The sequence below is a fragment of the Bacillus cereus group sp. MYBK95-2 genome, from assembly GCF_051915225.1.
GTDB classification, from domain to species: Bacteria; Bacillota; Bacilli; order Bacillales; family Bacillaceae_G; genus Bacillus_A; species Bacillus_A cereus.
In genome coordinates, this window is sequence record NZ_JBQAEH010000003.1 from 1 (window position 1) to 57,671 (window position 57,671).

The following is a 57,671-nucleotide window of genomic DNA, read 5'->3' on the forward strand; positions in this document are numbered from 1 at the left end:
CCAAACAGAGCAACAGCTATTGGATTTGTGTAAAACTCTATTTCGTATAACTGAAGAACCATTTGTAGTAAATCAGCATAGTTTTTACTTATCTCTTAGTATAGGAATAGCGGTGTATCCATTTGGAGGAATAAATACTACTACACTTTTACAACACGCTGATATCGCTATGTATAGCGCAAAGGAAAAAGGTAACAATGCTGTTTGTATGTATGACGAGACATTATCTCAAAAAGTAACTCGTCGATTACGATTAGAACAGGATTTACCAAATGCAATTGAAAATAATGAGTTGTTTTTATTGTATCAACCACAAATTGATAGTAAGGCAGGTAAGGTTATTGGTGCAGAGGCTTTAATACGTTGGCAACATCCAGAGCTTGGGCTGATTTCTCCTTTTGAGTTTATACCTATCGCAGAAGAAACGGCGCAGATTATTTCAATTGGAAAGTGGACGTTACAGAAAGCGTGTCGACAACTGAAAGAATGGCATTCTGCGGGTTTTTCAAATCTAAAGATGGGGATAAATTTATCAGCTATAGAGTTTGAACAGAAAGATTTTGTTCAAACAATGATATCTACTATAGAAGAGATAGGAGTACCTGCTAATTCGATTGATTTGGAATTAACAGAGCGAATTGCAATGGTAGATGAAAGAGAAACTTTATCAAAGTTAAAAGCATTAAAATCATTTGGTGTACATTTATCAATTGACGATTTTGGTACAGGTTATTCTTCACTAGCGTATCTGCCTCTTTATCCAATTGATACTTTGAAAATTCCAAGAGAATTTGTTAATAGGATTGGAACTTCTACTGATGGAGATGAAATTATACAAACCATTATTTCACTTGCTCATACTTTAAACATGAAAGTGATAGCAGAAGGGGTAGAAACGAAGGAACAATTAACAGTGTTACAACGTAATGTATGTTATCTAATTCAGGGCTATTACTACAGTAAACCTGTAAATGAAGATGAATTTATGGATTTTTTAATTGTAATGCAAAATGAATAAGTGAAAAATTGATATATGTATGAAGTAAAGTGAAAAGACGTTCTATCCATTTGGAGTAGAACGTCTATTTTATGTTTATTTTCAGTAGTTATGCAGTTATGTTTATGTTTCAGCCTTTGAAAGTAAAATAAGTATCTATATTCTTTGTGTTAGGGATGATTTTAAAAATATTTTATTTATAAAAATATGATGTTCATTTGTAGAAGATGGATAATTAATCAAGGGGCAAGAACCTCATTAGATAGGTGTTGGAAAAATAGTCCATATAAGATGCTACACGAGTTGTATCCAGGGAAATTTAAAGAATGGGAATTCAGGTTCCACATAGACCCTAGTTGATTTATATAGTTGCACAGGTCTAGGTCTAGATAAGGAAAACGTCCATAGCAGGTGATTATTTCTTTGTTATATAGAAAATACACATTAAACGTGTATGTGAACAAAATGAACATTTGGTTAAAAAGAGTATATAAATAGAAAGCACCTAATTATTGGATTCATATTTTAGTCTGAGAGGCACAAATTCGATGCGACGTGAAAAGGATTTGTTGAAATAATGGAGGGCTGATCTGCAAGCTGTTCAAGAAGAGAAGAGGCTGAAGAAGAAGGCTAAGAAAAAGAATAAGAAATATAGCATTCCTGGTAATACAGCTGAATTCATGAATGGAAAGAATACTTTTCGTAGAGAGAATGGGGTATGGAAGCAAAGAAATAAATGATATGAGAATCAATAGTTTTGATTAAATGTATAGGAATTGTTGTAAGCGCTACTGCGGATTGGGTGGTGTTTTGTTTGTTGTTAAGAGAAAGTAAGGTGTGAGGGGATGGAGGGTTATGCCAACCTTCCTTTTGAAAAAAGATTGGCATTGTTGTTACATACGTAATTTAATAAAACTTGTCTTAAGTGGTATAACTTCCACTATTACTTTTTCTAAAATACGAAAATCTCACCGTACGAATTCCAAGAGAGTTATTATAAAGTGTAAGACTCATTTAAGAGTTAAAAAACCATTTTGTTGAATCTCTTTCCAAAATGGTTTTATTATTAATTTTGTGAAAAGCGGGTATCAAGGTTACAGATTTTAAAGTAAAAGATTATTTATTTGCGTCTGGCAATATCATCTGCTAAACGGATTAATTCCTCCATAGTAATCTTTCTCCGTAACTTATCCTTTATGACTTTCTCCATTTCCTTTGTAACAGTCAATCCCTCAATTGCTAAGGTCGCCTTTGCTGCTTCAAAAGCTTTTTGCAGCTCTTCCTCATTTTTAAACATAATTTGTATCATCTCTTTCAATTTTAATTTATTTTTAATTGTTATTTCTGCCTACTAAACCTAAAAATATATAAAAATTAGTTGAATGGGGGTTGTGCCATTACAACTTTGTGAAAATAAAACGGGATTCAATATTTAATCATTAAAAGGATCAAGTTATATATATAGAATCTAAAACAGAGATATCTAGTACGGAATTATATTATGAGAACAGAGCATATCAAGTTGAAAAGGATGTATCTATGAAATTGCTTTTCCAGTACGTAAAATACAGGGTACTACATGTTTTTTGTCTGGTGGTAAATGTAAGAAGAATAAATCGTTTGTTAATAAGCGGGAATTTCCGGTGATTCATTACTTTCAAATGATAAAACAAGCACCCATTCGAGTGCTTGTTTTATCACGATTTAGAAGTTTCCTCATAACCATGATTTCTATGACTAGGATTTACTCCATCCCTATTTGAGTTTTACTTACTGCTAACTTTTGACCATCTTTTTCAATGAAACTAACGGTGAAATTAGCTCCTGTGCCACCTTTTGCATTTTTACTCCAACTAGCAGTATACGTTTTTACATTTTTACTTGTAGAATCAGATTTGATGTCAGGTTCGCCATATTTAGCAACTAGATCCTCGTATTTATCTCCACCTTCACCAGTTACAGGATCACCAGTTTTAATAGTATCCACATCGGCAACCGTTATCTTCTTTTTATCGTCCTTTTTCGTTTCTTGTTTTTGGTCTTGTTTTGCTTCTTTCTTAGCCTCTTGTTTTGGTTCATCTTTCTTTTCTGTAGAAGCTTTGTTTGACGAATCATCACAAGCAACTAGACTCATCGCTAAAGCACTTCCTAATGCAATGGTACTCAACTTTTTGAACATGTTTAATTCCTCCATTTTGAAAATTGTAAAATTCCACAGATGATTATACCAAATTAAGGTAAATGGTGATGTCGTATTCTGTCGAGATAAGAAAAAAACCATAACGCAAGTTCTACCGTTCACTCTAATTGGTAACGAACCGTTATTTGAAGTGTATTGGAAATACTACTATATATTGTTTTTTCTAAATTTTACAATATATAAAAGAGAGGTTTTCACATGGGAGATGTAATCGGTGATGTATTAGGAGGACTCTTTATGTCCATCCCTTCAAAAAGGGAAAAAGTCATTCGTAAAAATTTTAAGCTTTTGGAAAAAGAAGTGTGGTTTAAAGAAATAGAGCATAGATATGGTAGTTTAATGGTTTTTAACCATTCTATTAGAGATTTTGTAGCAAATGAGAACCTAGAGGATATCTTAAAGGATGTTGAGAAAACTCATACATTTCTTCATGAATTAGAAAAACTACTGCAGCAAGAAAAGATTTAATTGACGTAGTAGTGAAGGAATGTTTTATCCGTAAAGGATACTTCAAGCGTAGAGGTCTAAGGATATAGGTTTAGATGAAACAAGAAATCAATTATATGAAAAATTGCTTTATTGATTGATATATTCAGCTCTTGGAGAATTATTTCTTGTTTAGTGGATAGAATGATTCAATTTGCATGAACATCGTCAAATAGAGCAAATTAAAAAGGGGAAATTGTTTTGTGAAGTTGGAAGTGAAAATCATTGTCTATTTTTTGAGCCATTTAAAATAGCGTCAAGTTCTTACGTAATATATTAGAAGCTTGGTACTGATCTATACAAAGAAAAGACACCAAAGGCGCCTTTCTCCGTATGTAACCATCTTAAGTTTAATGTTATGGATAAGATTCCTAACCAAAATGATTGTTGCAATTTAATATATTTTGAATACATGGATGTGTGCATTTCTATGACAAATAGATTATGAACTATCATGCAAGTTCGTATATTATTAATAATCATTTTCATCTGAGTTACTATTATAACTAGAATTATAAGAAGGACTATCATACTTAGAGGAATCTTCATTTTTGTAACTAGAAGTGCTGTTATAATTGGAGTTACTATATGAACTTTCGGAACTTGAACTATTAGAAGAGCTATAATAGCTAGGGGAACTGTAGTCGTCATAATAGTTGTTAAAATCATCTTCATCATCCAAATCAGAATTTACAACTTTATTTGTATTTGCTTTCTTTCCAACTGATTGAACTCTATAAGACGCACTCCTTTTTTTATTTTGTTTTCTTTTTCCATTTCCTTTAGATTGCAATGGAGGTGTATACGTTATAGGTATTACTCTAGATAATCCTCTTACAAATAATCGAACAATACATACTAAAATCCACATGCAAATAATAAATACAAAGACATAAAGAGCAATGTTGTAAATCATATTGTTTATTGTATCTATCATCGCACCCTTTGAAATATTAAACATAAAATCAATCACCGCCATTTTTCTATAAGTTTTATATCAAAAACGCAATATTAATCTAAATAGAATTATAAAATATTTTTTCCGTTTTTTGTATAAAAAATATGAATTTGTTACTGCGGATTAGAATTAAGAAAAAGACACCCTGAGGTGCCTTTCAATGACCTTAGTATCATTTTTTAGTGTGAAAAGGCAAATTGTATACAGTTTGATACTCTCGCTGGATTATTTCATTTGTATATAAATTATTTTAAACTTTTTCTCATTTTCATGCATTTGAAATTTAATATTGAGGGATACCGCTACATGCCCATCAACTTAAGAAAAATAAATGTCCCAAAAATTATAAAAGGAACAAATTAATTTACTCCTTTTTTACTTGAATTCCACATGACATTTAGTATCAATGATTCCAAAAGCAACTTTACATGGGAACGGATTTTTTCCTATTGAAGCAGCGCGCATACATGAAAGCACCCAATCATCCAATTCTAAAGGTAAACGGAATACTTGGATACTACTATCATCGTTTTTTACTGTTACGATTGGTGTATTTACCCTATTTGTAGTGAAACCGTCAGTTGTTATCATTGCTACTGCATCATTATTATGAAAACCAGCGCTTAAAACCTCGTAAATTATTCCATCATTCTCATTGATAATCATAGGTATATTTAAATAGGGATAGTTATTTATATCATTATGAATAACTGTTCTTGCTGCATTCTTTTTTATCTGATTCCCTTGCATTTTATACACTCCTTTATAACAATACAAACGTTTAAATCTATTCTATTTTACATCCAGTATATCCGAAAATTGTAGTGTCAACTTATTATAAAAAGCATCCGTACATATGATAGCGCTATTTAGCGGATCTATATCGATGATGGTCATATAGTTAGTAAGTAAATAGCCGCCTTCATAATATGTAATTAGTATTTCTTCTTCGGACAATAAGGAACATAAAAGCATGTTCTTAATCAGTTCCTTTTCTTCAGAGGTTAAAATGGGAGATGCTACTTTATTTTTCTCTTTGATCATTTCACGAATTCCGGCGAATTGCGCCCATTTTACCATTCCTCGGCCTTGTTGCATATTAGCGTTGTTCATGCTTTGTGTCCCCCTAACAGTGTGTTTCTGTATCTTGCTGTTGCATTATTTGTATACGAAATTCCTCTTAATATGCTATTCTCTCCAAATTTTGTGCGTATTTCATCCGTTACTTTCGTTAGCTTTATTTCTTGTTCTCTTTGCGTGACATTATCAAAAAGTGAAATTTGTTCTTCTCCTTCTTGAAGTAGGTTTGTTAAGGATATGTTTGTGCTACGAATGGTTTCGCCAGTATATTGCTGATTTGAACTATCTCATTTTTACTTCGTTTAGAAGAAGGAATTCCTAAGTAAAGAGTTCTATCGAACTCTAATTTATTAGGCTAGTTCCACAGTTCTTGCGGTTAGAAGCCTTATCGTTGCATTCTTTAGAAGGAATCATCTTGGTTAAAATGATAAAAAATGTGAAAATCGACATCTAAGATGACCCTATTCAGTAGGATTAAATAATTGTACATTGTAATTCTTTTTAAAAACAAAAGAACATTAGTTCTTATTATACACGAACATTAGTTCTTTTATAAAGAGGTTTAAAAAATTTTTTAAAATTAATTTTTTTGTTAAAAAGAATATGTAACAAAGGGGTAAAATCCCTAACAATAAAAAAGTAGTGGAGAGATAATGATATTGATATAGCATATTTAAGAGACATAACTTTAGGAATTTTTAAACGTTTTATGAGTTCAGGAGTTGGTAGATATGATTCATATAGATATTGATATGTTGATTTATCAAAAAGTTCAACAGTTCATTAGCTCCAAATTATACATAAAGGAAAGATAATATTTTGTTCTGATGAAGAACGAAAGTTCGATTTTGAAATGCAGGCTTTAAAAATGTATTTAAAATTGAATGAGGAATAATAAATTAACGGAGCAACTTCCAGTGACTTCATAAAAGATGCACTAAGAGAAATTCCATTTACGTATGTCTAAAATACAGAATTTTACTTAAAGATTGTGAAAAAGTGTCTTTTTATTTTCTCAACTGTTGAATTGCTATAGAACAAGAACTCTTCCTATAGCAATTCATGAGTTTAGAGGAGAGAAAAGTATATAAATAATTAAAGTTAAATATTATAATAATATAGTGAAAAGGACCTCTGTTTCATTAAGAAATGTGTATGTTCTGATTTGAAATTTAAGATGTATGAAATAGCCACTTGTATATTGAACGGCGTTGAAGTTACGCAAGTAATGAAAGCCAACTTAACTTATAGGTGAAATCTATTTAAAATGAAGTTAGGTTCATACATAAGTTATTTGGAAGTGCGTCATAATCTGTCATTAAATAGGCTTTATTGGGTCTATATTTCTATCAAATGTTTTTTGCAACTGAACCCTTTTTTAATTTGCTTCAAGCCAATTGTAAGAAGAAAAATGAAAAGTGGTTTCATGGGTTTGTTGGTTTTCTATCTTTTTCAGTTTTTTTACTTCGTTTTGACGCTTAAGAGTATTCTCTCTAATACGGTCTACAAGATTATTAGCGAAAAATGCAGGTTCATATTCAATTACTTCGCCTTGGGATAAATACTTTTTGACGTTCATAGCATGTTTACCTATTGCATTTAATACATCTACCTTGTGGAATGTTGTAATTCCAGCTTCTGCAAGTATTTTCTTCACAACATTAATTGCCTTTAGATCGGGACAGATCCCAACTTGTTCAAGGATAGGATTTAATAAGGCATAATTATTCTTTTGTAAAACAATATTATTTTTAAGTTCTTCTATTGGTTCTTCATCTATTTTTGTTTTAGAAGATTTATTTGGATATGTATCATTCTCGTTGGGATAAATCTCACTAAGGTCAAGATAACTAGAATAAATATTATTAGGATGTACTTTTTCCTCCCCTAGGGGTGGAGTTTTCTCCTCACTAAGGGGTGTACTTTTTCCGTCACTAGGTACCGGGATTTCTCCTTCCCTAGTACCGGAATTTTTCTTATCTACTTTTTTTACACCGTATTTATCTATGGCAGTAGCTATACACTCTTCTAATGTTTTTAATGGTTCTTTCTTCTTTTTCTTACGCATCTTAACATGTTTGTAGTATTCTTTTTCACCTAGGAAATGTGCTAATGACGCTCCACTAGGGTCGGGTTCATTCAAGTAGATTCGATTAGCGCCTCCATCTACTGATTCTGTGGATACAAGTTCTTCAGCTATAAGCTCTTCCATGAACTTCGTAACAGTTTTGTTTGAAATATTTAATGAGAATTCGATTTCTTGATTATCTAAAATACAATAAATATCACCTTTTTCATCTACGAAGGCAGGCGTGTCGTTTCCGTTATCAACTGAAATTTGTGTTGTATATATAGATAAATTAAATCGATCTCTTATTAACATGTATAGTAATTTCGCACCGATACTTAAATTTTCACGATATTGTTTTTTCCAAATGAAAACTTTAGGTAGTTTATAGAACTCTTCGTTTGGTATATCTTTTATATTAATTCTCTTTTTTAACATAAAAAAGCCTCCAGATTCATTGGTAGTATAATAGTTTGCAAAGGACAAAAGATTAAAAAGATAAAGAGCAGTATCTTTGTATTATTAAAGATGATAGATTTTCATAATAGAACAAATACAAATTGAAATATTAATTTACGCATTCCAATTTTAGACTCAAAACGAAAATATAAGTGTTCTTACTTTTAAATTTTGTCCTAGGCTCGATGTGGCGAACATCGCAGCCTATTTTTTAGGTTAATTTTTATGAAATGTCTCGAAAAGGTATTGACAAATTGGATTTAATGATGTTTATTTTTCTTGGTTTTATCATACAAGGGACAAATAGCGATTGCAATCACCTTTTTTACAAATACTAACTTTAGTTATTTAATGACAAAAATGTTATTTTAACTAAAAAACAATATTAACTTTGTTAATCTAGTGTTTATTCAACAAAATAGGATATATTTTTATTTGTTACATGAATGAAATATGTCGATAATGTCATTTATCTGAAAGATAGGAAAATTAAGTGAGATATGGTTTTTGTAATTAAGTAGGGGCTAAAGCTCCTACTTTTCTTGTGTTTTTAAAGTTTACAATTTTTTTCTGAAATGAAGTGGTGCTTTTGATAAAATTACTAGCATTTTTTAAATCAAGTGTTTATGTTACCTACATTAAGAAAACATTAGGAGGAATTATTTTTGAAAAGCCTTAATATTACTATTTATACAATTAACAGTGCAGAAGGAGAAAGGGTTGCAGAAAAATTAGCCAAGTACGATTTAATGGCGACAAATAAACATATTGTACGAGATCGTTTTACTTTTACCGAGTTCAAAGCTTTGTTAGCGTTAACAGACAACGGTTTAGATGACTTATTAACTCAACGTGGTAGTACAATTGATTTTCTTACTGAACAAGGGATTGATCTTGATGACTTAACGTTACGTGAAGCATACAATGTCATTCTTCAAAATCCGAAGTTGCTAAAAACAACTATCTTGACAGACTGGAATAGGATTGCATTTGGGTTAAACGGTACGAAGATGTTCCTTCCACGACATTTAAGAAAGCAAGAACAACGGAAGATGTACTTAAAACCAGAAGCACAAATCGAGTACGAGGAAGCTAGTTGAATATAAAAGTTACTAATCATATGTAGTAATTTGAAAAAAATTTCGACTTAACTAAAATATTTTAGTGTATTCCTAATACTAGTAGGGTTAAAGATATAATTAATCACCTTGTTAGTTATATAACATTACATACATTAAGAATTCATAAGGGACAAGTTAAGTGTGAAGATTAGTATGGCGAATTCTTGAAGAATATACCAAGTTTTTAGAAACAATTGCAATATTCTTTTGCATTGTATTGTCAATAAAGATTTTAACCAATCCTTAGTATGTGAAGGTTTTCTAATTATCTATACAGAATTGAAATCATTACCTAATAGGAAGTATTAGGTCTTTATTATTGGCAGGGTAAAACGGATGTTAGAAAATATTTCAATGGTAAAAGAACATGTGGTACTTCGGGACATATTAAGTGTAGTAACGAACTTGCTGTGATTGAGGGATTGACTAATGTAGTAAGTAGACTGTAATTACATACTTGATTAATAAGACATATTTAGCATTTGTTCGCAATTTTCAATGCATATTTGAAGTTATTAATTGGAGTAATAGATTGTAAAGGACCTGTTTTGATTGAATGAGAATTGACTTCTCGAATCAGTGGTCTTTTTTTTATTTTTAGTGGATTCTACTGTATTCCTCTATAAAAATATAATCTAATCTATTGAAAAAACAAAAAACTATGTGATAAAGGATTTTTCAAATGACAAATATACTAAAAGAAATTTATGTAAATAACGAACTAGATGTACTAGTAGATACTAATACGGAGGTGTTAGAAGCAGCAAAACTAATGAAGAGACTACAATCTCATATTAGCGAATTCTCCTACAATTTAAAATCTAGTGGAATGCAGGAGAAGGAAATTGTTTGTGGTGGACAGATTCAGAGTATTGTAAACATGAATAATCTAAGTGATACTGCGGGTGCTAATATTGTCTATGTAACACTTAATGATGGTTTTGGTGAGCTATTAATTGTGGTACCAGTAACTTTATGGCAGAAACTCAGTGCTAAAAAAGGTGATGTTGTAATTGCGAGTGGGAAAATGTTTGCCTTAAAAAGAGATTGTAAATTCAAATCAAAGGCAAATACAGATATTATTGTTTCACATGGATTTGAACCTTTTCGTGTGTTAGTGAGAGAAATTAAATTATTACCAGAATAAAGCGTTGGATAACGTCTTATTGATTTAATGAAAATTACAAGTGTACAATTTTCTTCTGACCTATTGACTTTTTGTTCTCAAATGGTTTTGTTTGTACATGCAAAAAAATATAACGTCGAATCCTCTTAAAGCGACTCAAAATAAGAGGTAAGATGAGGTGGGCTGATGCACTTCATAAAATACAGTCTGTAGTCTTAAAGAATTCAAAAGGAATATGAACAGATTGACAACAGAAGAATTAGGACCGGTAGAAGGTAGTGTTCTGGATGCAGTACCAGATGTAGTTGTTCCTCACGTATCTGGTTTTCTAGTTAGAGGAATTATACATTAGATTGCATTACATTAAAAACAAAAGAAGATTTCTTAAACACTAATGAACACCTCTTAATTAGAGTGGATTTTCATATTTTTGAAATTGCAGATAGCGAACGCTATATAAATCGAGTAACAAATAACTAAGCAAACTAAGACAATACAGGAGGATTTTAACTATGCAAAAAACATTAGCTAAAGAATACATTGAATCTGTAGCAAAGGCTTTATTAGAAACATCTCCAAGAGAGGTAATAGAATTTAAAACAGTATTAAATTCACACCCACAAGGTAATGAAACTCATGCAGGGATAAACGAAGTAATTTCTCGTATTTTCACTGATCCATTATTGACAGAACTCTTATCTATTGTAGGAATTGAATCTAAAGAGAAAACAATACAAGAACCAATTCTTGCTAGCTTATTAGCTTCTCAAATTTCAACTCAACAACTTTCTAAACAAATTCGTGAACAAGTAGCGAAAGTAGATATGGATTCTTCAGTAATGATTCCTTACATGAAATTAGAACCAAAGGCTAATCTTGCAGCTTTCATCAAGGAACAAGCTGCTTTCAAAAAACTTGTAGAAGATATAAAGGCTCAATCTGAAGTGAATACCAAAGAAGATTTTGCTGCAAATATTAAAAATCAAGTAGAACAACAAAGACCTGCTAAGACTACTGAGGGAAAAATAAAAAGTATCCTTGATGAAGTTGTTAACGAAATTATTGAAGACGGAGCTGCTAGTCAAACAGTCTGCTTAGACCCTAGTGGAATTAAGGTTTACGAAATTCTATTTTCTTCTGTTTTTTATAAAAAGGCAAATATGTTAGGTTTTAAAGAGTCTGTAGAGTACAAGCACGAATACACAGCATATATCCTAAGTGAACTTGCTACTTATTTAGTTGAAGAAGAAGGCTTTAAACTATCCTTTGAGGTGGTAGAAGATAAGGTAGTAGCAGGTTTAGCTTAATAGCCTGGTATTAAAGAGAATATAGGATGGAAAAGGCTACCCTTATTTTCTGGAAATAGTGTAGTAGACAAATGGTAAAAACAGTGCGGTACAGAAAAAAATAGACATATCAGTTCTCTTCATTTAGGAGCGCTCAATAAAGTAGATTAAGTTTAACCTTGAACTAAACATAGGAAGTGGTTAATTTAGTCGTGCATTTTAATCTATACGGAGGTGTACGACTATGGCCATTCCAGTTATACAAAATCTTGTGGCTGCAAGTAAATATCCAATCAAAGCTCCTTATTCTATGAACGCAGAGTATATTACAGTGCATAATACGTATAATGATGCTCCTGCAAAAAATGAAATAAATTACATGATTGGAAATAACAATGAGGTTTCATTTCATTTTGCAGTAGATGATATTGAAGTTATACAGGGTATTCCAGTTAATCGTAATGCTTGGCATTGTGGAGATGGCGGTGGGAATGGAAACCGAAAATCTATCGGTGTTGAAATCTGTTACTCGTTGTCTGGTGGTCCAAGATACGAAAAAGCTGAAAGTTTAGCAATTAAATTCGTCGCTCAACTGTTACGAGAACGCGGATGGGGAATTGATCGTGTGCGTACTCATAAGAGTTGGACAGAGATTGGTGTTCGAAACGGTAATTCTAGAGCAGTTAAGAATTGCCCACACCGTATCTTAGATGAAGGGCGCTGGAATAGTTTCTTAGCAGCAGTACAAGCTGAACTTACTGGTACGGGTGCAACTATAGCACCACCAGTAACTCAACCCCCATCTTCAGATGGTATTGGTGTTGTTGAGATTCTTGTTCCAGAACTTAATGTAAGGGAATTTGCTAGCTTTGATTCACGAGTTGTTAAGACAGTGAAAAAAGGTGAAATGTATCAAACTTGGGGACTATCTAATGGTCTATACAATGTTGGAGGAAACCAGTGGGTGTCAGCAGGTCCTGCTTATGTTAAGTTTACTCCTGCAGGAAGTTCTAATGGAAATCCAGAAAATTTAGCTGGAAAACGTGATCCAATTGGGAAGATTACAACTACTGCAAATCTAAACGTTCGTACACAATCTTCTACAGATGGGGATATTATTCGTACTATCCTTAATGGAGAAACGTGGAATATTTACGATATTAGTGATGGATGGGCGAGAGTGCATGATGGTTGGGTTTCTCTATCTTATGCAAATCTAACAAGATATTAATTTCCAAAAAAGTAGGCACATGTTGTGTCTGCTTTTTTATTTAGATAATTTAAAAGTTATTATTGACTTTATTTGATTATAGGGTTTTATTAATAATCCAGCAAATATATTTAAAATTAAATTAATAGATTTTAGGATGGTCTTCGCTGTGAGGAAGAAGACCCTAGTATTCAATACTAGATTAGGGGAGTGGTAGGAGCCCTTAATTTAAATATAAAAAATAAATACCGGAAAATAAAAGAGAAGTACTTATGATTTTAAATATTATTTCTCTTTCGCTTAGCTGTTAGAGCGCTTATCTTACACACATAGAGTTACAGGTTCAAGTTTGTCATTTTAAAAAATTATAGTTCTATAGCTCTGCATAGCCTATGCGGTAGCACGGATTAAAATACCGTTTGGGTCGTTTGTTTTTAATAAAACGAAAAGGAGTTTGATATTAGTTGAAAACATTTTTAAGCAACTTAGTCCTCAGGGTTTATAAGACTAGAAATACAATAATTATTTATTGGCTAGGTTATGAATTAGTACTAGGTAACTAATGTAACGATAATACTACAGATAGATATACTAATGGTCGAAGAGGATTACTAGCTAGGTGGGTAGTAGTTGGTAAGGTTTACGCGATTTTGTAACCTGTTCTTTCTGGTAACTTATGATTATTCTCTCGCTCGTACTATTAACAGATTAGATATATTTAAAATAATATATACGCCTAATGTAAAGAGTTTACTTGTGTAGAAAAAAAACTACGTGGGAAAGCTCTTTTTTTACCTTGATTTTTAATTTTTAAGTGCTTACGTTTTGAGAGGAGTTATTTATTAATAACTCATAAAAGCAGTTTGATGTTGTTTCATTAAAAACATTTTACTATAACATGAAATGTTTAAGAAGTACTTCTATTTTCATAAATCATGACACTACTAATGATAATCATATTTTAATAGAAATATGTAGGTACTTCTTTCAAAAAGATAGTAAATAAACTATCAGCAATCTCCTTTTAATAAACTTATAGAGAAAAATGGGGGAGAAATGTAATCTTCACGTGTCATAAATAGAAGTAAAGTTTTTATACAGGATTTTAAAGAAAAGTAAAATCTCCACTAAATTGGCTGTATTTCTGTTGTTAAAACAGCTTCATGACTATGTGGCAAATGAAACATTTTTACCAAATTAATTAAACATTAGTTGGAGGTAATTTATTATGCATCAAATTATTACAATTACAGGTCGCTTAACTCGTGATCCTGAGAGTAATACGTATGGTGAAAAGACAGTTTGTCGTTTTGCTGTAGCAGTAGATGATGGGTATGGAGATAAAAAAACTACTGATTTCTTTAATTTATCTGTTTGGGGGAAAATGGGTGAAAAGGTACAAAGATACCAAAAGAAAGGTTCTGTTGTGCAAGTAATCGGTAAAATGAAATCTTCTAAGAAGGATAAAACTACGTACTGGGAATTACGCGCAAATAACATTGTATTTTTTACCTTTGATAATAATAGTAATCAACAACAAAATAACTTTGAAATGTTCACTGGTGACATAAATATCAGTGATGATGATTTACCATTTTAAAGTAGGTTATTTATTGGTGGAGGTGATTATATGAGTGATCAGAGAAGGTTACGGTCGGAGTTAAAACAAGGGCTCCATCAATTTACGATGACCCTTTATAATTCTTATAGACAAACTTTATCGCATGAAAAATCTGTAGAACAAATATCCAACTGTTTAATAGAAGAGTATGAATATGTAACTAAGCAAGTCATGAAACAAGAACAAACTTTTAATCTTGGAAGCCTTGTTGAAAAGGTGGAAAAACGTGCTAAGGATGAAAAGGACCCCGTAAAACAGTTTGAGTTGTATGAAGATGTGGAAATTCTATTGCGTGCACAGGAACTTGTTACAAAATACGAAACGGGGAAGGATAATAAATGAATATTGCAAAATTAATGTGTGCAATTAATAAGTTTTGGTTTTGATAATAGAATGTTTTGTCGATTAAAAGATGATATGACCCATTTCATATCAACAAAGAAAGATAAATTTATTATGAATTATAAAATTTTTTTTACTTAGTCACAAAACATTAAAGATTGATTTAATACAGTACTTCCTATAAGAGAAGCCAATACCTTTGAAAATAGATTATTTCTATTTAATAGATGTAAAATTTGTTTTTGGAGGATTTGATTATATTCAATTTAGGGGTGAACAATTAAAGGATAAAGATTTTGTTGTTATTGTTAGTCAGCAAACTTATAAATTGTTCCTACCAATAGTTTCTCATCTTTATTCTACGCGCATTCATAATACACACAATGAAGTAGATTCATACTTTCCTATGTTAGACAGTTCGGAATGGTCAACTAAAATACATTTCTATTATAAAAAAGTGAGGATTACGACCATTCGTTCAGTATATATTTTTTGAAAGGAAGGGTTAGCTATGCTAAAGAATCGTTCATGTTCATGGTGTGATAGCACCGGTATTACGGAGAAAGGATTTTGCTGTATGTGTAAAGGGAAAGGGTATATGGAAGTAATTGATCAAGCAGTGTTTGCTGCAAAACAACAACCTAACTTATCATGTCTTATCCGCGCTATTTCTAAGCATACGACTCCGGAGCAATTTTCAAACATCATGAATGATTGCTAAGTCTTAGCCAATTAGTTCAAGAGCTCCTTGAAAGAGGCTCCCTTTTTTTAGAGTTAATACCCTTAACTAAAGTAAGGAGAAAGGTAAATGTACTAGGGTTAAGATGTTTGTAAGTCACTTGTTTGGTTTATATATGTATACAAGTTTAAATTTACCAGTTAATCATGATTATAAGGAACAAGAAAGGGTCTAACCTGGCCTCCTAAAATTATTAACAACAGCAATATTAAAAACCGCTACATTGAAATCCCTCGATTAATACTCTAAAGAGATGTTTGAAAGAGGGATTTCAAATTAGGGGATGAAGCTGTATCAGAGGATATAGTTCATAAGTTAATAGAAGCTTAAGAGTAATTAAAAATTTCTACTAGCCTTGAGAAAAATAGTGGATTTAAAAATTGTAGAACTTGGATATGTGGTTAAGGTAAATTATGATAATCGTATGCACCAATGAGTGAAACCTAAATAGCAACAATAATAGAACTTGTTTACTCTCCCTTAAGAACATGATTTTGTAAATGTGATTTAAGTTGGGAGAAGAAAAAGTAGGATATGGCTCTAATCTCTGTAATTCGTTATGGTGATTAAGTACCATATCTTCTTTTTTTGGGGTGTTGCATATGTTTAAAGATGTTTTAATGGATAATAAGGGGGCATTAATTCGAATTATTGTCTTTGTACTAGCTTGGTTGAATCAGTATTTGACTTCTAAAGGCTATCAACCTTTACCTGTATTAGGTGAAGCAGAAGTTGCTGCTGTTGTTACATTTATCGCATCGGTGCTGACATTGATAAATGATAACAAGGTAACGTCAAAGACAAAAGAACTTAAGGAATAATGTCATCTTGTAAGACGGGCTTAAATGCTCGTCTTATTTTTTTACCGACTTATTGACGTTTTCAAATTAACTGCTTACGTTTCTATTGAGAGTTGTGAATAGGGGGGATTTGCATTTATGAGTACTTACATTACCAAATGAAAATACAGCATTTAAATTGTAGCCACCAACTATAATAAATGCGAAAGTTAGGCGTTAAATCCATTTGAAGAAGTTGAGAGTTGTGAAGAAAATTTAATAGAAAATCAATTAGATAGAAAATATTTTTGTATAACCGAAAGGGGAAGCTCAAGATGATAATTACAGAACATGCCGTCAGGAGGTATAAGCAACGTGTTGGAAAAAGAACTGCTTCTAAGAAACGTGTTGTAATGCAAATTAATCGAGATCTTGCTCGTGATGTAAAATACCGCAAACCTTCTAAGGTTAAAAATCATTATATATTAGTAACATCTAGATACCAAGCTGTTTGTTACAAATCTAGAGTTGTTACTATCACTGGTCCGAAAGATGATGTTACCAACTACAAGTATACCACTCGTTGTGATCAGGAGTTGGGTCTTGTTGCATAAGTGTAGTAAGAAACAAATGGCGAATATGAGAATGTAGCAATTTGTAATTATGTAAATAGATTCAGCTTTATAAGAATACTAAAGGAAGGGGCTAGAAATTAGAAACCAGAAAGAAAAGCAAACGGCTGGGAATGTCGTGTAGAAAAATAGAGATTTAAAACCCGGGATTACTTAATGGTAAAAGATAAAAAGGCTATAAATACACATTTTAAAAAATAATTATTAATCCTAAGTAGTTGTTTTTAAATATACATTTGAAGTGTTTTGAGAAAATTGCCCCCACTCCGTTATTTCGTTTTGATGAAAAATATCTACTTTATTTATCTAGTGAGATCATTCAATCAAGAAATAAGAAAATCCAAGAGGAAAATGAAAGGATAAATTAGTGAGAATGTTTAGAAAGATGACAATGATTTCATTGAATGTTTATGTAAAGTTAATTGGTATCTTAAAATGGAGTATGGCAAAATTATTAGAGTGTAATGCATATGTTTTTATATCTTAGGGGTGAAAAATTTGAATTCAGCAAACTTGGGTTGGTTTATTTTATCTCAAACAATTTTGGGAATTGGCAGTTATGCAATTATGTGCGCTATATTCTGTTTAAGGTTCCATCGAAACATTACGATAATTTCTCTACTTTCATTTTTGACTAGTATTATTAATTACTCCATCTACTTTAATAAACAAGAAGGTATTGGTTATTTAGTACCGATTATAGGAATGCTGATAACTTTCCTTTATTTAGCTGCTATAGAGAAGCTTTCTATTATTTGGGCACTTGTAGTGACTGTTGCAGGAGGTGTCATTATACCTCTTATTATTCAAATTATGATCATATTTGCTTCACTTGGATTTTTTAGTCCTTCTGAATTGAAAGAGCATATTTGGAGGAATTATGCAATGGATATTACATCTGGTTTTAGCTATGCTTTATTAGCATTTGTTCTTTATTCTCAAGAGTGGACTTTTAAATTTGATTTCGAAAAAATACGTTTTAAATATGAGAAATATATAGTGATAGGAATTTCTCTTGTTGCGGCAATTGTTCTACCTGCTTCAATGTTTATGACACATGTAAAAGGTACTGATTTGAATTTAATATTTTTAACTATTAGCTCAACTTTAGTATTTATTCTACTTTTAATATTTTCCATAAGAAAAGAACGGACAGAAAAACAGTTTGACAAAACAATTAAGGAGGTAAAAACGAATGCTCAAAAAAATGATGTTTAATCTTTCAATGGCTGCAACTAAGATGTCTATTACTAGTAGTATTTCTTGGTGGTGGCAATAAATAATTAATGAAGAGGGCAGGCATCTTTATGATGATGGCTTTCTTTTTATAGATAATAATCAGATTTATTTGTAAATAAATAAAATGTCATAGAATCTTCATTCTAATTTAATTAGTTTTTTTATGTATAATATGGGAAAATTAAGTGGTACCAGTAATTATATCCATGGGATAATTTTACAATAAATGTAAGCGGGAATGTCTATCTAAAAAAGATGTCCATGTGCTTATAATTTTTAGACAAGGTTCAGTTGGAAGAGTAGTAGGTTTTAATAATATTACTGAAAGAAGCCGAATTCACCATACTTATTCATATAACAAGGGAGTAGTAAATAAAATGTCAAACAAAGATAAATCAAATATATTTGAAAAAACATTTGGTGAACTACTAGAAAACAACAAAGAAGAGAATGATGCGGTGATTTATCAATCGAGAGATAAATTACAAGAGGTCTTGTTAAGAGCAGAAGGGAAAAAAATCTTATCGCATGAAGATAGGGAAAAATCAACTGAGGGGTATATTTCTCCTTCCATTAAAGATAAAAAGTTGGAAGAGTTTGTAGGTGAAATGCCATTACCTCCTATTAATAGAGAACAAGAATCAAGGGCTGTATCTATTGGTTTACAAGAAATTCGGGAAATGAAGGAGTATATGCTGTATATTCATCGTTATATGATTAATGAATTTAATCGAATTTATGCTTCATTTCCAATTCTGTTTGCAAAAGACTTTGAAGATAAATTCGGCACTGCTCATAAGGAATTAGCCACAATAATGGAAGATATCGAGCATTTCATTATTGGAGATATTTATAATGTAGAGGCAGTGAAAAATGATTTTAAACTCGTTCAAATCCTCGAAGGAAAGCGGCTTTCAATCCTCTATGATTTTTTAGAATATCAAAATAATAAAAAAATACAATAAAGACTTGTAAAATCAAGTGTAAGTGCTTATATTCTGTTTGGACATTTTATATTATGGTGTAAATGATTTTTAAGGTAAAACAACTGTTACAAATTTTGCATAGGGATGAGGTAGTTTATATGGAGAACAAACAAATCGTATCATATAATGCACAGTCAAGAGGTCATAAGACAAAGGGGAATACATACAAAGAACGTTACGTCGAGAATACATGCCCGGAGTGTCAAAATCCTCGTGCATATAAAGATGAATGGAAAACAAGGATTAAGTATACATGCTTAAAGCGTGCTTGCCGTCATCAGTGGTTCGAAAAGAAAGAGTTTCCTGAAGTTAAAGAATAAAAATAATGTATAAAGAGTCCGTTCTTTTAGGAGGGCTCTTTTTTATTTTACTTCTCTATAAAAACTTCTAACCTTCTCACTACTGTAACAACAGAAATATAATAATGAAAGGACTTGATTCAAAATGAAAACAAAAATCAAAAAGGGAAAAATAATACAGAACTGTTTAAAAGTCACGGCAGCAACCGTAGTGGCTAGCGGTGTAGGATTTCAATTTTATGAGATTCAAGAGTTAAACAAAGAAGTGAAATCCTTAGAGAAAAACCATAAACAAACTGTCATAGAATTAAAAACCGCGAATGAAAACAACAAAGTATTAGAAGAACAAAAAAAACAAATTGCAGCTAATACAGAACAGCTTTCTATTGAATTAGAAGAAATAAAAAATGAAAACGAAGCTATGAATGAGGGGAAACATCAGTCTCAAGAAGAGAATCAGAAACTTCAAGCAGAGAATGCAGATTTAGCTAAGCAATTGCGCGAAGCGAAGGAATCTGCCAGGCCAGTGATGCCTGAAAAAACATCATCAGACAAATCTGATCCTCCTACTGCTAAAGATACTAGTGTTTCTAAAACGATTATGGGGATTGGTACTGCTTATACATTAAACGAGCCAGGAGTTACAGGTATAACAGCTTCAGGTAAGACAATACAACCAGGTATGATTGCAATGGATCGCTCGGTTCCAATGGGAACAAGAGTAAGAATTACATGTGATTCTTATCCATATATTAATGGAATTTACACTGTCGAAGATCGAGGTGGTGCTATAAAAGGAAACATAGTAGACATTTATATGACAGATGCTGACAGAATGAATGACTTTGGACGAAGAGATATCAAGATAGAATTTCTTAACTAGTTGATGATATGGATATCATTGGGCACGGTTGCTGAGAAAATCAGGAGAACATTAGAAGGAAAAGCAATTTTGGTATAACTATTATTTAGGTAAACAAACTGAAAGAAGTACAATGAATAGCGTAATACTTTATATTAAGAAAAATAGAATTAAAAAAGTTTTATAAAAATGGCCCATTGTATTATTTGATGGGCCATTTTTATGCATTCCTCAAAGAACGCGAAGTAAGTAGGAGAAGATGAGTTTGTTTCGGACAAGAGATGACAGGAACCATATTAATTTTTCCACGTACATAAAGTGGTACTATATACCGAATGTACGTTTGGTGTATAATAGACCTATATCGAAATGGAGGTGAAAGAAATGAGGCGCAATAAAGTATCTAAATTTTGTATCTAACCAAATTAAGCACAGGCACTGGTAACTAATAAAATAGTTAGCTATTTACATGTTATAGTCAATCACTTTCTATTCTCTTTGGGATAACGTATACAAAGATACAGGGAAAGGTTTGACATATGGTATATGCTTTCATAAACTTTCTGCCATGAAGAAAGTGTTTATTTTGCAAAAAGAAGTGGATAGTATTGCGATTCAGTCGTCTATTTGCAACATTGCGGATGCAAATACACTTTTTTTCAAAAAATAAACAGTATCCTGGGTTTCAAATCTAATAAGAACGAAGGAATCTTCTCATTAAAATAAACAGCTAGTAAAGGTAGCTAGAATTGATTAATATATGGAAAATTATTTGGACAAAGTCTCAAATTAAAGAATGAAGCGATAAGGTTTCTAACTGCATGGACTGTGAAGATGGTCTAATAAATTAGAATTCCAGAGAAATCTTTATTTAGGAATTTTCTCTTCTAAACGAAGTGAAAGTGTAGGCAGTTGAGTATAGTATGTAACATAAATAGGAAGGAAAACGTTTTTCGACTAAATGAAATAAAAGTCTATACATCAGAAGAATTGAAAGATAAAATGGAACTTGACCTAAACCAACATTTAAAACAGGTAGTTGAAATGCCGAGTATGCTAGGTGTTTAACTAAGAATGGATTATGAAAGTATTGCTTCTATTTCAGATTGGTATGTAAATAAGAAAAAGCTATCGATTATATTGGCAGAAATACTGAATTAATTAGATTTTTTCTATACGATGACGTACTTAAATGTAGGATTAAATTCATTCGTGGCAAATATGTCGTGAAAGATGATTGAAGTGTGTAAACATTTATAAGTATGCTTTCAATCTTGAATAGGTAGGGCAGAATTTTAGGAATACGACAAAAGTGAGAAAATGAAGCACAATGTAGAATTACTCCAAGTTTTAAAAGAGGATTTAAGCAGAAAAGTTAATGTACATGTAGTTATAAAAAGTGTTTCACGTATAAAGGTTAAAAAATAATATGAGGAATTTGGACGATACTTACAAGATTGAACGTTACTCGTAAGTAGTACCTTTTACAGACATTAATTGCATTATGTACAAAAAAATTATGGAAAGATAAACGAATTCACTGCTTAATTTCGCCTTCTAACAGGGGATTTTTTGCGTTGTTTTCAAACATTTCGCACTTAAAAGACCTGTGGGAGGGAGAAAATTGTACAGATTATTATTACTTGAAGATGAAGTTGAAATCGGTAGCACACTTGAAATGATTTTAAGAAGCGAAAATTATCATATTGATTGGTTTACTACTGGTGATGAAGCAGTGAATGCTGCTGTATCTAATGATTATGACTTAATGATATTAGATGTCATGTTAAAGAAAACAGTGGGAGAGTTAAATACTCGTATTTCAAATGGCCTTGAAGTTGCAAGGTTAGTGAATCAAAAAAAGAAAATTCCATATTTACTCCTGACATCAAGAAGCGAACCGCTAGATATTATGCAAGGCTTAGATATGGGAGCAGAAGACTATATAACAAAACCATATGACTTAACGGTGTTGCTTGCGAGAATCCGAACAGTTTTAAGAAGAAGTTATAGTAACGATATTTCTAACGGAGGAATTACTCGATGCGGTAATATTGAGATTAATTTATTAACGCACAAAGTAATTGTTGAGGGTAAGCATGTTCATTTAACTAAACAACTTTTCGAATTATTACATTACTTCATCATTCATAAGGGACAAATTATTTCTAAAGAAGAATTGTATAAAAATATTTGGGGATATGATCCTTCAGAACTTCAAGAAACAAATACTCTGGAAGTAAATATCCGTAGGTTAAGAAATTCACTTGATATTGATATAATCAAAACAGTTCGAGGTAAGGGTTATGTTCTTGAAGTCTCTAGTTGCTAGAAGGATAAAAAATAATAAATTACATATGAAGATAATGGCGGTGGCAGTCATTGCTGTTACCTTAATTACAATACCCATTCAGCTACTATTTTTTATTTCTGTTGTTTTAAAAAATGGGGAAGAAGCGTTTAGTCATATCAAGTACAGAGCGATTCAGATTGAAAATGAAGCTTGGAGAATTGGCGGGGTTGATAAGATACATCAGGAATTTTTTGATGGAATTCTATTAAAAGGTGAAGAAATAAAAGTTTCATCTGCAGCAAAAAACATTGAATACACTTTCTACATTAAACAAAACGAAGAAGCAATAAGTAGTGTAGATAAATATTTTGCAGCCTTTTTAATAGAAACTTTAGTTAAAAGACATCAAAAAGAAATAAATAAATTAGGTAACATATCAATTCGTAACGATGAAACAAATGGCCTTTATTATATGACTTATAAGCATACTTTTAAACATGGAGATAATAATGAAACGATTATAGTAAAAAGAAACGTAACACCAATTGTTATAAAGCTAATAGAGAAATATCAAAAAGAATTTTTTATTTACTTATTGTATTTCATTATTGCTATAAGCATATTTATCTATTTTGGGATTGGCCTAGTATTTCGCTTCTTTGGGAAAGCTCTTGATAAATCATTTGTGGAGTTAAAAGAAAAGGATTACAAGGCTAGAATAGACATAAAGGATAGTTATGGAAAAGAAATAAGCAATGTTCAGCATCAAATCAATGATATTCTTGAGCAAATGCAAAATCATATTGAAGTTAATATAGAGTCCATGCAGGATGTTTCACATGAGGTAAACAATAAGTTAACCTCAATTAAACAATCTATTGATGTGCTACGATTTTACGGAACAAATAATAAACTAATTGTAGAACAAAAATTAAAGTCAATAGATGATAATATTGAACAAATTACAAAAGTTATGTCTACATTTCTCGATCTTGCAAAATTAGACCGGGGAATTCATATGGATGCTACAAAATCTCGGGATGTAAAAGAAATGATTGAGAATTACCTACAATATATAAAAAAGGTTTTTCCTGATTTTGATTTTATTGGTAAATATGATGTAAGCTCGCCAATTATTCATTTTAATAAAGAACATTTTGTATTAGCCTTAAATCCTATCATTGAAAATGCAGTTAGGTATTCATTGCATAGTAATGAGATAGTCATTCATATTCGAGAAGGTAAATATTCAAACTATGTATATATTGATATTATTAATTGGGGTATTCAAATTGAAAAAGAGGAAATCCCACAGTTATTTAATAGATATTACAGAGGGAAGAATATTGAAAATTCAATGAAAGGGTTCGGAATGGGTTTAACAATATCCAAAAAAGTGATGCATTTATATAAGGGGAAAATTCATGTAAAGAGTTATGAAGATGGCAAAAACATTTTTACATTAATCATACCCTTGCATCAGGAATCGAGAGGTGATACCTAATGGGAAATAAGATTAGGAAATTTCTCAATAATTTTGTGAAACGTGATAAACTACGTGTGCAAGTAGTTTTATTAACCCTTATACTTGTTCTTGTTTCAGCAATACCAGTCAATTTATTTTCTATTTATAATGAGCTACAACTAACAACTCAAAGAGAATTTGAATCTATGTTTTTCAGGGTAGAGAAAATACAGGACAAAATAGTTTCTTCAGGAATAGGTGCATCACAGGAACTTGATTCTGAGTTCTTTAAGCAGATTAGCTATCCAGGTGAATCAATGAAAATTCGCATGGGTGAACAAGGAGCACAAGATTATCATTATGCAGCTGAGTATGAACAGAATGATAAATTTGGTATGTTTGAAGCTCAAATACTGACCTTATTCGTCCCAACCTTTTTTGATTCTATTAAAGCACATATGAAATCACTAGATGCTACTGCTGATAAAGATAGTTATAGTTTTTATATTGATGAAAAAAATAAAGCATATGGTGAGATTTTACATTCTTTTAAACATAAAGGTCATTATGACACGATAATCATAAAAAAAGATATAACACCTAATTTGAAGATGCAAATGGTTAATAGCATGGAAAACTTCTTATATATGTTCATTTGGTTTTTCTTCTTTTCAGTTGTGTCAGTATTAGTATGTTTAAAATTTATTTTTAAACCATTACAAAGTGCAATCGATTCAAGTTTTGAAAATGTAGTAGATAATAATTATCAAACAAGGATTGAAGATCCTTTGTATGGAGAAGAAATATCAAAAATTGTTCATCGTTTTAATGCAGTGTTAGACAGGATGCATGAGCTTGTACAAAACAATCTTAATTCCATGCAAGATGTATCGCATGAGATAAAGACATATCTTACGGCAATCAAACAATCTGTTGATGTTATTAAAATATATGGAAAAAGTGATGATAAACTAGTTGCTGAAAAACTAAATGCTATTGAAGATAATATAATTAGGGGAACGGCCATTATATCAACTACGCTGGAACTAGCCCGTTTGAAACAAATCCCAAATATTGATAGTGCCAATTACTATGACGTGAAATATTTAGTAAATTTCTTGTTAAGATTTAAGCAAGAAACCTATCCGAGTTTTATTTTTGAGACAGACTATGATTCTGAAGAAGTTGAGATATTTATAGACAGGAACCATTTTTTCTTAATGATGAATCCAATTCTTGATAATGCTGTTAAGTATTCAATGAATTCAAATATAGTTAAAATAGATACCATTTCTAAAAGAACTGATAATATGGTATATATTTCTATCACCAATACGGGGGTTGTTATTGATCAAAAAGAGATTCCTTTTCTCTTCGATCGTTATTATCGTGGGAAAAATTTGGGGAATTCAAAACAAGGATCTGGTTTAGGCTTGACCATAGCTCAAGAAGTAATGAATCTGTATAAAGGTCGAATAACTGTTCATGGCACAGCAGATGGAGTAACATCTTTTATATTAAGTTTTCCAAAGGCCATTAGAAGAGAAGACTCAGGAAATTTATCCTGAGTCTTTTTATTTTGATGGTGAGAAATAATAATTATATAGATACATTAATCTTAGGTGGCAAAGTATTTGTTGGAGTAATTTGAAAAATAATTTTTGGGGATTATAACTAGGGGCTGGACTATTTCTATCCCAATCTACTTCAAACTTGCTGTACATTCAAACAATAGAGATTGAATGTATTCATCTTGTGGAGCTTTAACGCTCGTATTTTTTTAAGTGGGCTAAGATATACTCCATTTTTGCAGTTGAGTCATTTGAATTTTGTTTGCGTTGGTACTCTGCAATTTCTTGGAATAGGCTTTCTTCAAGAGCTTGAATGTCATCTCTATTATAGTTCATTATTTCATCCATCTCCAATGTATATATGAGGTTGAGCAAGTCATCAATTTTCTCTTCATCTACTATAAGTCCGGAGAATTCTTCAAGAGATAAATCTACCCCTATATTACCACGGTAAATCTTCAAGCAACCACACCTCCCTTATGTAAGTCTACAAATATCTAACATAGACAGCACCTCTGAAATCATTGTATCTCTTAATTTATAGATGAAAATGATTTTATAGGAAGTGTCTTATTTCTTTACTTTACCGGTACTATAAAAGATTTTACGCTAACTAATCGTGTAGATAGGTTCTATCTCAGTCCTATATTTTTTTATATTCTCCAAAAGAGTATCAATTCACTCAATTCTTCTGTATTTTCTTTTTAGAGAGTTTTTAAGAAGAGAATTTTTAAATCTTAATTCAAAACGGTTATATCGTCGTTATCTGTCATTTCTATAACTTTTCACCTCAAACGTTAATAAATTTAAGCACAATAATTCCTTCCTGGACTAACTTATTTTAAGAATTTGAACCATTAGAAATGAGGGTGTAAAGTATTATCTCAAATATTTAAAGGTGAGTTAGCTCAATTTAGCATTTATAAGAAAAGGTACCTTTTAGCTTTTTAGCAAATGTGGTATAAAGGAAGATGGAGTGCTTGAGGGAGGAATTAGTCATGAATAAGCAAGAAGCGATAGAGATCATTAAGAATTCTTTTTATCATTTAATGTTCGAAGAAAATGTTAAAGTGGGTTCAATTAATGTTCTTTTGTATTTTCCATCTATAGGCATAGCAGTGTTAGAACCTAATAAAGATCGAAGACACTTACTTACAGAGGATAATATTGAAGATATGGATGAACTCTATATTAAAAAAGAATTAAAAGCTAAACCCATTTATTTAGATTTTGAAAACGATGAATTCAATATTGGATTTGTTATCAATGACATACTGTTGGAGGCAAGATTTGCACCAGCAGAGAATTTTTTGGAGAGTAGAGGTACCTAAGAGAAGGGGGTTAATTATTACATAACTCTTTTTGAAAGTCTCAAAATTTAATTATTGAGTCCTATTATAGGAGTATAAGACTTATCTTTCTTGATATGTACCTCACTATAAATGAACTATACTTGAAAGAAAGAGACGTATTTACGTCTCTCTTTTATTTTGAGGAAAATATAAGGTTTGTGAATTTCTGATATAACTCTAAGTTAGAATGTAACGTTTTAAAATCAAAAAGAGCTTGTTCCTCTTAATTATTAAATTGAAAAGTTAGGCGAACAAGTTAATTTACTAGAAGAAAGCACAGTGTTTTATAATCAAGTCCAACAGAGTGTGTTGTAATAAAATGTTTAGGTAATAGGTTTAAATATTTTATTCATTGTGAAATTAAAATAGTGGACACAGTAAAGAAGACTATGCTTCAAAAGGATTAAGAAAATTTGTATTCATAGAGTTTTTCCCTTCTTTAGAACATCTTAAAATTAAAGAGAGAAAAGAAATTTAAATTTTTATTTATTTGGTAAAAAATATCAAAATTTTGTTTTAATTTCTTATTATTTTTTATATAATAAGAACATCAGTTCGTAAAAGGTAGAAAAATCATAAACTAACAGAACAAGAGGGAATAGGAAAATGAGAGAAATGAGATATGGGTTATCGGGATATTTAGCACCGGATGGTATTTTCTATGAATGTGACTACGGTAAGCATAGCGAACTTGCCAATGAGCTTATTGAAAAATATAAAATAAAAAATAAAACGAACTATAACGAAATTGCAACTAGAGGAGAATTTTTAAAATTTGGCACATATCCTTGGTCAAGTAAAGAGGGGTGTAGTGGTTGCCACGTTTTTAAAAGTCTATTCCACCCATTATCTAATAAGCAATCTATATGGATAAATGAGAATTTGGATAAACTTACTGACAAGCAACGTTCTGAATTGAATAGATTACTTGATCAAGAAGAGCTCATAAGAAATAAATTAGCTATGGAGAGTAAGAAAGATGTGGAAAAAATACAGATTTCATATAGAGTTGGTACAAGATTATCAGCTGTTGGTGTTTAACGCTAACATTTTTATTAATTTTACTTAAATAGATAAAAAGTATTAATTAAACAGTTATTGATGCGGTCTTCGGAGTTAATAAATTTAGGGAAATGACAGCCTAGAAATACTAGGTTTAATCAAAAGGAAATTAAATTGTGGGGATAAGAACAATTAGAAAAGGAATTTGACTTATACTTTTCAGTTGATAACACTTGCTTGTTTAAAGCACATTAACTTTGTGTATTGAAGTGACTTTGAGGTTTCGAAATAAAATGTAACCGTAATGGATAACAAACTCATTTTGGTGCATTTACTAAAATTTTTGAATTCGATGAAGAAGTTTATGTTCCAACATAGCATAAATAACATATAGACGTGTATTTGACGTGGTACTATATGAGCATCATATAAAAAGAAAACACGTCAATTAAAAACATATTATAGTTAATCTAATGATATTAATTATTTCAGGTGTATACAGTAGATGCCAGATGATATCTTCTCAAGATACGAGGTATTTGGGGATTTTTTAAGAACCTATTAAATGATTCCAATCTACATATCGATTAATTATGCTGGTGATGATGTATTTCTTTCGTATCTTACAATAGTGTATAACCTGTTTATAGGATTTGAGCTAAATCCTTAATATAGTATTACAATTCTTTGTATAAATGCAGGCCGTTGAGTTTGCGGACACGATCATATTCAAGGTAATTTTGGAAAAGAAGATATTTAATTTCATATGAATATAATTGGTTGCCCGAATTATTATTCTAATTACCTTAAAAAAATGTAATACCAGAAGGGGTGAAAAATGAACACAAATCATTTGGTATTAAAGCATTTTATAATTTAGGCATAATAAAAAACCACGATTACTCGTAGTTTTCTTTTTTACTAACTTTAATCTTAACACTTTCAATTTCTTTCTCTAGATAATCAAAGTTTTGAGTGACTTTGTTTTCTAAGCTAGTGAAATTGAATTGTACCTCTTTTAATGTTGTAGCAATACCTTTAAGCTGTTGGGTGTTCTTCTCTAAGTTTACGAATAATTCTCTTTCACGATTGTCAGAGCGAAGCCGATCTTCCGCTATCATTTTATAATGGTCTTCACGCTGTTCTTTCATGTTTTCATTCATAGAGGTGATTTGTTCCTTGTGACTATCACTAACACTACGAACATATCCCATAACCTTTATGGACATAAAGATAACAAATAGCATGATAATCGCAAAGAGAACCATAAAAGGTTTATCACCCTCAGTAATGCTAACAAAAATCTTTTCGATAATGCCAATTTCATCCGGAGTCATGCAGCGACTACCTCCTTATCTGGAGCTAAATTTGTAATCCGTCGCAGTAGTTCATCATGGGGCAAGGTTTGCACATGAAACTTCACCTGCTTTTTTCGGTACGAACTCCTTTTAGTACGCCCTTAAGGCGTTTTGCTTTATTCTCGTCTCTATATAAAGACAAATGTTTATCTGTGCAATGTAAAAATAAAAAAATTAATCAAGCTTAGATTAGAATAGTTCATAAAAAGGATAATAGTAGTTACTCGTAGACTATGTTTGAGGGGAAATTTAGAGGAAGTATCTGTTTTGTTATTGTTGATTTTAAAATTAATAATTTGAATCAAGCAATAATTGTGTGATTCAATTGATGAACTTTCCAATCAGTTTAAATTCGTCTGTTAGGAATAGGTTGTCTTAAATTGGAATAGTTATTTCGGGATATCTATGTTTTCTTTGTAGAAAACATAGATAATTTCTATACCCGGATTTAAAATCTGTGATGTTTGTTGTTGGTTTATTCATATACGTGAAGGGAAGAAGTGTCTAATTGCTTCAAAAATCAAGTAATATTGGTATGTATTTTTTTTCAAACTATTCAATCGTATCTTCACATTGTTTTACTGTTGCTTCGTAATCAATCTCGCTCATCTTTTGTTCTTCTTCTATTAATGAAGAAATAGATTTTACCAATTTTTTAGCTAGTAAATTGTCGGAGTTTTTGAGTCGATACAATAATCGAACCTTGTTTTGAAAAGAATAGTTCGCCCATTCGTCTTCTCCAATATATATATTAACTTGTGGTTTATCTGAATTATTGTTTTCAATGTATTCGATCATTTTTTAAGCGCTCCAATTGCTATATTCACTTGCGGGATCTTCATGAGCATAAGAACCACAAACGGGGCAACCTTTTGTATCTCGCTCATCAATTACATACTCAATTACGTACTCTTGGGAACAGTTTAAGCATTCTACCCATTTTTCTGAAAATTCATATTCTTTTCTTTGACTTTTCAATTTTTATCACCTCTCTTACACGTATACAACAACCTTTAGTAATGTATATTGTCAATTTCTTGTTTGGACAATTCCTAACTGTAGTTCATGTTTAGTATTGATTTTTTAATAAAGGAAAGGTTGTAATAAGTTATTGTAGAGAGGTGGTGTTGAAAATGAATTATATGAAGAAGCTTGATGAAGCGATTGAGTTATTCAAAAATTTAATTAGTGCAACTACAAATGAAGCAAAGTCGGCTGTTCTTGCAACTAACCAGGACAACGAGATTGCTGATAAACTTTTAGTTCTTTTAAAGAATAAAACGTTATATCTTCCAGCTCTGACTTTGTTGCCGTCCATTACTAAGAATGACAGCAATAAACGTTTAAGGAATTATGTTAGCTTTGTTAATGCTATTGATAAGTTAGAAGGCAAAAAGCTAAATGCATATGTCTTTGATTACGTACTTCGTCATATTGATGAGGAAGAATTGAAAATGTACAAAGCTATTTTAACGAATGCTGACTTAGTACCAGTTGTTAAAGAACCAGTTGATGAGACTGTGTTAGAAGAAAAAATTCAAGAAGAAGTGGCTCAAGGAGAAAACGTTCAAGAAGACGTTGAGTCAGCATAATTCTATATTTATGAGAAAACAAGCGGATAAGAGTTTCGGCTTGTTTTTTTTCTTGACTTTCTTCTAAAAAAGGTTATGTTACAAACGCTCCTGTGAGAGAAGCAAGACGTGAGACCAAAATGAATAATCAAATGCTTGTCCTTGCTCTAATGGTTATGGATGAAATTGTAAATTTAAAAAATCCTCACAGAAAAAACAACTATGACTCTAATCATGAATAATAAGTTATTAATGATATTGGAATTCGGCAAAATGAGTAGGGTTCAAGTGAGCAGGTGAGCGTTTCTTAAATCTGAATAGGAGGCATTTTTCTCTTTAAAAGCGTGATATAGTCTCAATTTTTGTAGTGAAATGTGGTTACACGTAATGGTGCGGGTTAGATGTAGTGAATCTACCTCAAGATAGTGGAATCCGTAAAGATTCTATATGAAGTAAAATTTGTAATGTTTTGCTACAAAGAAGTGTCTTGCTACGTGGTCAACAATCAATAGGTTATTAGCTGCGATCTGACATCAAAATAAACAATCAGTTTATGAGGTTCATATTATTAAAAATAATTTAAGTAGTTTTGGAGAGAGACTTTTCTTCGAATTCATACCTAAAATGGCATATTTAAGGGAAGTTTCTGGAGCAGGAGATAAGCAACTACGCTTAAATGGTAAATAGAGAGAGAGAGGAAGAAATGAAATATGAAGAAATTTATTGAGTCATTAAAAAAAGAAATAAAAGAGATTCTTGACTGCTGCAAGCAACCTTTATGGAAATTAAGATATTTCTTTTATGGATGGGCATTGGGGGGAGTTATAGGTACGGCTTATTTTTACAAAATTGGTGAGCTAGATGAATATGGAGTGCTTCTTCGTATAACCGCAGCCATAATTTTGTTTCTTCTCCCATTGGCTTATGGAGAGAAAAATGAGGTAGGATCTGGTTGAATCTATTGTTTAATGTTAATTCTGATATCAAGACAATGGAATCATTTATGTAACAAAAGATGATTTGTGAGGCAAGCAAAGAAGTACTGTAGAGGAACTATAACAAGATAAAAGAATTTCCAGGTCATCTTTATATACATGCATTGGGATTGACAAGATTCCAAGAAAGAAAAATGGCATCTTTGTTAAGAAACAAAGAGTAATTCTATACCGCAGTAGTGCATATGCACATTACTTGAAAGGTTTTTGAATTTTTAAATGGGTGACCTAAAAAGGAAATAAAAAGAATATATGATGAAGAAAAATATCATCACTTTAATTTGCATAGGTTTAGTTGCTGATGGAAAAGGGAAGAGAACCCTTCTTTACTGGGATAATATTGTCGACGTTATCCAGTCGAGAGCTCGTGGTTTAGAAGATTGAGTGTTATATAGCAATAGCTTATATATAATGTAGCGTTCATCATATGATTTTAATCCTCATATGTGCTTGTTATGTTATTTACTCCTTTTTACTTCTCTCTTTTCTTGGGGGCCTCTAATTAGAGGTCCCTATTTTTTTGCTAAAATTGGAAAGGTGGTTTGCAATATGATAGTAGGCGATATTATTGTCGTAAGTGGAAAGTCTCTTATCTCAAAGATGATTCAAAAGGTGGCAGATTCTAAGTGGACACATGTAGCTTTGTATATTGGTGGAGGATATATCATAGAGATAGATTGGAATACTAAATCCTCTATAGTAAGGGAGACATATTCTATTAGTAATTTAGAATGCATGGTGTTAAGAAATAAAAATGCGTTAACGAAAGAACAACAAGAAATTATTATCTCTACAGCGGTTTCATATCAGAGAAAAGGTTTTCAATATGATTGGCTCCGATTAATTTCTCTATATTTAAAGTCGAAATTTCCAAATAGCAAACTAATAGATAAACTAGATAGAAGGAATAAATTTATTTGTACAGAACTGGTGGATGAGATTTTAAAAGAAGCAGGTATTGATCTTTTTCCAAACCAAGGTGGGGATATTTTCCCTCATGACTACCTCACTTGTGAACAATTAATAGCATTGAATAAAGTTAAATGGTCGAGTTATAAAAAGGCTAACTGAATCTTTTTACCCAAGTAGTTGACTTGTAAGTTGCTAACTATTTATGTTTTATTTTTACTTTTGATGTTACTTTCTTAATGTTAATGACAAGAAGACCATCAATTTCAAGGTGCTTCTATTTATACTTTTATCTTGTAATGAAGTAGTTAGGAGATAAAATACTTTCCTATTGAACCTTCTAAAAAAAATGGTTATCTTTAGTAACTATTATAATTATAGGGGGATTTCAATGAAGTTTAAAATCCAATCAGATGTAATTGATATTCAATCAGTGGCACCTATACAAGTAATTGATTGGGGTGTTAATTTAATTCAGGCTCCTCAAATGTGGTCAATTACAAAAGGTGAGGGGATTAGGGTTGCTATACTAGATACGGGTATCGATGCTACCCATCCGGATCTTGCTGCCAATTACAAAAAAGGAATGAATTTTACTACAAATAATTTTACTGACATAATGGATAGGAAGGGGCACGGCACGCACTGTGCAGGTATAATTGCTGGGTGTGACAACTCAATTGGTATCGTTGGGGTTGCTCCTAAAGCTGAGCTTTACATTGCTAAGGTATTAGCAGACGATGGTTCTGGTTCAGTTGAGGCAATTGTAAAGGGAATTGATTGGGCTATTTCTGAACAAGTAGATATCATTTCTATGAGTCTAGGTTCTTCGAATGATCCTGGTCCTGTCCTATATGATGCAATTAAACGTGCCCATGGGGCAGGTATTATTATTGTTGCTGCTACTGGTAATGAAAATACTCATGTTGGGTGGCCAGCATCATATGATGAGGTAATTGCAGTGGGAGCGATTAATAGAAATCTTGATAGAGCCACCTTCTCTAACTTTGGCAGTGAAACAGATGTAGCTGCTCCGGGTGTAGATATTTATAGTACATATCCTGTCAATCGCTATGCAAAACTATCTGGTACGTCTATGGCTACACCAATGGTAGCGGGGGTAATCGCCCTTATTCTAGCTTACTATCGTGATATTGGCAAAAAGTTAACTCCTGATCAAATCATGCAACTAATTCGTGAGCATTCGGTTGACCTTGGAGAAAAAGGTGTCGATGATATGTTTGGTAATGGACTAGTAAATGTTTGTGAATTAATGAAAATTAGTTGAAAAGAGGGGGCTTCGGCTCCTTTTTTTGTTTTTAAAATTTATTTCTAGATTTTTTAAGAACCGTTTTATGTTATCTCAAAATTATCATATATCATAAGAGATGTAGTTTTAGTGTAAAAATATTTGAACCCTAACATAGACGGAATTACTTCTTTATAAAGGGATTATCGTGTTCTACGATGTGTTATGGATTTGAAATATAAAAAGGCTGCAAAGCTTTCCTGAAAAATCGCTTTGCAGCCTTTTAATTCGTTGTGTTGTTTAGGGGAAAATTAATTGTATTTCCTTTCGAATTAAGAATATCAAACAAATATATCTATTAAACTTTCACTTTGACATATGTTTTTTTCATTCTCCAAGAGTCATTTGTTTGAAGTGACGACGGATACGTTTATCCAATTCAGGTTCATGCTGACAATCTTAATGTTACCTATATAATTCATGTTTATATAGGACCGGATCCATGTAACCAAGTTGTTCAAGTTTTCTATAAGATGCCGCAGCCTTTTCATAGGAAGAGTAGTGATGAGATATATATTTTAATGTCATCCATGTATCAGAGTGATAGAATTGCAGTCCTATATAATAGGAACTATCATCCACTTTGATAACGGATACTCTCGTTGGATAGTTTCTCATGTAATCATCTTTCTATGTGTTTGTATGACAATTTGTTATTTTTCATAGTGACAGTAATGAATTCGTTCATGATAATCTCCTTCTATTTAATAGACGACTTAACCTAACCCTCTCACTGGAAAATTTATAGACTTGTAATATGGTTGAGAATGTGATATTGACATGGGAATTGGTAGTTATGTATTAAAAAAAGAGAGTGGTTATTCTTTAAATCTTAATTTTGTTTCACACCAGACGTTAGCTTAGTCCACATTTGTTTAATTGTTTCAATATCTTCCTTAAAAGTTCTACCCGAGAGTTATCCTCTAATGGGATTTCTGCTTTATATAATTAAGTTGAAAATAAAAAGAACGCAATCTGTTGAGGATGCATTCTTTGTTGTGAATTCATAGTGGTGAACTTGTTCAGTGCAAATTCCGTATACCATTTTGTAATTCAAAAAGTACAAAAAATTCGCCTGTGTACCAAGTTAGGTATAGGAGATTCGGTGATAAAGCTAACAGTATTTGATTGAGAAAATATGACAAATTGGTTAGGTTATGCCTGAAGTCATGAAAGGAGGGCGAGGACATGGAAGGACTTAGGTATGAACGATTTGAACAAAACTTACTTGATCATTGGGTGAAACGTAAGGAGTCAGCAAAGGTAGGACTAAAGACTACAGTTGTTTGTCTTCAAATGAACAATGGATTTGAAGTAGTTGGACAATCAGCTTGTATGAATCCAGATGAGTACGACTATGAACTAGGTGTCTACTATGCTACAAAAGACGCGCTTAAAAGAATCGCTGATATTGTAGCTTACATTGAACATGAAGGTACCTTTTAGGTGTTAAGTCAGACGAGAAGCGCGTGATGGGTAATATATGCTCTTAAGTGTTTTAACCTTTTCAAAATAAACCATACTTAAAAACCTTGAAATAACATTTATTTAAGTAACTCACCTACATGAGGAATCAAATTGAATTTCGGAAAGTATTAATTTTAGCTTTGGCAAAAAAACTTTAAGAATAGTGTTAATTGTGTCATAGGCAAATTTCCTTGATGAGGAGAATCCATTATTGCAGACGTTAGATTATTCGTTGGTTAGTAATGCTTAGTTAAATCATTTTTATCATACACAGAAAGTAGGTACTATCTATGGCTACTAAAGATCGTGTAATTGAAACTTACGATACATCTAGTTTTCTACAAAAGAACAGGTCAAAGGTTGCAATAGGTGCAGTTGGTGGTTTTGCCTATGGAGCGAAACACTTAATACAAACTCAACCTGTGCAAGGTTTAGTAAAAAGTGAAATTTTTGATGAAGAAAAAGGAATTTCCAAGAAAGTTGACAAGGGAAGTAGAATGCAATTTTCGGGAAATAAGTTTGGAACTGCTATGAGTAAGGGACATTACGCTGTTACTCCTGCTACTGTTTTAGATGTAGGACACCAAATTGAAGGATATGATGATACAGAAGAGATTAAAGGAGAACAAGAATTTCAACTTAGGAAAAAAATGAAGAAGCAAAGAGAGAAGAATAGAAATTTATATGGGAACATAAATCAAGGAGAAGTCGTATTTAATCTTTTTGAATCCAGAACAGGTCATCATAAGATGGGGAATGCTAAATTTAATTAGGGTGGAGCAGTGTATGGTTTCAATTGCAGATAACTTGTTAAGAACCCTCAAAAATACTAATAAACTTCTTAAAAAAAGTAATTGATGTAGAGAAGTTTATTCGTTCTAAAACAACTTGTCCAAGTATGTCTACTATTCGATATGCGGATCCCAATAATTGAGTATCAAATATAATGGTGACCTAGAAGTTAAAAGTAAGTATAAAAAAATCTGGAAATTTATCCATCTAGAAGTAAGAATAAATAATTTAACAAATTCATCAGTTGAAAATTTTTAGAGAAGAAAAATTAGAAAGCACTTCTTCGGTAGAGGCTATAAAACGGGCTGATATAGATACTCTTCAAGCAGCAGGTAAAGTGATGACAAGTAGCGATTAGTACAAACGGGTGTTATACGTAGTTCTTTAGTGGTTGCTTGAAATTAATGATTAAATGCGTATACATACGCAAATGGGTGATTCGAAAGACATGGATTTTACTACTAAGAAAATATGTAGAATTTATGCAAAAGAAAGAAACACCGCTATAAGGTGACGTGTCTACCCAATAAAAATGAGCATTATATCAAAAACAAGTGTCTCAAGTAACAAAAGGGATTGTTTAATCTAATAAATAGGAGGATAAAAAATGGCTATTTTAAATTCAATTAAAAATTTTGCTAAAATAGGTGTTCTAAATACAAAAAAGGCCGTAAATGGTGTTAAAAATGCTCCAAATAATATTATTAAGAGTACTTTTATTGATACAAAAAATAAGAAAAAGACATTGAGTAATCTATACACTGGTAAAAGAATAAACCCAAAACACTTTGCTGTTGTTGGAGGGGGATATCTTGCTTTTAATCAAGCTAAGATGAGTTTTGAATATCAAATAGAACCTCTTAAACGAGCGACCATGAATGACTATCAGTATATTGGATCGCCAGAAATTATGATGTACGACGGTGTAGGGCAAGAAAGAGTTTCTAAAAATTTAAATGTTGATGGAAGTATTGTATTTGATCTTCACAATAATAGAAGGGGGTAACCTAGATGAAAGTAAAGTCAATGATTAAGACATTAACCTCACCTCAAGCTATATTTGGATATAATGTTGCAAGAGGCTTACATGGGGGCGACAGTTTAGGCACATCGGTGGCTAAAGCATCTATTAAAGGGGTTTTAAGTGCTTCTAACCCTGTTTTGTTTGGGGTGGTAACCTGGGGAAGCTTAGCGCAAAAAGGTTACTGGGGTTTATTAGAATTCAATCACCAAAGGGAGCAATGGTGGAAAGCGCAGTATGCAACAAGTAACGTAGTTGGGGGTAAATTTTTAGATACGCGAGGGGCTCAAACAATGAGACAAGCAGCTGTACAGGCTATCCAGGGAAGTAAGATGAATGCAAGAAGTGCACTTGGTGGAGAAGCTAAAATATTAAGCCCTTACTAAGTTGCTACATATCTAGAAGGTATTAGAGAAGAGGATTGGAAATATGAGTGAAATTATTAATCTTGAACGTGAAATGCTCCAAATTATTCACGATCCTGTTCAAAGGAGAGAACATCACCTAGGGGAGAGTCCAAGTTGGTATCAAGAGCAAATTATTCGACAGTCACATCATCGCGAAGGTTTACGTTATGGTGAACGTGTCGGCACATGTATAGAAGAAAACCAACGAATTATAAATCCTAACACGGGAGAATATAAGTCGATAGGAGAGCTTTATCAGTCCCAACTAGATGGTATCGCTACACCATTATTAACATTGAATGAGTTCTATCAATTAAAGAACAGTAAAGCTTTTTCCATTGAAGATAACGGTGTTCAAGATACGTTCGCTGTTGTAACAAAACATGGGGCACGAGTTACCCTTACAAGAAATCATCCAGTACTAACAGTCGATGGATGGAAAGAAGTAGATGCACTCCGTATCGGAGAAAGAATTGCTACACCTAAGATCTTAACTGTGTATGGCACAAAACAAGTAGAAAAGAATAAACTTCGAATTCTTGCATATATGCTCGCTGCGGGGCGTTTAAATAAGAATAGTATTAGCTTCCAAGTACGTTATGAAGGTGTTGGTGAGTCGTTGCAAAAATCTTGTGAGGCAATTGGTATTACAACGTATTATGAGCATCATAAGAAGGCGACAGTCTATCTAATGGACTTTAGAAGTTTTGAGTTTTATAAGGAGATAGAAGAAAAAAAAATCCCTTCATTTATTTACGAATTGGATAGAAATCACTTAGCGTTCTTCTTAGGAAGTCTGTATTCGGCAGGTGGTTGGTTTTGCGCCGGACGTATTAGTGAAATTGGGTATGCTACTAAGTGTCGAAATTTTGCATTAGACCTAAAACACTTACTATTACGTTTTGGTATCCAAACGAATTTACTTCAAAAAGAAATGAACGGTTCTGTTTATTACCATCTTATGGTTTATCACTGTTCCTCTATTTTATTATTCCTCGAACATCTAGCTACACCAGAGCGTAATTATGAAGCAGTCCAACAAAGAGCACTGAAAATGAAACCTTCTGAACCAACACTCCCTAAAGAAGTATGGAAATACATTGAAAAGGAACGAATTGTTAAAGGAATGACGAAAGCTGAAGTGGTAGGAAAGGGTAATCGTCGCTATCGTACAGAAAAAGGTATCTCTTTAAGTAATGCTCGTGAATATGCAGAGAATTTACAAGTTGCAATGTTACATTACTTAATTGAATCTCATGTATTATGGGAAGAAGTAGTAGAAATCATTCCTTATGGTAAGAGACAGACTTATGATATCTTTGTTCCAGAGACTCATAACTTAGTAGTTGAAGATATTCTTGTATTTAGTCCATGTACAAATGTTTAGCATAGATAGTAATTGAATACACAAATGAAAAAAAGAGTAAGTGTTGTTACTATGATGTCTAACATCTTTACGATATATAACAACTTTGTAACGCCCCTTCAGGTAATCATTCCTGCTGGTAACGTGGTGAACATAGGGAAACTCTAATTTTTTAAAAGGAAATAACCCCCTGATCTGAGGCTATATAGAGTGCGTTCCTAATATCAATAACAAGGTGCAACGACTATTCCATTGGATGTGAAATGCGTCAACAAAAATGAGTCCATACGGGTAATTGAAGTATCTTGATTCAGAGCATTATGATATCTAGGGGAGATGATAGAGTCACGCATCATGTAAGAGTATGAACAGTTCATGAGGAAATAATAAAATAGTAGCGTTTTTTAAGAAAATAGCAGAAGTAGATTACATGAGTGATAAAAATTTTGAATCTATTTTCATCATTATCAAAGAAGCATCTATCATCCTATTTACTCCAATATGCCGAAGAGGGACATTCCTCAAAACATAGACTTAAATGAAAATGCATAAAGACGTAAAAAGGAATAAAAAACGTTTAGAATCTGAGGACATACTACCTTACTAGGGTTGCTTTTGAACATGAGGTACTTGCTGAGTTTTAAGTGTTTAATAAAAATATATTGACGGAGCAGCGAGCATTGGTTACAACTACACTACATTACTAACTCATAATAGTCCAGTTGCTATAGTTATTGAATGGATAAAAATTGAGTAGTTACATAAGTTGTTGTTACTCAATACTATCTTTACGATTTTCGTCATACAAGACTATAGTTTTGGAAAACAGATATATTATTTGGGGAATTTCAATTTATTAGCCGTGTTAAAATTTCTAAAGGGAAGTTTACATCAGGTAATTCAGCTAAGGAGATTATAAAGTAGGTAAGTCCGCATTTACTTAGACGAACATGTTTTAAAGGGATTATTGTTCGGATTATTAGTGTTCGTTAATAAATACCCTAAATTTATAATTTTTATTAATATATCAAACACTATGAAAATAACGAAGGTAAGGAAAATATCTATTAATTTGTGTAAACAGCAGGAACGTTCAGTTAGTTCTAATGATTTAGAACAAATAGAGAAAGCAAACCCACCTAATTTAAAAAAGAGCTTGCAAAGTTTGGGATTGAGGTATTCATGGTTCCGATATGAATATGCCTTCCCGCGGAGTATGGTAATAAAGGCGATAGGTATCCGCAGTGGGCCTGTTGCTTTTTTTATACGAAGGAGGACAACAATATGGATGAAGTATTAGGAAAAAAAGTTGAACTGGATACCGAATTAGAGCGTTCCATTATTGAATACAGACCACGCGTAAAGTATGAACCAAATAAGCCTTTTACTGTTAATTTACCAACAGAAGAAATCATAGAGGAAGATCAAAAGGAATTTGATGAAGATGGTTCGTTTATTCCGGAAGAAAAGCCAGCTAAACAATATGATAAATTTGTAGGTACACTAGAGCTTATTAATGAACTTATTGAATATATTGAGAAAAAAATGAAAGGCTTACAAGTTCCAATTTCTATAGAAGAACTTGAGAAGGTATATGAGTCACAACCATTTTTTGAACAAGATATAGGGGACGAAGGTTTCATTGACTTTGAAACATATCAGAAAACATTTGAAAATCCAGAAGCACCTGCAAATTCACTTATTCAAGATATTGTTCATTCGTACGCAGAAGATGTGGAGGGCAGCTTAGAGTTAGAATTTTATGAAGATCTAAAAGAGTTGCATTCGATAGTAGAGGAAGGATATTTCCTATTTAAAGAAACTGTTTTAAAGAATTATCTTGATGGAAATATTCCTAAGACACCAGAAAAGAATAACGGTTTTACTGAGCAAATTGAAAAAGCAGTTAAGAAGCAAAAACAATGGTTTGATCAAGTTACAAGCCTCTATAGGAACAACGAGCGTAAATATTATGATGCCCTAAAAACACAGTACGGTTCACCTGAATTCTTCAAGATAAGTGAGGAATATACAAAAACAAAGCGCCCTTATGACGTTGTGGTTCGTAAAGAAAAGACACTTAATGAGGTGAGTTCTCTTATAGATGGTCTTCTTATAGGTTCACAAGATTGTTCTGAATCTATTAAATTTGGATTAGCTATAGGTAGCGAGATTGATGGTGAAGGGGTTATGAATTTATTAGAAAATCAGGCTTCTACAAAAGAACAACTTACCGATTTGCTCAAATTAACTCAGCTATCATTGAAGTTACAACTTAATCAACAAATTGAAGATAAGAAACAATATCGAGACGTGTTAAAAAACATTAACAATCTTTCTCGTAAAAAGCGTGCGCACGATGAATTATTAATGGCATTGGAACTTCGAAATACGATGTACCTAAACATGTACGATTCATTGCAACATTTGGAATCTCCAAGCAAGGCACCTGGTGTGGAATCATTCCTAAATCAAATGGCTGGAGGATTAAGTCTTGTACAAGAACAGTATGACTCATTTCTACAAGATGTATATGCAATGTATATGTCTGAATACGAAGTAAGAAAAGAAAAAATCGATAAAACATTAAACAAGGAAAATGCAAGAGCAGGTTATTCTTTGGTATCAGAGTATCTATAAAAGAGGTTTACTTCATCCTAATCCATATAAGGATAGATGAGAAAACGCTGGCCAACTTATAGGAGGCTCTATTCCTTTTGAATATGGTGACTATTAGACAAAGAAAATAAAGTGACCTAAGAGGTGAATCCAGATTGTTCAGTTTATCTCGAGATGAATTATTTTTTTATCGTTGAAAAACATACCATTGGGATGTACTAAAAGTAAGTAGAAGGTGTTTTTGCAACAAAACTTAATAATTAGTAAAACAATTAAATGTAGAAGCAGATTGGGATAAATGCGGACAACCTTCTTATGAAAATGAAGGTATATGGAAATAACAAATGTGGGTCATACTTAAAATCTAGGAAAGTAATAAACTATCTACAAAATCTACTATACTAAGGTAGAATCTGTAAGAAGTAAGATGCGTGCTATCTGCATTTCAGAAATACAAGATTTTAAACAATACAATATTTTAATGGAGGGGTAAGAATGTATACGTACAATCAACTTATTTTCCCTTCTCATATGGAAAAGAATACTCGTTTTCTAGTATTAGCGGGCTTTTCTTTAAATGGGCCAGTAGGGACACCTTTTATTATTCGAGATAACATAGAGCCATCTTATATTCTTGGTGATTGTCGCCTGACGGAGAACGTAAGAATGGCAAAAAAATACGGAATCACCCCACTAATCCTTCGGTTAAATGGGTCTCATGGAGAATGCGTTGTTAATCATGATGAACTTAATACTCCAGTTTTCCGATTTAAAACATTTGAAGCAACAGATGAGTCAAATAACATAGCTATTCACCTATTTCCGACGTATATGATTATTAAAGGCATAAACACTAGTTATTCATACCTGTTTGCTGATTATAAAGGAGTAGATGACTTAGCTTTTGCTATCAAACAAGATCTTTATTTTGGGTCGGGAGAAGTTGATGTAGAAGTTATTAATCAAATTCCAATAAAAGGATTATGTGCTTCTGAGAAATACGTTAGATTTACTGGAGCGGATGATGGCTTCCATTATGTAAGTAATCATAGCAATCCAGACTCAGAAGATAAGATTCAAATGCAATTACAGCTATTAAAAGATAGTTTTATTGCTGAAGATGGAAGTGAGGTTTTCTTTACAGGAGAATTAAGTAGTTTTCAAGTAGATACACTCCTATTTACAGATATACCTTACGAGAAAGCACCTGGGCAGCTATCCTCTATATTCGGGGAATTTGCCAAGACTAAGACAAATGAACAATCTATTTTCTGCTCAGTTGTTTTATGCTCTGATCTATTCTCTAAAAGTCGTTTTACGGTAACAGGAGAAGATACATACGAGACTCAAGTGCAATCACTTGTAGAAAAAGCTTCTATTAATACAGAAGAACATCGTCATTTAGAGCACATAGAAGTTGTAGTTGGTATACAAAACTCTGAGAACCCTAAATATTCCTCTATGCCAGTTGCAGCAAATTATGCTTGTATGCGATATAAACTGCCGAATTTCTATAATTCAGCTACAAATAAACAACTACTAAACATAAATACATTACAAAATAGAGAACTCAAAAAGGTGGAAGTTGCTAAATTAACAAGTAGTGGTTATATATGTATAGTACCATCAATTAAAAAAGGATTTGTTCCTTATTCCTCAAGAAATCTTTACCCTCAAAACAAATTTTATTCAAAACCTCATTATCTCCGGAGTATAGGTTACGATGTTAATCGAATTGCTGGATTCTTTAATCAATACATTGGGGAACCATTAAGCTTCGTATTACTTCAATCTATCATTACGCAAGTTGATGCCTTCATTGATAGTCTTGCAGAAGATCATCCAATCTACAGAGATATAAAAATGGAAGTCTTACATTATGATCAAGAAAATCTTACTCTATCTATTTCATTTGAGTTATATGGTGAGATTGAAACGGTTAGAACTTCCTTTACTTATATTTCGTCAAGTGAGGTGAGTGTTTCATGGCAGTAGAAATCAATAAGCCAACCCAAGCAAATGGTTCTATGGACTATGAAGATATGACAAAGACAATAAAGCATTTACTAGATGCTGCTTGGGGAACTCAGTGGGGAAGCTTTACCCCGGAAGAACCAACTGTGACAGTTGACAAGCCTGTAGCATATCCAGTTATCATTCATTACCTTAAGTTAATGCAACCAGGACTAATTGGTAAAAGCATCAGAGAAATTAAACCTCGTCAACGTTACCTTGCTTTTAATGAAGATCCTAAAGGAACTCTACCACCTGCAACTAAGGTTTATGGTCAGGTATTTGATGCAGAAGTTGTTTTTGAGATTTGGGAAGAAACCAATGCGCGAGTAGACAAGCTCACAAAGGAGTTTCGTCAAACGCTTGCAACATTCACGGGATTCCTTAAAGAGAAGGGGCTTAAAGAACTTCAATTCGTAAAGATGGAAACAGACTTATCAAAAGCAAATATAAGTAATGCTAGTAAGGTTCGTAGACTTGTTTATTTTGCTAAATTTGAAGAATTAACAGAAGTTTCTGTAGAAATCCTTCGTGTGATAGATGTCGTAGAACAGAAACTTCAGGAAACCACAAAAACGTTAAGAAACAAAAAAATCCAACTGGATGAATAGCGCTTGTCGCTTTTCAAATATAACAAAATAAAGAGGAGGCAAACCTATGCTTTATGAAAATCTTCCTGGCATTAATGTCACACTAAAAGATGGTGGCTTAATTGTCCCAGAACGAGGCGGATCAGAATCGATCCTAATCATTGCTCCATCTCTTGCGAAAGATGCTCCTGAAGAACCAGTATTAATTCGTAGTTCAACTGAACTTGTACAAGCTGGATTCGGTGACTTCTATGTTGCAGGAGAAGTTAACCCAATTGCTGCAGAATGGAAAGCTGCTACTGATGCAGGAGCTAGAATGGTTTACTTAGTAGCCCTTAAAGAAATCAGCTTAGAGCGTGCTGCTGAACTTGAGAAATATGCAATTGATGCCTATGTGGCTGCAGGAAACCAACTAGTAGAAGCCCAAGCTAAATTCAAAGACGTTTTAGTTGGCTCTACAGAAGCTGTTCGTATGCGCCGAAAATTCATCTATTTCTACGACATGCTAATGAGTGACCTACTTGATTTCACTGTGGATCACGTAGTTCTTAAAGGGGTTACACTTGAGGACGAAGCTACTAACTTAGTTGGTGAGTTTTTCCCTGAAGTTCCAAACTCTGAAGATTTCCCTTATATTAGTGGAATGGTTACTTCTTCTTATGTAATGGAGTCTCACGCTATTAATTACCCAGTAGAAATCAAAACTGGTACAAGCGATACGCTAGTAGTAAAGGTTGATGGCAAAGATGTAACGTTTACGCTTCCTGCTAAAACTTACAATGGTAGTTCATTAACAATAGCTGACTTGGTAAAAGACTTGAAGGCTGTTATCGATGAAGATGCAACTGGTATTAAAGTTAATGTGAGAGAAGACAGTGGTAAAATTGTCCTTTACTTCGATGCTCCTGCTTCTATCCAAGCTGGTACAACAGCGGCTGGTCTTCAATTAGATAAGCAAGTAGCAACATGGAAGAAAACAAGCTTTGGTGTAATTCACCGTGGCTCATTCGCTCAAACAGTTGCTGATTATTGTTCAATGAAAACTTTAATGAAATCAGCTGCGATTGGATACATTGGAGTTAAATCTCCAGTAGATACAAAGGTTTCTACAATCCGAAAATATGTGGAAGAATTATCTAAGATTGATACAGAAATCTCACCTTATCTTCAAGTAGTGGGATCTGAAGTGGGAGTAATCATGCCAACAACAAACTCAATCCACTATGTAAATGGTGCGACTCACTACGCTGCACTACTTTCAACTCTTCGAAAAGAAAGTGCACCTACAAATAAACCTATCAAAGGTGTTAAAGCTATCCGTTTTGATTACTCTCTTCGCCAACTTTCTAAACTAACTAGTAAGAAAATCGTTACATTCCGTTTAAAAGATTCAAATCAGTTAGTTGTTACAGACGGAATCACAACTGCGCCATCTATTGTAATGGCTGGAAAAGTACGTGAAAGTGACTTTGCTCGTTTATCTACTCTTCGTATTACCCAGCTTGCTATCCAAGTTGTTCGTGAAGCAGTAGAACCATTTATTGGTGAAGCAAATGAAATGCCACAATACAACGCAATGAACACTGCTATCAAGTCTGCATTAGAGAAAATACGCGAAGCAGGCGCTATTCAAGGATACAAATTCTCAATTGAAAACCTTGGAGTATACTTAGATGAGGTAACTGTAACTTTAGAAATTATCCCGGCATTTGAATTACGTCGTGTACAAGTTCAAGTTAACTTAACTCCTCCTGAGTATATGCTACAAGGACTTAGCCAGTAAGAACTATTAATGAGAAGAGGGGATCAAATGCCCCTCTCTTATATAAAAGAATAACAGGAGGTTATTAACCTATGAGTACAACAGCTTCTCGCTATAGTAAAACTTTCACTACTTACGGTGGCTCTGACATCGTATGTACATTTAATGGACAGGTAGTTGGCCAATTACAAGCTATTACTTACTCAGTTACTCGTGAAAAAGGACCTGTGTATGTAATGGGTGATCCAAACCCAAAATCTTTCTCTCGTGGTTGAGATGTAGCCACCTTTCTATGGTGACATAGAATGACAAACTCCGTGAACTGCTGGAAACCCCTAAAGCTTTTGTTACTACAACGTAACTAGAAATGGTAAGCGTGAATGTTGAAAAAACAAAAGATATTTATATTCATGTTATGAATTGAAAAATTTATGGCGTAGAAAATAATGGGCAATCAGCAGCCAAGCTCCTGTTCCGAAAGGATGGAGAAGGTTCAACGACTAGAGTGTACTACCTGAAATGGTAATGAGACTTATTAGTGCGGAGCAAGTTGAACGTCCATGTAAGATGACAATGCTTTAATGGGCGAATTCACATCAAAATATAATTACAAAAATAACCTTATTAAAAACATCAATTCACCAGAATACTGGTATATTGCAGAAATGCAAGCCTCAGATGTAAGAGATATTCTTTGTCCGGATAACCGATTGAAACAGAACTCCCAAGCAAAAAATTAAAATTTTTACAACACCATGATGGCTTAGTGTTTTAAAAAATGTTTTTAAAAAGGAAAAAAGAAAAGTATTTAGAAGTGTGTTATCAACTTGAAGATATAGTCTAGTCCGTCTGTAAAACAGAGTTAAAATATCTCGAAAGAGACGGTGTAAACGAAACGTGGTATTGCAGGAAGTTTAGTATTTACTATCTTCGACCGTGATGCACTATTTAATCTTAAGCAACAAGCTGCTGTTCACCGTCATGGCTTAAATCAAACGGATGCACTTGCTAGTAGCTCTACTCAGGTATTAGATGCTGATGCAAATGCTGCAGCTTTAACTCAGCGTAATGACTTAGTTCAGGGATGGCAGACAAAGCGTAAAGCCAACTTCATCGACGAAATCCCTCCATTTGATATCACAATCAACTTCCTTAACGAATATGGACAAGCTAGTAAAATGGAAATCTACGGTGTAGAGATTCTTAACGAAGGAATGGGCTTAAGTGTAGATGACAACACTACAGAAAAAGCTTGTACTTTCATTGCTCGTAATATTGTTGAAATGCGTCCACAAGATGATTGGGAAGTAGAATAATAAAAACTTAAAGAGGTGCTTCGGCATCTCTTTTTGTATTTGGTAGCAAAAATATTATCGAGTGGTTATGTTCTATTTATAGAAAAATAGAAAGGCAGGTGTCTTCATGAGTAGTAGATATCAGAAGACTTATACGAGTTTTGCTGGTACAGATATTGTTGCTGTTGTAACCCCTGAAGGTGGTAAATCTGTAGTACTAGGTCAATTGCAAACAATCTCTTATTCTGTTTATAGACCGACAGCTCCAGTATTTGCTTTAGGACAAATTGCAGCTAAAGGTGTTGTCCGTGGTGCAAGAACAGTAGCAGGAAGCTTAATCTTTACGGTGTTTGACCGCCATGTATTATACGAAATTATGAAAGATCATAATGTGAATGGGAACAGTTGTCCTATCAATAAAAGTGACGAGCTACCACCATTTGATATAACAATTAACTTTATGAATGAATATGGGCAATCTTCTAAATTGGTGATATATGGAGTTAACCTTATTTCAGAAGGTCAAACAATGTCAGTTGAAGACATGATTACAGAAAATACAATGGAATTCATTGCTCTAGATATCGAAACAATGAAACCAGATGTTTTTGATGAAGGGTGGTAAGAGATATGAGTAATGGGGCTTATACACCGGCAGGTAAATCTAAAAGAGGTTATGCAAATTATTACTCAGGAACAGATATCCGAATTTACTTTGGAGATAACTGGATAGATGAAATTGTAGAAATAGAATGGACAATGCAGGAACAATTAGCACCAATCTTCGGATATGCTTCTTATACCTGGGATAAGGTAGCTAGAGGGAACAGGTTGGTTCAAGGTTCTTTTTCTATTAACTTCAAAGAAGCTGGTTATTTACAAACGGTACTTAATAGTTTAAGTTCTGAAATGACAGAGGAAAATGAGTGGTTTAGCCTAGCAGAATTTAATGGTGAAAATGGTCAAAGTGCCCATAAAAATACAAAGGTTGAAGACCTTATAGGTAATTTTCAAGCATTAGCAGATGATTATGAAAATGCACTATGGGGAACAAACTCTAACTCTTCAAAGTTAATAGATAGCCGTAGAACTGATACATTCTTTTATAGCACAAATGAAAATGAAAAAAATAGGAATTTGAAAGAACATGGTTTTAATATCTTACTAACTTATGGAAATAATCCTTGTGCTGTTAGAGGGACTGGAAGCTACAAGACCGTTCAAACAATAGTTGGAGTGCAATTAACAGGTGTTTCTCAAAGAGTAGATCCGTCTGGGAACCCTATTTCTGAAGTATATACTTTTATAGCAAAAGATATCTCGGGGAATGTGCAAAAAGCGTACTAATTTTAATTATGGGATTTATATGACTAAATGATTTTAACTTTTAAATTTTTATATTAACGAGAGAAAGAGGAGGAAGTATAATGACAAAACATATTAAAAAAGAAGAAGCTTTAATGGAGGGTACTCAAGAAGAAACTTCGGTTGTTAAAGTAGGAGACAAATTCGATGAAGATGACGTTTCAAAAGCAGAACAAGAAATCTTCCCAGGTGGCCCGACTTATAACGAACTTGAAAAATGGAAGTCTATGTATGCAGGAGAAGTATACTTAACTGAGTTTGATGAGGAAAACATTTTTGTATGGCGACCAATTAAGCGTAAAGAATACAAAGATATTGCTAAAATTCCAAATGCAGATAATTTCTATAAAGAAGAGCGTATCTGCGAAAAAGCAGTTCTTTTCCCTGCTAACTATGGTTTCATGCAAATGACAAATGGTAAAGCTGGTATCCCGACACTATTACACGAATTGGTACTAGAGAAGTCAGGGTTCGCAGCAAAAACAGGCGCAATGCGCTTAAGCTAAGAGCGGAGGAGGCGTATTATCGCCTCCTATTTTTATTGTAGGGAGGAAAAAACATGCTAATCGATCCTAATTTATTAGATGACAAGGTAAAAGAATTACCTATTGAATTTGAAACATATGAAGAAGAGGTAGGTTTCAAGGAGCAATTACGTATTTGGCATGAGAAATATGGGCATATCTTTATGCAAGAAATAAACAATGTCATATTTTTCTTCCGTGCATTAAGCAAAGAAGAATTGAAAATTGCACAGGAAGTATACAATGATGACTTTGAAAGAACTGAGTATATATGTAAAACTTGCGTTATAGAGCCAATTATTGAAGATTACTCGTTAGATATTTTTGCAGGTGTTCCAGAAATTCTCTGTCTTTCTATCTTAGAGGAGTCAGGTTACACAAAAGCTCAAAAAGTTAAAATTATGATAGCTAGATGGGAAAAACATATGGAAGAAGTAGAAAATCAACTTCCATTAGTAATAAAAGAAGCATTCCAAGATATCCCATTAAGCGAAATTGAATCATGGACAATGGCTAAAACAGCAGAGTATTATGTAAAAGCTAAATGGTTATTAGAAAATATACGAGGATTAAAATTATTGGGTGAAGAAGAAACTCAACAACAGTAGCCGTAAGGTGGTGAAGACGTATGGTCGATAAACGTTATATGGGTGAAGAGAAAGAGAAAAATCATGTGCTTAGAAATATAGCCAAAACAAGTTCTTTTATAGGGGAAGGGGTAATGGAATATCGCGATTTTTCTATGATAGGTAAGTCCGTATCTCATTTATCTAGTAACGTAGCAGTTACAGGTAGTGTTGCGTTAAGTAAAGATAATTATAAATACAGTACTGTATCCGATGCAGGAGCATTTATGCAGAGGAAATCTAATGGTCTTGGTAAAACTGCTTATGTTAGTAGAAAGTTACGCGGTGGTTTTGATGGTTATATACAGGAGAAGATGTATAAAAAATTAGAAAATTATATCCGTAGAAATATTAAAAAGAAGCAGATACTTAATAAGCGTCTAAGTCAAAAGAATATGGAATACACTACTCGTTATTATAACGAATTCCACAAAAGAAATATGTGGGGTTTTAACAAATTTGAATACGAAGCTACTCAATTATTCCGTCAAAATAAAATTCTTGAAAAACTTCAAAAACTATCTTCTATTAAAAACAATGGTGGGGACAAGATCCTCAAAGCCCTTATCCAATACTACAATCAGAATAAAGATATTTTCAATAGTCCTGGCGATTACATTAATGATTTTATAAAGCAACTGGAAAATGGAAAATATGCTCATAAAGTTAAATTCCTAGGTGATACGCAACGAAATGTATTTCAAAAGCAAATGCTTCAAACTCTTGGGTGGTACAAGGATATTAAAAAAATATTTGAAGAAAATAAAGGTACAATACTACCCCAAGCTAAGGCAATTGAAACCGCGTATGCTTACGAATTTATCAAAGATGCAATTAATCAGACCAACACATTAATGACTTATTTAAAGAAAACAGGCTTTAATTACACTACATTAAAAGATGCTGAAAAATTTGATATAGCTACTAAGCGTAGGTATGGGTTAATCATTAATGACATTGATGAAAAAGGAAATGAAAAATCTATTGATGTTACTGCAAAGTTACGAAATTTCTTAAATAACAATAAATACAATAACGATTTAAATATATTGTTAGATAAAAAGGGAATATCTTTCGACTTTGAAAATATAATTCTTGATAGTAATTTATACACGCATGCTAAAACAGGTGAAATGATTGAAAACAGGTATTTAAAAGCTGGTGCTATTAGTGCAATAGATTCTTTCCAGGAACGTGTTGAAGCTCCATCATTTATTACTAATTCGACGGATCTAACATCTTGGCAAGCTTTTTACTCTAGTCTATCTAAAGAAGAATTACAGGTATTAGATTCAGGACAAGTTCATAAATTCGCAAGCAACTTAGGCGATAAAGGATTTGATAGTGTAACTAAAACGAATCAAGAAGAGGATATTCGTAATCCATTAAATAATAATGGCCATTTTTATACTAGTGGAAATGTTTTTCGTTATACAGAATCTGGCATAGGAGATTTAATTGAAACACCATTACAATTCGGTGCGTTCTCGCGTATGGATAAGTCTTATGCTCGTTCTGGGTATAAAGAAGAGATAACGGATAGAGATGCCTCGCAACTTTACGAGGATAATTCTGTTGGAAAATTAGTAAGAGGGACATGGAAGTATATAAATCCCTCTAAGGGATTTATATCTTTAAATGAACCAGCAGTGGATAAAAGTTTATCAACCTTAATGGAATTCATGATTCCGACATTTGATGACGACGTAGTACGTATCTCTGCAATTGAAAAACTTAGACGTTCATTCCATCAATTCGATTTAAGAGCATTAGATAATGAAACTGGAGTTTTTACACCGGATGTCGTGAAGAAGTTTGCAAAAAATAAGGGGATTTTATCTGAATTAGATATAAAGAATATAAAGGGGTTAGAAACATTAAACGAGTTTCTGGGTTGTGACAATATTCATACTATTGATGCAAGGCCTCGTGAAGCAAGGGTATTCCTTGAAGATGTTATAAATAATGATAAAGATAAAGTTAGTTTTATTAGTACTAAATTAGTTTCAGATAGTAGCATAAGTAAAGTTGGAAAAGCAATTGCATCAGAGATTAATATTAACGACTTAAAGAGTTCTGGAGCCATTGATGATGAATGTGATCTAACATTTAATACAAAAATAAATACTATCGACGCGGTATCACCCCTAGTTGGGCAAGGGCTAGCTGTTTCGAAAGAAAGGTTAGCGGGAAGTCATATTAATAGAGATACTTTAGCAAACGGAAAAAAATCAACTCAAGTTATTGACGATATTAGTCGAATTGATGAGTTATCAGATTTTTTTAAAGAGAAATTTTATAGTGCTTCAAAGTTAGATGATATCTTTGGTTTCTTAACGAAAACAGGAGTTGGATGCGAAGATTCCGGACGTGGGGAAACACTTGTATCATCAATATTAAGGACTTCGCCACATCAAGATTTTTTAGTTGGGAATCATGGTAGTACCTTATCAGGTATTGGTCGGCGTTATGTTTCTCGTGGTTCTAACAAAGTTTATTCTTCGCGAATCCTAAATAAGATGTTTGATGATTTGCCTAGTATAGGTGAATCACTAGACTCATCGCTTAATGATCAAATACAGAAGGATGAAATAAAACTTTTTGGTAAAGCACATGAAACACCTGATAAGTATCATTTGGATGGAACAGGTTCTGATGAGATTACAAGGCTGATTTACGAAAATAAAGGTACATATCATTGGAACAATAAGAAGTTCTCAAATGTTGAAATTCGAGAAAAAAATGGAACAGTTCCTAAAAGTATCGATACACATACGTTTATGGTTCAAGAGTTTGACACTTCAGTTAAATTAACTCAGGAAGATAACCAAGGTGTTATTGATTGGATGGCACAGTATTTTAAATTCGGTGAGAAAGATAAAATTGGTTTTACTAGAGATTTTGTTGCTCGAATGAATAATACATACGACTCGGTAGCTGATGGGAAATATATTGAAATGGTAACGCATGATATTCTTCCTAAAATACCTTTCGCCGGAAAAATAGCCGATATGTTCTTACAGAAACGTACATCGATTGAAAGTTATAAGAGAGACCAAGTATACGATTCAGATTGGAGACTTTGGCCCCAGCTATACGAAGGTAATACGGTTGTTTCTCAAAATCAAGTTATTACTGGCGAGGAAATCACAAATATGGGTGCACGAAGAATTATTTCTCGACTAAATAATGTTTTTGTTCCTCAAGTGCGTGAAGGCGAACGAGAAATTAATCAGTATTTCGATATTTTGGATAAATCTAGTAAATCTGTTCAAAGTAAAGGAAGTGCAAGTTTAGAAGCGTTCTTTGATGATACGGATGGAAAAGAACGAAAAAACAAAGGATTAAAAGGCTACTCAACAGATAAGAAGAAAACATTGTCCTGGGCTAAAAAAATGGGTTATGGTGACACCGAAGCCGTTAAATCACAAATTAATGAACTTTTCGATGGACTAGAAGATATTTCGTCTACAAAAGAAACTAATCAAGCAGGTAAGTACCTACCCTTGGCTATAAAGTCTCGACAAGAATATAAAGGTATTTTTTATAGCATGGGTGAGACTGAAGACTCTGATAGCACATCGTTAATGGGAGCCTTAACACCAAAAGGGCAAAAATATATTCCTCGATTCTTTGAGACGAATAGCAGTAAAGAAGGTCAAGAGATTCTAGGATATGTTCCTGAAGACACAAAAGGAATTTTACAGGACAGTTGGGGGCTTAAAGTAGATAAACAAGAAGGCATTGAAGATTATTTTAATACTCATTATCTACCAACTGAAAATTGGACTGGATGGAACGCAAGCACAAATCTTGATGGTATAAAAATCAAGGTTATGCAGAAGAAGGGGGGAAATCCAACTACTTCTGGTGATTGGAGTAAGAATCAAACTAGAGCGGAAAAAACAGGAGAAAAAGTAATTCCAATACACTCTTTAAATAGTTTGATTAATATCGGTCGCTTGCGTGATGTGTTATTAGGAATGGGACTATCAGATGTAGATGTTCAATTAACTACTTCTTATGGTGAAGGACCAGGTGGAATCAATACTTCCATCGACATCATGAAAGATGTGAAAAATGAAATTTTAGATGGTCTTAATGCGGGAGTACATTCCTCATTATTCTAGAATACATTAAGCGGCGTTCAGTCTTTTTAGACGAGCGCCGTTATTTATTAGGAGGGTATTATGGAAGATATTAAAAGAGTGCCTATTAAAAACAGGGTGTTAATACCCGATTATGAATCAGCAGAAGATTTTGGTGAAATTAGAATAGAAAATCAAACTGAACGTGCAGCGTTTAAATACAGACAAAGTGCAATAGCTCAAACATATAATAAATTAACGAAAGATAATCGTATAAGTTCGTTAGGTATTTGGGAGTTGGCTCGTACTCCAAATAGTTTTAATGTAAATGCTCAACAAGCATTAGACCCTTTTATAAAATTAAAAAATGAAGACAATGTAGTATTCTTTGATATAGAAGCAATTGGAACGCCTAAACACATGAGAAGTAGTAAAGGATTAGAACTATTTGCTATGACTGGGTTATCTTTTGGTGGAACTAAGTTTAATGGAAAAGACTTTGTTAAAAAGAACGGGGCTATTCTTTCAATGGCAGTCGCTCCTGAAAAGGATGCGTATTCCCAATTAAAACAGCAAATTAATAAATTAAAGCAAAATCCGATGATGTCAGTTTCACAAGACATACATCGTATATTACTGGATCTAACTAAATATTCTGATGAAAGTAAATTTAAGCGTGCAACAAGTAATGGGAAATCCTATATGTCTCTATTAGGGCATTCACGTGTTCTTCCTACAGACACGGCTTTCACAAGAAATACAATAGAAGTAATTGAACGTGGTCTTAATAACCTGTTTCATAAAGGGACAAAACTTGAAGATGCCTTATCTATTTTTCAAGGCTATATTATGTCTAGTAATGCAAAATTAGGAGGATATAATATCCATCACTACGATTTACCAGCCATTCTTGGAATAATAAAGGACACAAGTACAAAAAAATTCTTTGCAGATGCAGCGAAAAGTTCACTAGACTTTTTTCATGGATACTCTGCAACAGTTGAAAATCCATATTCATTAACTGGTGCTAGTTTACGTCAAGACCATATTTACCAAGCTATTTTAGCGAAAAGGAAAATTAAAGCGGGTAAAGTAGCAATTGACGGGAAAAGCCCTTCATATCTATATCATTTAGCAAAAAATGATATTCAAGCAAATATTGATATTGCTGGGTTTACTCACAAAAAAATCAAATCATTTATTGAGGGAGCAGAAAAGTCTGCTACTTATGATTTTTCTTCATCAGCAATAAAGAAAAATACTCTAGAAATAGGTAAGGAATTATTTTCTTATCAAAGAGGTTACTTTGACAAAGATAAACACAAATACAATCTTGTGGGTGAAATTGGTAAAAATAAGGCAAGCATAGTACCTCGGTTAGAAAATTTAAAGACATTACTCCCTTCAAATGAAACCTTCGTAATTCAAGAATTCCTCAAAGATGTAGCGTTAACAGGTGTAGATAAAAAAGGTTTTGGCGTAAGGCTTGATTCTAAAGATATAAAGGGGAAAGTCCTTTTATTAATGTCCGAAACGCAGGAGGGATTAGCACAGCAAATTCATAGTTCTTTCATGCCAATGGATGATGCAATTTCTAGAAATTTGCGTGACTTAAAGATAAAATATGACGCTTCTTTTCGTGAATATGAACGAATGTTCGACACTAATGGATGGAAAAAAATGAAGGAGTACTATCACTATCTAGATAAAGCAGGTAGTGTTGAAGAAGATTTTGACTGGAGATTACACATTATCAAAAATGGTGGGACAGAAGAATTAGCTATGAAATTCCCTTATATGGTCGCACGATTAGAGGGAGAAAGAGATGTCTGGAGAACAGCTATTAGTACTCTCAAAGATTCAGGATTAAATGACGAACAGAAGTTAATTGCACTGCGCCACATTAAAAACAAGTTAGATGAGAAAGGAGATAATAAAGCTCAAGTAACTGCTAAAGGAAATAAATTTTTTAATTTTAATTTTGTTAAAGAAGACAATACAATATTTAATGCAAAAGACACGAATTCAATTAAAGCTTCTTTCAGTTCTTATATTAACGACAGAAGAGGGAATCGTATTGGGGATCTGGAAAAGTCATATAAGTTAGCTCGTATTGATGAATTGCAAAAAATAATCATTAATAATTTCAAAATTTCACAAGATAGAAAAGCCTCTAATGATGTGAAATATCTTGTGAATCAGATGAAGAAGGAAGTTATGTCGGGAAATAAAACTGAAATAGCTCTGATTGAGATGTCAAACCTCGTTCGTGAAAAGATAGAAAACATGGGTACAGACAATTTTGTTCGTGAAGTAACCAATCAGATGACAGATAGCCGTGTAACTGCAATTAAAGGTTTGATGAAGCATCTACCAAATGTTATGCGTGAAAGTATTGAAAATGCTCGTTCATACAAAAATGCTAACGAATTATTAAACGGTAATAGTTCATTAAAGAAATTTTTAAAAGAGCAAGATAACCGTATTAAGAGATTATTTGAGACAAAATTTGGTACACATGGAATAAATGATCTAAACGTAATTAGTAAGACAAGTGGTATGGCTGCTAAGTACGAAGAACTTGTTGATAAAATCATGTCAGCTTACAGCGAATACTTCAACACTCAAATTCGCTTTATGGACGGTGGTAATCCTATACTTATCTTAGCTAGTAAGAAGAGTATTATGGATTTAAGTAAAGTAAAGACATATGAAGAATTGGTTCGAAACCCTAGATTAGCAACTATTGAGCTTCCATCCTTTGATAAGAACATGAAGGTGAAATACGGTGGAAACCAAAAAGCTTCTGTTATTCGTTCTGGTATTGGTGTAAAAGGTGCTTATCATAGTACATCGGTAACAGATGCTCTTAATATGATTCTTGATTATTCTAAGAAAGCCAAAGAGCTGTCTGAGAGAGCTGAAAGTATAGGTGGCAATAATGCATTTGTTCAAATAAGACAAGGGCTACGTTACCGTATTGGAAGACAAATAAATTCAGTGCCTACTGATGCAAGTCGTAAATTACACTTTGATAATAGGGAAATGTTTGATAGCAAATCGGTTATGAGTGACGAATTCCTTTCAAGCAAATGGGATATCACAGGATATGCAGAGTCATGGTATCGTGCAAATTCTAAACGATTAGGAATTAGTGCTTCTGCCGACATTATTGCTCAAAATGCAATTGAAAAAGGAATTACATTCTTTGAAGCGATGGGACAGAGGGCAAAAGATTACGCTATTGCCGGAGAACTTCTTGATTTTGCAAAAGGTGCTTCTGGACTAAAAGGAAGTTTGGTTGGGATTAATAACCGGTCAGCTTCAAAAGAGCTTGTTGGGACTACAAATGTAAACGCTCGTACTTACATGGCATTAGGTAACTACTATGCTAAAACAATAGAGAGTCCACATAAGCTAA

The 57,671-nt window shown here is 32.7% G+C and carries 52 protein-coding genes and 3 pseudogenes (1 of these 55 running past the window's edge); 44 read left to right on the forward strand and 11 right to left on the reverse strand.

The genetic code is table 11. The features are described 5' to 3' along the window. A partial coding sequence (locus tag ACTFN4_RS11540; RefSeq protein ID WP_439962317.1) for a putative bifunctional diguanylate cyclase/phosphodiesterase occupies window positions 1-1,018 on the forward strand: 1,018 nt, incomplete at its 5' end. Between the two features lie 1,099 nt (window positions 1,019-2,117). Here the strand turns inward: ACTFN4_RS11540 and ACTFN4_RS11545 are convergent. Then, the gene (locus ACTFN4_RS11545) at window positions 2,118-2,294 is read right to left on the reverse strand and encodes a hypothetical protein (RefSeq protein ID WP_000475744.1); all 177 of its coding nucleotides are present in this window, start codon (window positions 2,292-2,294) and stop codon (window positions 2,118-2,120) included. A 447-nt stretch (window positions 2,295-2,741) separates the two neighbouring features. Further along, window positions 2,742-3,176 (reverse strand): hypothetical protein, encoded by a 435-nt coding sequence (locus tag ACTFN4_RS11550; RefSeq protein ID WP_000473787.1) that lies wholly within the window; start codon window positions 3,174-3,176, stop codon window positions 2,742-2,744. 219 nt (window positions 3,177-3,395) lie between these two features. On the opposite strand from ACTFN4_RS11550, the gene ACTFN4_RS11555 reads away from it, so the two are divergent. Then, window positions 3,396-3,665 (forward strand): hypothetical protein, encoded by a 270-nt coding sequence (locus tag ACTFN4_RS11555; protein WP_000503057.1) that lies wholly within the window; start codon window positions 3,396-3,398, stop codon window positions 3,663-3,665. A gap of 490 nt (window positions 3,666-4,155) precedes the next feature. Here ACTFN4_RS11555 and ACTFN4_RS11560 read toward each other — a convergent pair whose 3' ends face one another. From ACTFN4_RS11560 to ACTFN4_RS11575, 4 genes and pseudogenes are all read right to left on the reverse strand, one after another. Continuing rightward, the gene (locus ACTFN4_RS11560) at window positions 4,156-4,644 is read right to left on the reverse strand and encodes a hypothetical protein (protein WP_002204721.1); all 489 of its coding nucleotides are present in this window, start codon (window positions 4,642-4,644) and stop codon (window positions 4,156-4,158) included. Between the two features lie 372 nt (window positions 4,645-5,016). Continuing rightward, complete coding sequence (locus ACTFN4_RS11565) at window positions 5,017-5,391, reverse strand: hypothetical protein (RefSeq protein WP_001161877.1); 375 nt, start codon at window positions 5,389-5,391, stop codon at window positions 5,017-5,019. Between the two features lie 42 nt (window positions 5,392-5,433). Further along, window positions 5,434-5,754 carry a YolD-like family protein gene (locus ACTFN4_RS11570; protein WP_001057826.1) on the reverse strand — a complete coding sequence of 107 codons (321 nt, stop codon included), beginning with the start codon at window positions 5,752-5,754 and terminating at the stop codon, window positions 5,434-5,436. Then, window positions 5,751-5,999: pseudogene (locus tag ACTFN4_RS11575) on the reverse strand (DNA repair protein); the annotation flags it as partial. The pseudogene ACTFN4_RS11575 and the gene ACTFN4_RS11570, both read right to left, overlap by 4 nt. A gap of 371 nt (window positions 6,000-6,370) precedes the next feature. On the opposite strand from ACTFN4_RS11575, the pseudogene mntA reads away from it, so the two are divergent. Beyond that, window positions 6,371-6,616: pseudogene (mntA, locus tag ACTFN4_RS11580) on the forward strand (type VII toxin-antitoxin system MntA family adenylyltransferase antitoxin); the annotation flags it as partial. 483 nt (window positions 6,617-7,099) lie between these two features. Here the strand turns inward: mntA and ACTFN4_RS11585 are convergent. Further along, entirely contained in the window at window positions 7,100-8,227 is a 1,128-nt protein-coding gene (locus ACTFN4_RS11585) for a replication initiator protein A (RefSeq protein ID WP_000914744.1), read from the reverse strand. Between the two features lie 686 nt (window positions 8,228-8,913). On the opposite strand from ACTFN4_RS11585, the gene ACTFN4_RS11590 reads away from it, so the two are divergent. From ACTFN4_RS11590 to ACTFN4_RS11675, 18 genes and pseudogenes are all read left to right on the forward strand, one after another. Continuing rightward, window positions 8,914-9,348 carry an ArsC/Spx/MgsR family protein gene (locus tag ACTFN4_RS11590; protein WP_000838805.1) on the forward strand — a complete coding sequence of 145 codons (435 nt, stop codon included), beginning with the start codon at window positions 8,914-8,916 and terminating at the stop codon, window positions 9,346-9,348. 703 nt (window positions 9,349-10,051) lie between these two features. Continuing rightward, on the forward strand, window positions 10,052-10,516 hold the full coding sequence (locus tag ACTFN4_RS11595) for a hypothetical protein (RefSeq protein ID WP_000181810.1): 465 nt from the start codon (window positions 10,052-10,054) through the stop codon (window positions 10,514-10,516). Between the two features lie 491 nt (window positions 10,517-11,007). Further along, window positions 11,008-11,802 (forward strand): hypothetical protein, encoded by a 795-nt coding sequence (locus ACTFN4_RS11600; RefSeq protein WP_439962318.1) that lies wholly within the window; start codon window positions 11,008-11,010, stop codon window positions 11,800-11,802. Window positions 11,803-12,025: 223 nt separating this feature from the next. Continuing rightward, window positions 12,026-13,012 (forward strand): N-acetylmuramoyl-L-alanine amidase, encoded by a 987-nt coding sequence (locus ACTFN4_RS11605; protein WP_001007308.1) that lies wholly within the window; start codon window positions 12,026-12,028, stop codon window positions 13,010-13,012. Between the two features lie 1,207 nt (window positions 13,013-14,219). After that, the gene (locus tag ACTFN4_RS11610; protein ID WP_439962319.1) at window positions 14,220-14,591 is read left to right on the forward strand and encodes a single-stranded DNA-binding protein; all 372 of its coding nucleotides are present in this window, start codon (window positions 14,220-14,222) and stop codon (window positions 14,589-14,591) included. Window positions 14,592-14,621: 30 nt separating this feature from the next. After that, the gene (locus tag ACTFN4_RS11615; protein ID WP_001283602.1) at window positions 14,622-14,954 is read left to right on the forward strand and encodes a hypothetical protein; all 333 of its coding nucleotides are present in this window, start codon (window positions 14,622-14,624) and stop codon (window positions 14,952-14,954) included. 328 nt (window positions 14,955-15,282) lie between these two features. Next, window positions 15,283-15,450, forward strand: coding sequence for a dihydrofolate reductase (locus ACTFN4_RS11620; RefSeq protein WP_232291888.1), 168 nt, complete (start codon window positions 15,283-15,285; stop codon window positions 15,448-15,450). Window positions 15,451-15,465: 15 nt separating this feature from the next. After that, on the forward strand, window positions 15,466-15,675 hold the full coding sequence (locus ACTFN4_RS11625; protein ID WP_000916955.1) for a hypothetical protein: 210 nt from the start codon (window positions 15,466-15,468) through the stop codon (window positions 15,673-15,675). 638 nt (window positions 15,676-16,313) lie between these two features. Beyond that, window positions 16,314-16,514 carry a phage holin gene (locus tag ACTFN4_RS11630; RefSeq protein WP_227069120.1) on the forward strand — a complete coding sequence of 67 codons (201 nt, stop codon included), beginning with the start codon at window positions 16,314-16,316 and terminating at the stop codon, window positions 16,512-16,514. A 293-nt stretch (window positions 16,515-16,807) separates the two neighbouring features. Further along, window positions 16,808-17,086, forward strand: a complete 279-nt coding sequence (locus ACTFN4_RS11635; RefSeq protein ID WP_000587333.1) for a hypothetical protein — start codon at window positions 16,808-16,810, stop codon at window positions 17,084-17,086. Window positions 17,087-17,593: 507 nt separating this feature from the next. Continuing rightward, on the forward strand, window positions 17,594-18,322 hold the full coding sequence (locus tag ACTFN4_RS11640; RefSeq protein ID WP_225989755.1) for a hypothetical protein: 729 nt from the start codon (window positions 17,594-17,596) through the stop codon (window positions 18,320-18,322). Window positions 18,323-18,606: 284 nt separating this feature from the next. Then, a complete protein-coding gene (locus tag ACTFN4_RS11645; RefSeq protein ID WP_439962320.1) occupies window positions 18,607-19,308 on the forward strand; it encodes a hypothetical protein in 702 nt (233 codons plus the stop codon). A gap of 119 nt (window positions 19,309-19,427) precedes the next feature. After that, on the forward strand, window positions 19,428-19,649 hold the full coding sequence (locus ACTFN4_RS11650) for a hypothetical protein (RefSeq protein ID WP_000428645.1): 222 nt from the start codon (window positions 19,428-19,430) through the stop codon (window positions 19,647-19,649). Between the two features lie 190 nt (window positions 19,650-19,839). Further along, the gene (locus ACTFN4_RS11655) at window positions 19,840-20,511 is read left to right on the forward strand and encodes a 3D domain-containing protein (protein WP_439962322.1); all 672 of its coding nucleotides are present in this window, start codon (window positions 19,840-19,842) and stop codon (window positions 20,509-20,511) included. Window positions 20,512-20,928: 417 nt separating this feature from the next. After that, window positions 20,929-21,192, forward strand: a pseudogene (locus ACTFN4_RS11660) (hypothetical protein); the annotation flags it as partial. 922 nt (window positions 21,193-22,114) lie between these two features. Then, window positions 22,115-22,822, forward strand: a complete 708-nt coding sequence (locus ACTFN4_RS11665; RefSeq protein ID WP_000286077.1) for a response regulator transcription factor — start codon at window positions 22,115-22,117, stop codon at window positions 22,820-22,822. Further along, window positions 22,797-24,287 (forward strand): sensor histidine kinase, encoded by a 1,491-nt coding sequence (locus ACTFN4_RS11670; protein WP_086401398.1) that lies wholly within the window; start codon window positions 22,797-22,799, stop codon window positions 24,285-24,287. Before ACTFN4_RS11665 ends, ACTFN4_RS11670 begins: the two co-directional genes overlap by 26 nt. Next, window positions 24,287-25,816: a sensor histidine kinase gene (locus ACTFN4_RS11675; RefSeq protein WP_439962323.1), complete on the forward strand. Its 1,530-nt coding sequence runs from the start codon at window positions 24,287-24,289 to the stop codon at window positions 25,814-25,816. The genes ACTFN4_RS11670 and ACTFN4_RS11675 overlap by 1 nt, the downstream gene beginning before the upstream one ends. A gap of 195 nt (window positions 25,817-26,011) precedes the next feature. Here ACTFN4_RS11675 and ACTFN4_RS11680 read toward each other — a convergent pair whose 3' ends face one another. Then, window positions 26,012-26,281, reverse strand: a complete 270-nt coding sequence (locus tag ACTFN4_RS11680) for a hypothetical protein (protein WP_000708630.1) — start codon at window positions 26,279-26,281, stop codon at window positions 26,012-26,014. 536 nt (window positions 26,282-26,817) lie between these two features. On the opposite strand from ACTFN4_RS11680, the gene ACTFN4_RS11685 reads away from it, so the two are divergent. Then, window positions 26,818-27,150: a hypothetical protein gene (locus tag ACTFN4_RS11685; RefSeq protein ID WP_001041141.1), complete on the forward strand. Its 333-nt coding sequence runs from the start codon at window positions 26,818-26,820 to the stop codon at window positions 27,148-27,150. A 627-nt stretch (window positions 27,151-27,777) separates the two neighbouring features. Next, complete coding sequence (locus ACTFN4_RS11690; protein WP_001208833.1) at window positions 27,778-28,212, forward strand: hypothetical protein; 435 nt, start codon at window positions 27,778-27,780, stop codon at window positions 28,210-28,212. 860 nt (window positions 28,213-29,072) lie between these two features. Here ACTFN4_RS11690 and ACTFN4_RS11695 read toward each other — a convergent pair. The 3 genes from ACTFN4_RS11695 to ACTFN4_RS11705 all read right to left on the reverse strand — a co-directional run bounded on the left by ACTFN4_RS11695 (window position 29,073) and on the right by ACTFN4_RS11705 (window position 30,509). Beyond that, the gene (locus ACTFN4_RS11695) at window positions 29,073-29,510 is read right to left on the reverse strand and encodes a hypothetical protein (RefSeq protein ID WP_025966538.1); all 438 of its coding nucleotides are present in this window, start codon (window positions 29,508-29,510) and stop codon (window positions 29,073-29,075) included. Between the two features lie 573 nt (window positions 29,511-30,083). After that, window positions 30,084-30,329: a hypothetical protein gene (locus tag ACTFN4_RS11700; RefSeq protein WP_000575194.1), complete on the reverse strand. Its 246-nt coding sequence runs from the start codon at window positions 30,327-30,329 to the stop codon at window positions 30,084-30,086. A gap of 3 nt (window positions 30,330-30,332) precedes the next feature. Continuing rightward, the gene (locus ACTFN4_RS11705; protein WP_000842045.1) at window positions 30,333-30,509 is read right to left on the reverse strand and encodes a hypothetical protein; all 177 of its coding nucleotides are present in this window, start codon (window positions 30,507-30,509) and stop codon (window positions 30,333-30,335) included. Between the two features lie 155 nt (window positions 30,510-30,664). On the opposite strand from ACTFN4_RS11705, the gene ACTFN4_RS11710 reads away from it, so the two are divergent. The 21 genes from ACTFN4_RS11710 to ACTFN4_RS11810 form a co-directional block, all read left to right on the forward strand. Further along, the gene (locus tag ACTFN4_RS11710) at window positions 30,665-31,123 is read left to right on the forward strand and encodes a hypothetical protein (RefSeq protein ID WP_025966537.1); all 459 of its coding nucleotides are present in this window, start codon (window positions 30,665-30,667) and stop codon (window positions 31,121-31,123) included. Window positions 31,124-31,812: 689 nt separating this feature from the next. Next, the gene (locus tag ACTFN4_RS11715) at window positions 31,813-32,058 is read left to right on the forward strand and encodes a hypothetical protein (RefSeq protein WP_025966536.1); all 246 of its coding nucleotides are present in this window, start codon (window positions 31,813-31,815) and stop codon (window positions 32,056-32,058) included. A gap of 588 nt (window positions 32,059-32,646) precedes the next feature. Next, a complete protein-coding gene (locus tag ACTFN4_RS11720; protein ID WP_025966535.1) occupies window positions 32,647-33,168 on the forward strand; it encodes a hypothetical protein in 522 nt (173 codons plus the stop codon). 229 nt (window positions 33,169-33,397) lie between these two features. Continuing rightward, window positions 33,398-34,294 carry a S8 family peptidase gene (locus tag ACTFN4_RS11725; RefSeq protein ID WP_439962324.1) on the forward strand — a complete coding sequence of 299 codons (897 nt, stop codon included), beginning with the start codon at window positions 33,398-33,400 and terminating at the stop codon, window positions 34,292-34,294. Window positions 34,295-35,503: 1,209 nt separating this feature from the next. After that, window positions 35,504-35,761: a Gp49 family protein gene (locus tag ACTFN4_RS11730; RefSeq protein ID WP_000398755.1), complete on the forward strand. Its 258-nt coding sequence runs from the start codon at window positions 35,504-35,506 to the stop codon at window positions 35,759-35,761. Window positions 35,762-36,072: 311 nt separating this feature from the next. After that, entirely contained in the window at window positions 36,073-36,555 is a 483-nt protein-coding gene (locus ACTFN4_RS11735; RefSeq protein WP_025966533.1) for a hypothetical protein, read from the forward strand. 626 nt (window positions 36,556-37,181) lie between these two features. Further along, window positions 37,182-37,580: a hypothetical protein gene (locus ACTFN4_RS11740; protein ID WP_025966532.1), complete on the forward strand. Its 399-nt coding sequence runs from the start codon at window positions 37,182-37,184 to the stop codon at window positions 37,578-37,580. Window positions 37,581-37,585: 5 nt separating this feature from the next. Then, the gene (locus ACTFN4_RS11745; protein ID WP_025966531.1) at window positions 37,586-37,981 is read left to right on the forward strand and encodes a hypothetical protein; all 396 of its coding nucleotides are present in this window, start codon (window positions 37,586-37,588) and stop codon (window positions 37,979-37,981) included. A 43-nt stretch (window positions 37,982-38,024) separates the two neighbouring features. Further along, on the forward strand, window positions 38,025-39,389 hold the full coding sequence (locus ACTFN4_RS11750; protein ID WP_166572379.1) for an LAGLIDADG family homing endonuclease: 1,365 nt from the start codon (window positions 38,025-38,027) through the stop codon (window positions 39,387-39,389). Between the two features lie 1,263 nt (window positions 39,390-40,652). Further along, entirely contained in the window at window positions 40,653-42,008 is a 1,356-nt protein-coding gene (locus ACTFN4_RS11755; RefSeq protein ID WP_025966528.1) for a hypothetical protein, read from the forward strand. A 474-nt stretch (window positions 42,009-42,482) separates the two neighbouring features. Beyond that, window positions 42,483-43,982, forward strand: coding sequence for a hypothetical protein (locus tag ACTFN4_RS11760; RefSeq protein ID WP_000288990.1), 1,500 nt, complete (start codon window positions 42,483-42,485; stop codon window positions 43,980-43,982). Continuing rightward, the gene (locus ACTFN4_RS11765; RefSeq protein ID WP_000257578.1) at window positions 43,973-44,611 is read left to right on the forward strand and encodes a hypothetical protein; all 639 of its coding nucleotides are present in this window, start codon (window positions 43,973-43,975) and stop codon (window positions 44,609-44,611) included. Before ACTFN4_RS11760 ends, ACTFN4_RS11765 begins: the two co-directional genes overlap by 10 nt. A 46-nt stretch (window positions 44,612-44,657) precedes the next feature. Next, window positions 44,658-46,373 (forward strand): hypothetical protein, encoded by a 1,716-nt coding sequence (locus ACTFN4_RS11770; protein WP_000965155.1) that lies wholly within the window; start codon window positions 44,658-44,660, stop codon window positions 46,371-46,373. A gap of 71 nt (window positions 46,374-46,444) precedes the next feature. After that, the gene (locus tag ACTFN4_RS11775) at window positions 46,445-46,627 is read left to right on the forward strand and encodes a hypothetical protein (RefSeq protein WP_000108095.1); all 183 of its coding nucleotides are present in this window, start codon (window positions 46,445-46,447) and stop codon (window positions 46,625-46,627) included. A 903-nt stretch (window positions 46,628-47,530) separates the two neighbouring features. Beyond that, on the forward strand, window positions 47,531-47,668 hold the full coding sequence (locus tag ACTFN4_RS11780) for a hypothetical protein (RefSeq protein WP_000409223.1): 138 nt from the start codon (window positions 47,531-47,533) through the stop codon (window positions 47,666-47,668). Window positions 47,669-47,774: 106 nt separating this feature from the next. Next, the gene (locus ACTFN4_RS11785; protein WP_000098836.1) at window positions 47,775-48,272 is read left to right on the forward strand and encodes a hypothetical protein; all 498 of its coding nucleotides are present in this window, start codon (window positions 47,775-47,777) and stop codon (window positions 48,270-48,272) included. A 5-nt stretch (window positions 48,273-48,277) separates the two neighbouring features. Further along, window positions 48,278-48,994, forward strand: a complete 717-nt coding sequence (locus ACTFN4_RS11790) for a hypothetical protein (RefSeq protein ID WP_000064652.1) — start codon at window positions 48,278-48,280, stop codon at window positions 48,992-48,994. A gap of 80 nt (window positions 48,995-49,074) precedes the next feature. Further along, entirely contained in the window at window positions 49,075-49,518 is a 444-nt protein-coding gene (locus tag ACTFN4_RS11795; RefSeq protein ID WP_000160472.1) for a hypothetical protein, read from the forward strand. A 53-nt stretch (window positions 49,519-49,571) separates the two neighbouring features. Further along, on the forward strand, window positions 49,572-50,144 hold the full coding sequence (locus tag ACTFN4_RS11800; protein WP_166572381.1) for a tail chaperonin: 573 nt from the start codon (window positions 49,572-49,574) through the stop codon (window positions 50,142-50,144). Window positions 50,145-50,164: 20 nt separating this feature from the next. After that, window positions 50,165-54,292 (forward strand): hypothetical protein, encoded by a 4,128-nt coding sequence (locus ACTFN4_RS11805; protein WP_439962325.1) that lies wholly within the window; start codon window positions 50,165-50,167, stop codon window positions 54,290-54,292. Between the two features lie 60 nt (window positions 54,293-54,352). After that, on the forward strand, window positions 54,353-57,671 hold the 5' portion of the coding sequence (locus ACTFN4_RS11810) for a hypothetical protein (protein ID WP_439962326.1). The gene runs 2,924 nt beyond the window's last position; the window shows 3,319 of its 6,243 coding nt (coding positions 1-3,319); its start codon is at window positions 54,353-54,355; the stop codon falls past the right edge of the window.

What these genes read in the sequence shown, in the direction of transcription:
- ACTFN4_RS11550 (WP_000473787.1), bottom strand. Translation starts at nt 3,176, where the DNA reads ATGTTCAAAAAGTTGAGTACCATTGCATTAGGAAGTGCTTTAGCGATG.
- ACTFN4_RS11790 (WP_000064652.1), top strand. Translation starts at nt 48,278, where the DNA reads ATGAGTAATGGGGCTTATACACCGGCAGGTAAATCTAAAAGAGGTTAT.
- ACTFN4_RS11745 (WP_025966531.1), top strand. Translation starts at nt 37,586, where the DNA reads ATGAAAGTAAAGTCAATGATTAAGACATTAACCTCACCTCAAGCTATA.
- ACTFN4_RS11605 (WP_001007308.1), top strand. Translation starts at nt 12,026, where the DNA reads ATGGCCATTCCAGTTATACAAAATCTTGTGGCTGCAAGTAAATATCCA.
- ACTFN4_RS11725 (WP_439962324.1), top strand. Translation starts at nt 33,398, where the DNA reads ATGAAGTTTAAAATCCAATCAGATGTAATTGATATTCAATCAGTGGCA.
- ACTFN4_RS11585 (WP_000914744.1), bottom strand. Translation starts at nt 8,227, where the DNA reads ATGTTAAAAAAGAGAATTAATATAAAAGATATACCAAACGAAGAGTTC.
- ACTFN4_RS11600 (WP_439962318.1), top strand. Translation starts at nt 11,008, where the DNA reads ATGCAAAAAACATTAGCTAAAGAATACATTGAATCTGTAGCAAAGGCT.
- ACTFN4_RS11710 (WP_025966537.1), top strand. Translation starts at nt 30,665, where the DNA reads ATGAATTATATGAAGAAGCTTGATGAAGCGATTGAGTTATTCAAAAAT.
- ACTFN4_RS11750 (WP_166572379.1), top strand. Translation starts at nt 38,025, where the DNA reads ATGAGTGAAATTATTAATCTTGAACGTGAAATGCTCCAAATTATTCAC.
- ACTFN4_RS11565 (WP_001161877.1), bottom strand. Translation starts at nt 5,391, where the DNA reads ATGCAAGGGAATCAGATAAAAAAGAATGCAGCAAGAACAGTTATTCAT.
- ACTFN4_RS11670 (WP_086401398.1), top strand. Translation starts at nt 22,797, where the DNA reads ATGTTCTTGAAGTCTCTAGTTGCTAGAAGGATAAAAAATAATAAATTA.
- ACTFN4_RS11780 (WP_000409223.1), top strand. Translation starts at nt 47,531, where the DNA reads ATGGAAATCTACGGTGTAGAGATTCTTAACGAAGGAATGGGCTTAAGT.
- ACTFN4_RS11675 (WP_439962323.1), top strand. Translation starts at nt 24,287, where the DNA reads ATGGGAAATAAGATTAGGAAATTTCTCAATAATTTTGTGAAACGTGAT.
- ACTFN4_RS11760 (WP_000288990.1), top strand. Translation starts at nt 42,483, where the DNA reads ATGTATACGTACAATCAACTTATTTTCCCTTCTCATATGGAAAAGAAT.
- ACTFN4_RS11805 (WP_439962325.1), top strand. Translation starts at nt 50,165, where the DNA reads ATGGTCGATAAACGTTATATGGGTGAAGAGAAAGAGAAAAATCATGTG.
- ACTFN4_RS11635 (WP_000587333.1), top strand. Translation starts at nt 16,808, where the DNA reads ATGATAATTACAGAACATGCCGTCAGGAGGTATAAGCAACGTGTTGGA.
- ACTFN4_RS11700 (WP_000575194.1), bottom strand. Translation starts at nt 30,329, where the DNA reads ATGATCGAATACATTGAAAACAATAATTCAGATAAACCACAAGTTAAT.
- ACTFN4_RS11695 (WP_025966538.1), bottom strand. Translation starts at nt 29,510, where the DNA reads ATGACTCCGGATGAAATTGGCATTATCGAAAAGATTTTTGTTAGCATT.
- ACTFN4_RS11560 (WP_002204721.1), bottom strand. Translation starts at nt 4,644, where the DNA reads ATGTTTAATATTTCAAAGGGTGCGATGATAGATACAATAAACAATATG.
- ACTFN4_RS11755 (WP_025966528.1), top strand. Translation starts at nt 40,653, where the DNA reads ATGGATGAAGTATTAGGAAAAAAAGTTGAACTGGATACCGAATTAGAG.
- ACTFN4_RS11785 (WP_000098836.1), top strand. Translation starts at nt 47,775, where the DNA reads ATGAGTAGTAGATATCAGAAGACTTATACGAGTTTTGCTGGTACAGAT.
- ACTFN4_RS11610 (WP_439962319.1), top strand. Translation starts at nt 14,220, where the DNA reads ATGCATCAAATTATTACAATTACAGGTCGCTTAACTCGTGATCCTGAG.
- ACTFN4_RS11735 (WP_025966533.1), top strand. Translation starts at nt 36,073, where the DNA reads ATGGCTACTAAAGATCGTGTAATTGAAACTTACGATACATCTAGTTTT.
- ACTFN4_RS11595 (WP_000181810.1), top strand. Translation starts at nt 10,052, where the DNA reads ATGACAAATATACTAAAAGAAATTTATGTAAATAACGAACTAGATGTA.
- ACTFN4_RS11690 (WP_001208833.1), top strand. Translation starts at nt 27,778, where the DNA reads ATGAGAGAAATGAGATATGGGTTATCGGGATATTTAGCACCGGATGGT.
- ACTFN4_RS11615 (WP_001283602.1), top strand. Translation starts at nt 14,622, where the DNA reads ATGAGTGATCAGAGAAGGTTACGGTCGGAGTTAAAACAAGGGCTCCAT.
- ACTFN4_RS11685 (WP_001041141.1), top strand. Translation starts at nt 26,818, where the DNA reads ATGAATAAGCAAGAAGCGATAGAGATCATTAAGAATTCTTTTTATCAT.
- ACTFN4_RS11770 (WP_000965155.1), top strand. Translation starts at nt 44,658, where the DNA reads ATGCTTTATGAAAATCTTCCTGGCATTAATGTCACACTAAAAGATGGT.
- ACTFN4_RS11730 (WP_000398755.1), top strand. Translation starts at nt 35,504, where the DNA reads ATGGAAGGACTTAGGTATGAACGATTTGAACAAAACTTACTTGATCAT.
- ACTFN4_RS11795 (WP_000160472.1), top strand. Translation starts at nt 49,075, where the DNA reads ATGACAAAACATATTAAAAAAGAAGAAGCTTTAATGGAGGGTACTCAA.
- ACTFN4_RS11650 (WP_000428645.1), top strand. Translation starts at nt 19,428, where the DNA reads ATGGAGAACAAACAAATCGTATCATATAATGCACAGTCAAGAGGTCAT.
- ACTFN4_RS11630 (WP_227069120.1), top strand. Translation starts at nt 16,314, where the DNA reads ATGGATAATAAGGGGGCATTAATTCGAATTATTGTCTTTGTACTAGCT.
- ACTFN4_RS11765 (WP_000257578.1), top strand. Translation starts at nt 43,973, where the DNA reads ATGGCAGTAGAAATCAATAAGCCAACCCAAGCAAATGGTTCTATGGAC.
- ACTFN4_RS11740 (WP_025966532.1), top strand. Translation starts at nt 37,182, where the DNA reads ATGGCTATTTTAAATTCAATTAAAAATTTTGCTAAAATAGGTGTTCTA.
- ACTFN4_RS11715 (WP_025966536.1), top strand. Translation starts at nt 31,813, where the DNA reads ATGAAGAAATTTATTGAGTCATTAAAAAAAGAAATAAAAGAGATTCTT.
- ACTFN4_RS11625 (WP_000916955.1), top strand. Translation starts at nt 15,466, where the DNA reads ATGCTAAAGAATCGTTCATGTTCATGGTGTGATAGCACCGGTATTACG.
- ACTFN4_RS11570 (WP_001057826.1), bottom strand. Translation starts at nt 5,754, where the DNA reads ATGAACAACGCTAATATGCAACAAGGCCGAGGAATGGTAAAATGGGCG.
- ACTFN4_RS11720 (WP_025966535.1), top strand. Translation starts at nt 32,647, where the DNA reads ATGATAGTAGGCGATATTATTGTCGTAAGTGGAAAGTCTCTTATCTCA.
- ACTFN4_RS11545 (WP_000475744.1), bottom strand. Translation starts at nt 2,294, where the DNA reads ATGTTTAAAAATGAGGAAGAGCTGCAAAAAGCTTTTGAAGCAGCAAAG.
- ACTFN4_RS11555 (WP_000503057.1), top strand. Translation starts at nt 3,396, where the DNA reads ATGGGAGATGTAATCGGTGATGTATTAGGAGGACTCTTTATGTCCATC.
- ACTFN4_RS11775 (WP_000108095.1), top strand. Translation starts at nt 46,445, where the DNA reads ATGAGTACAACAGCTTCTCGCTATAGTAAAACTTTCACTACTTACGGT.
- ACTFN4_RS11800 (WP_166572381.1), top strand. Translation starts at nt 49,572, where the DNA reads ATGCTAATCGATCCTAATTTATTAGATGACAAGGTAAAAGAATTACCT.